Annotated in this window: 54 protein-coding genes and 1 tRNA gene (1 of these 55 running past the window's edge); 42 read left to right on the top strand and 13 right to left on the bottom strand. The window is 62.8% G+C overall.

Annotation, left to right across the window (positions count from 1 at the left end; translation table 11 throughout):
• From ACRDT3_RS06300 to ACRDT3_RS06285, 4 genes are all read left to right on the top strand, one after another.
• Window positions 1-823, top strand: partial view of a hemolysin family protein gene (locus ACRDT3_RS06300; protein WP_431492167.1) — the 3' portion only. Its footprint begins 251 nt before the window's first position; only the last 823 of its 1,074 coding nucleotides appear in the window; its start codon lies off the left edge, out of view; its stop codon occupies window positions 821-823.
• 130 nt (window positions 824-953) lie between these two features.
• Complete coding sequence (locus ACRDT3_RS06295) at window positions 954-1,787, top strand: metal ABC transporter ATP-binding protein (protein WP_431492166.1); 834 nt, start codon at window positions 954-956, stop codon at window positions 1,785-1,787.
• Between the two features lie 9 nt (window positions 1,788-1,796).
• A complete protein-coding gene (locus tag ACRDT3_RS06290; protein ID WP_431492165.1) occupies window positions 1,797-2,654 on the top strand; it encodes a metal ABC transporter permease in 858 nt (285 codons plus the stop codon).
• Between the two features lie 78 nt (window positions 2,655-2,732).
• Entirely contained in the window at window positions 2,733-3,362 is a 630-nt protein-coding gene (locus tag ACRDT3_RS06285) for a maleylpyruvate isomerase family mycothiol-dependent enzyme (RefSeq protein ID WP_431492164.1), read from the top strand.
• Between the two features lie 59 nt (window positions 3,363-3,421).
• On the opposite strand, the gene ACRDT3_RS06280 is transcribed toward ACRDT3_RS06285, so the two are convergent.
• Window positions 3,422-4,882: an HNH endonuclease gene (locus ACRDT3_RS06280; protein ID WP_431492163.1), complete on the bottom strand. Its 1,461-nt coding sequence runs from the start codon at window positions 4,880-4,882 to the stop codon at window positions 3,422-3,424.
• Between the two features lie 115 nt (window positions 4,883-4,997).
• On the bottom strand, window positions 4,998-5,423 hold the full coding sequence (locus ACRDT3_RS06275) for a Fur family transcriptional regulator (RefSeq protein WP_431492162.1): 426 nt from the start codon (window positions 5,421-5,423) through the stop codon (window positions 4,998-5,000).
• A gap of 152 nt (window positions 5,424-5,575) precedes the next feature.
• On the opposite strand from ACRDT3_RS06275, the gene ACRDT3_RS06270 reads away from it, so the two are divergent.
• The 4 genes from ACRDT3_RS06270 to ACRDT3_RS06255 are packed head-to-tail and all read left to right on the top strand — an operon-like array spanning window position 5,576 to window position 7,955.
• Window positions 5,576-6,280, top strand: a complete 705-nt coding sequence (locus tag ACRDT3_RS06270) for an MBL fold metallo-hydrolase (protein WP_431492161.1) — start codon at window positions 5,576-5,578, stop codon at window positions 6,278-6,280.
• On the top strand, window positions 6,277-7,113 hold the full coding sequence (locus tag ACRDT3_RS06265; protein ID WP_431492160.1) for a sulfurtransferase: 837 nt from the start codon (window positions 6,277-6,279) through the stop codon (window positions 7,111-7,113). The genes ACRDT3_RS06270 and ACRDT3_RS06265 overlap by 4 nt, the downstream gene beginning before the upstream one ends.
• Before the next feature lie 29 nt (window positions 7,114-7,142).
• Entirely contained in the window at window positions 7,143-7,571 is a 429-nt protein-coding gene (locus tag ACRDT3_RS06260) for an HIT family protein (protein WP_431492159.1), read from the top strand.
• A gap of 3 nt (window positions 7,572-7,574) precedes the next feature.
• Window positions 7,575-7,955, top strand: coding sequence for a hypothetical protein (locus ACRDT3_RS06255; RefSeq protein ID WP_431492158.1), 381 nt, complete (start codon window positions 7,575-7,577; stop codon window positions 7,953-7,955).
• On the opposite strand, the gene ACRDT3_RS06250 is transcribed toward ACRDT3_RS06255, so the two are convergent.
• Complete coding sequence (locus ACRDT3_RS06250) at window positions 7,952-8,386, bottom strand: Lrp/AsnC family transcriptional regulator (protein ID WP_431492157.1); 435 nt, start codon at window positions 8,384-8,386, stop codon at window positions 7,952-7,954. The genes ACRDT3_RS06255 and ACRDT3_RS06250 overlap by 4 nt on opposite strands.
• 81 nt (window positions 8,387-8,467) lie before the next feature.
• On the opposite strand from ACRDT3_RS06250, the gene ACRDT3_RS06245 reads away from it, so the two are divergent.
• Window positions 8,468-9,244, top strand: coding sequence for an AzlC family ABC transporter permease (locus ACRDT3_RS06245; RefSeq protein ID WP_431492156.1), 777 nt, complete (start codon window positions 8,468-8,470; stop codon window positions 9,242-9,244).
• Window positions 9,234-9,557 carry a branched-chain amino acid transporter permease gene (locus tag ACRDT3_RS06240; RefSeq protein WP_431492155.1) on the top strand — a complete coding sequence of 108 codons (324 nt, stop codon included), beginning with the start codon at window positions 9,234-9,236 and terminating at the stop codon, window positions 9,555-9,557. Before ACRDT3_RS06245 ends, ACRDT3_RS06240 begins: the two co-directional genes overlap by 11 nt.
• On the opposite strand, the gene hrpA is transcribed toward ACRDT3_RS06240, so the two are convergent.
• Window positions 9,552-13,505, bottom strand: coding sequence for an ATP-dependent RNA helicase HrpA (gene hrpA / locus ACRDT3_RS06235; RefSeq protein ID WP_431492154.1), 3,954 nt, complete (start codon window positions 13,503-13,505; stop codon window positions 9,552-9,554). The two genes, ACRDT3_RS06240 and hrpA, sit on opposite strands and share 6 nt — an antisense overlap.
• Window positions 13,506-13,903: 398 nt before the next feature.
• Here hrpA and ACRDT3_RS06230 point away from each other — a divergent pair, with 398 nt between their 5' ends.
• From ACRDT3_RS06230 to ACRDT3_RS06220, 3 genes are all read left to right on the top strand, one after another.
• Window positions 13,904-14,899, top strand: a complete 996-nt coding sequence (locus ACRDT3_RS06230; RefSeq protein ID WP_431492153.1) for an ABC transporter substrate-binding protein — start codon at window positions 13,904-13,906, stop codon at window positions 14,897-14,899.
• 99 nt (window positions 14,900-14,998) lie between these two features.
• A complete protein-coding gene (locus tag ACRDT3_RS06225) occupies window positions 14,999-15,916 on the top strand; it encodes an ABC transporter permease (protein ID WP_431492152.1) in 918 nt (305 codons plus the stop codon).
• Window positions 15,909-16,700 (top strand): ABC transporter ATP-binding protein, encoded by a 792-nt coding sequence (locus ACRDT3_RS06220; RefSeq protein ID WP_431492151.1) that lies wholly within the window; start codon window positions 15,909-15,911, stop codon window positions 16,698-16,700. Before ACRDT3_RS06225 ends, ACRDT3_RS06220 begins: the two co-directional genes overlap by 8 nt.
• Before the next feature lie 669 nt (window positions 16,701-17,369).
• Here ACRDT3_RS06220 and ACRDT3_RS06215 read toward each other — a convergent pair.
• The 5 genes from ACRDT3_RS06215 to ACRDT3_RS06195 form a co-directional block, all read right to left on the bottom strand.
• Window positions 17,370-17,969: an HAD family hydrolase gene (locus ACRDT3_RS06215; RefSeq protein WP_431492227.1), complete on the bottom strand. Its 600-nt coding sequence runs from the start codon at window positions 17,967-17,969 to the stop codon at window positions 17,370-17,372.
• A gap of 13 nt (window positions 17,970-17,982) precedes the next feature.
• Window positions 17,983-18,486 (bottom strand): hypothetical protein, encoded by a 504-nt coding sequence (locus ACRDT3_RS06210; protein WP_431492150.1) that lies wholly within the window; start codon window positions 18,484-18,486, stop codon window positions 17,983-17,985.
• A gap of 413 nt (window positions 18,487-18,899) precedes the next feature.
• On the bottom strand, window positions 18,900-20,096 hold the full coding sequence (locus ACRDT3_RS06205) for an MFS transporter (RefSeq protein WP_431492149.1): 1,197 nt from the start codon (window positions 20,094-20,096) through the stop codon (window positions 18,900-18,902).
• Between the two features lie 122 nt (window positions 20,097-20,218).
• Window positions 20,219-20,941, bottom strand: a complete 723-nt coding sequence (locus ACRDT3_RS06200) for a VIT1/CCC1 transporter family protein (protein ID WP_431492148.1) — start codon at window positions 20,939-20,941, stop codon at window positions 20,219-20,221.
• Between the two features lie 101 nt (window positions 20,942-21,042).
• Window positions 21,043-21,118: transfer RNA gene (locus ACRDT3_RS06195), tRNA-Arg, on the bottom strand.
• A gap of 165 nt (window positions 21,119-21,283) precedes the next feature.
• Between ACRDT3_RS06195 and argS the strand changes: the two genes are divergently transcribed.
• The 22 genes from argS to ACRDT3_RS06085 all read left to right on the top strand — a co-directional run bounded on the left by argS (window position 21,284) and on the right by ACRDT3_RS06085 (window position 44,385).
• Window positions 21,284-22,927: an arginine--tRNA ligase gene (gene argS, locus ACRDT3_RS06190; protein WP_431492147.1), complete on the top strand. Its 1,644-nt coding sequence runs from the start codon at window positions 21,284-21,286 to the stop codon at window positions 22,925-22,927.
• A gap of 6 nt (window positions 22,928-22,933) precedes the next feature.
• Window positions 22,934-24,355, top strand: coding sequence for a diaminopimelate decarboxylase (gene lysA, locus ACRDT3_RS06185; RefSeq protein ID WP_431492146.1), 1,422 nt, complete (start codon window positions 22,934-22,936; stop codon window positions 24,353-24,355).
• Window positions 24,356-25,642 carry a homoserine dehydrogenase gene (locus ACRDT3_RS06180; protein WP_431492145.1) on the top strand — a complete coding sequence of 429 codons (1,287 nt, stop codon included), beginning with the start codon at window positions 24,356-24,358 and terminating at the stop codon, window positions 25,640-25,642. It abuts the gene before it with no gap.
• Between the two features lies 1 nt (window position 25,643).
• On the top strand, window positions 25,644-26,744 hold the full coding sequence (gene thrC / locus ACRDT3_RS06175; protein WP_431492144.1) for a threonine synthase: 1,101 nt from the start codon (window positions 25,644-25,646) through the stop codon (window positions 26,742-26,744).
• Between the two features lie 130 nt (window positions 26,745-26,874).
• Window positions 26,875-27,807, top strand: coding sequence for a homoserine kinase (thrB, locus tag ACRDT3_RS06170; protein ID WP_431492143.1), 933 nt, complete (start codon window positions 26,875-26,877; stop codon window positions 27,805-27,807).
• A gap of 335 nt (window positions 27,808-28,142) precedes the next feature.
• Entirely contained in the window at window positions 28,143-30,368 is a 2,226-nt protein-coding gene (gene rho / locus ACRDT3_RS06165) for a transcription termination factor Rho (protein ID WP_431492142.1), read from the top strand.
• 188 nt (window positions 30,369-30,556) lie between these two features.
• A complete protein-coding gene (gene prfA, locus ACRDT3_RS06160; RefSeq protein ID WP_431492141.1) occupies window positions 30,557-31,630 on the top strand; it encodes a peptide chain release factor 1 in 1,074 nt (357 codons plus the stop codon).
• Window positions 31,631-31,637: 7 nt separating this feature from the next.
• Window positions 31,638-32,495, top strand: coding sequence for a peptide chain release factor N(5)-glutamine methyltransferase (gene prmC, locus ACRDT3_RS06155; protein ID WP_431492140.1), 858 nt, complete (start codon window positions 31,638-31,640; stop codon window positions 32,493-32,495).
• 34 nt (window positions 32,496-32,529) lie between these two features.
• Window positions 32,530-33,213: an L-threonylcarbamoyladenylate synthase gene (locus tag ACRDT3_RS06150; protein WP_431492139.1), complete on the top strand. Its 684-nt coding sequence runs from the start codon at window positions 32,530-32,532 to the stop codon at window positions 33,211-33,213.
• The gene (locus ACRDT3_RS06145; RefSeq protein ID WP_431492138.1) at window positions 33,210-34,331 is read left to right on the top strand and encodes an MraY family glycosyltransferase; all 1,122 of its coding nucleotides are present in this window, start codon (window positions 33,210-33,212) and stop codon (window positions 34,329-34,331) included. Before ACRDT3_RS06150 ends, ACRDT3_RS06145 begins: the two co-directional genes overlap by 4 nt.
• A 256-nt stretch (window positions 34,332-34,587) precedes the next feature.
• The gene (locus ACRDT3_RS06140) at window positions 34,588-34,935 is read left to right on the top strand and encodes a hypothetical protein (RefSeq protein WP_431492137.1); all 348 of its coding nucleotides are present in this window, start codon (window positions 34,588-34,590) and stop codon (window positions 34,933-34,935) included.
• 285 nt (window positions 34,936-35,220) lie between these two features.
• Window positions 35,221-36,012, top strand: a complete 792-nt coding sequence (gene atpB / locus ACRDT3_RS06135; RefSeq protein WP_102597914.1) for a F0F1 ATP synthase subunit A — start codon at window positions 35,221-35,223, stop codon at window positions 36,010-36,012.
• A 107-nt stretch (window positions 36,013-36,119) separates the two neighbouring features.
• Window positions 36,120-36,332 carry an ATP synthase subunit C gene (locus ACRDT3_RS06130; RefSeq protein ID WP_013348621.1) on the top strand — a complete coding sequence of 71 codons (213 nt, stop codon included), beginning with the start codon at window positions 36,120-36,122 and terminating at the stop codon, window positions 36,330-36,332.
• Between the two features lie 80 nt (window positions 36,333-36,412).
• Window positions 36,413-36,967: a F0F1 ATP synthase subunit B gene (locus ACRDT3_RS06125; protein WP_013348622.1), complete on the top strand. Its 555-nt coding sequence runs from the start codon at window positions 36,413-36,415 to the stop codon at window positions 36,965-36,967.
• Window positions 36,967-37,779 carry a F0F1 ATP synthase subunit delta gene (locus ACRDT3_RS06120; RefSeq protein WP_133834462.1) on the top strand — a complete coding sequence of 271 codons (813 nt, stop codon included), beginning with the start codon at window positions 36,967-36,969 and terminating at the stop codon, window positions 37,777-37,779. The genes ACRDT3_RS06125 and ACRDT3_RS06120 overlap by 1 nt, the downstream gene beginning before the upstream one ends.
• Before the next feature lie 125 nt (window positions 37,780-37,904).
• Window positions 37,905-39,542, top strand: coding sequence for a F0F1 ATP synthase subunit alpha (gene atpA, locus ACRDT3_RS06115; protein WP_133834461.1), 1,638 nt, complete (start codon window positions 37,905-37,907; stop codon window positions 39,540-39,542).
• A gap of 76 nt (window positions 39,543-39,618) precedes the next feature.
• Window positions 39,619-40,512, top strand: coding sequence for a F0F1 ATP synthase subunit gamma (locus ACRDT3_RS06110; RefSeq protein WP_133834460.1), 894 nt, complete (start codon window positions 39,619-39,621; stop codon window positions 40,510-40,512).
• A gap of 35 nt (window positions 40,513-40,547) precedes the next feature.
• Window positions 40,548-41,993, top strand: a complete 1,446-nt coding sequence (atpD, locus tag ACRDT3_RS06105; RefSeq protein ID WP_133834459.1) for a F0F1 ATP synthase subunit beta — start codon at window positions 40,548-40,550, stop codon at window positions 41,991-41,993.
• Window positions 41,994-41,995: 2 nt separating this feature from the next.
• Window positions 41,996-42,265: a F0F1 ATP synthase subunit epsilon gene (locus ACRDT3_RS06100; protein ID WP_038990466.1), complete on the top strand. Its 270-nt coding sequence runs from the start codon at window positions 41,996-41,998 to the stop codon at window positions 42,263-42,265.
• An 8-nt stretch (window positions 42,266-42,273) separates the two neighbouring features.
• Window positions 42,274-42,702: a DUF2550 domain-containing protein gene (locus ACRDT3_RS06095; protein ID WP_431492136.1), complete on the top strand. Its 429-nt coding sequence runs from the start codon at window positions 42,274-42,276 to the stop codon at window positions 42,700-42,702.
• Between the two features lie 118 nt (window positions 42,703-42,820).
• Window positions 42,821-43,330, top strand: a complete 510-nt coding sequence (locus ACRDT3_RS06090) for a hypothetical protein (protein ID WP_431492135.1) — start codon at window positions 42,821-42,823, stop codon at window positions 43,328-43,330.
• Window positions 43,331-43,404: 74 nt separating this feature from the next.
• Window positions 43,405-44,385, top strand: a complete 981-nt coding sequence (locus ACRDT3_RS06085) for an NAD-dependent epimerase/dehydratase family protein (RefSeq protein ID WP_431492134.1) — start codon at window positions 43,405-43,407, stop codon at window positions 44,383-44,385.
• Window positions 44,386-44,445: 60 nt separating this feature from the next.
• On the opposite strand, the gene nagA is transcribed toward ACRDT3_RS06085, so the two are convergent.
• From nagA to nucS, 3 genes are all read right to left on the bottom strand, one after another.
• Window positions 44,446-45,654 carry an N-acetylglucosamine-6-phosphate deacetylase gene (gene nagA / locus ACRDT3_RS06080; RefSeq protein ID WP_431492133.1) on the bottom strand — a complete coding sequence of 403 codons (1,209 nt, stop codon included), beginning with the start codon at window positions 45,652-45,654 and terminating at the stop codon, window positions 44,446-44,448.
• 143 nt (window positions 45,655-45,797) lie between these two features.
• Window positions 45,798-46,544, bottom strand: coding sequence for a DUF4126 domain-containing protein (locus ACRDT3_RS06075; RefSeq protein ID WP_431492132.1), 747 nt, complete (start codon window positions 46,542-46,544; stop codon window positions 45,798-45,800).
• Between the two features lie 214 nt (window positions 46,545-46,758).
• Window positions 46,759-47,454 (bottom strand): endonuclease NucS, encoded by a 696-nt coding sequence (nucS, locus tag ACRDT3_RS06070; protein WP_431492131.1) that lies wholly within the window; start codon window positions 47,452-47,454, stop codon window positions 46,759-46,761.
• Window positions 47,455-47,513: 59 nt separating this feature from the next.
• Between nucS and ACRDT3_RS06065 the strand changes: the two genes are divergently transcribed.
• A complete protein-coding gene (locus ACRDT3_RS06065) occupies window positions 47,514-47,885 on the top strand; it encodes a hypothetical protein (protein WP_431492130.1) in 372 nt (123 codons plus the stop codon).
• A gap of 23 nt (window positions 47,886-47,908) precedes the next feature.
• Here the strand turns inward: ACRDT3_RS06065 and ACRDT3_RS06060 are convergent, their stop codons facing one another.
• On the bottom strand, window positions 47,909-49,279 hold the full coding sequence (locus tag ACRDT3_RS06060) for an AI-2E family transporter (RefSeq protein ID WP_431492129.1): 1,371 nt from the start codon (window positions 49,277-49,279) through the stop codon (window positions 47,909-47,911).
• A gap of 161 nt (window positions 49,280-49,440) precedes the next feature.
• Between ACRDT3_RS06060 and ACRDT3_RS06055 the strand changes: the two genes are divergently transcribed.
• The 6 genes from ACRDT3_RS06055 to ACRDT3_RS06030 all read left to right on the top strand — a co-directional run bounded on the left by ACRDT3_RS06055 (window position 49,441) and on the right by ACRDT3_RS06030 (window position 56,904).
• Complete coding sequence (locus tag ACRDT3_RS06055; protein WP_431492128.1) at window positions 49,441-51,165, top strand: hypothetical protein; 1,725 nt, start codon at window positions 49,441-49,443, stop codon at window positions 51,163-51,165.
• A gap of 5 nt (window positions 51,166-51,170) precedes the next feature.
• Window positions 51,171-52,082 (top strand): co-chaperone YbbN, encoded by a 912-nt coding sequence (locus ACRDT3_RS06050; protein ID WP_431492127.1) that lies wholly within the window; start codon window positions 51,171-51,173, stop codon window positions 52,080-52,082.
• Between the two features lie 139 nt (window positions 52,083-52,221).
• Window positions 52,222-52,980, top strand: a complete 759-nt coding sequence (locus tag ACRDT3_RS06045; protein ID WP_431492126.1) for an ABC transporter ATP-binding protein — start codon at window positions 52,222-52,224, stop codon at window positions 52,978-52,980.
• On the top strand, window positions 52,962-54,527 hold the full coding sequence (locus tag ACRDT3_RS06040; protein WP_431492125.1) for a transporter: 1,566 nt from the start codon (window positions 52,962-52,964) through the stop codon (window positions 54,525-54,527). Before ACRDT3_RS06045 ends, ACRDT3_RS06040 begins: the two co-directional genes overlap by 19 nt.
• A gap of 303 nt (window positions 54,528-54,830) precedes the next feature.
• Entirely contained in the window at window positions 54,831-55,082 is a 252-nt protein-coding gene (locus tag ACRDT3_RS06035; protein ID WP_105658424.1) for a DUF3039 domain-containing protein, read from the top strand.
• A gap of 55 nt (window positions 55,083-55,137) precedes the next feature.
• Window positions 55,138-56,904 (top strand): DEAD/DEAH box helicase, encoded by a 1,767-nt coding sequence (locus tag ACRDT3_RS06030; protein WP_431492124.1) that lies wholly within the window; start codon window positions 55,138-55,140, stop codon window positions 56,902-56,904.
• Window positions 56,905-56,939: the final 35 nt, after the last annotated feature.

Here is a 56,939-nt window from a genome sequence, read left to right as displayed (position 1 = left end):
CCTGCTGGCCGAGCCGCTGACCTTGATCGGCATGGCCGAATCCGCCGCGGACACCGTAGCGTTCCTGATTGCCTTGATCCTGGTGACCTTCCTGCACGTGACCTTCGGCGAAATGGTGCCGAAGAACATCTCGGTTTCCGTTGCGGATAAGGCCGTGCTGCTGCTGGCCATGCCACTGGTCGGACTGTCAAAGGTGCTCAAGCCGATCACCGCTTCGCTCAACGGCATGGCGAACCTGGTGCTGCACGCCTTCGGTATTGAACCGAAGGATGAGGTGGCCAGCTCGTATACCGCCGCTGAAGTCCGCTCGATCATCGATACTTCCTCCGAGGAAGGCGCGCTGGATGAGGACGATGCCGCGCGCTTGACCAAGGCGCTGGAATTCTCCTCGGTTACCGCACGCAGCTGCATGGTTCCGCTGGATGACCTGTTCACCTTGGAATACGGGCAGACCACCGCACGCGCATTCGAGAAGAAGGTCGGCAAGACCGGATTCTCGCGCATGGTGATCACCAAGAACGAAGTTCCGGTGGGCTACTGGCATGTGAAGGACGTGATGCTCATTGATGATGCCCACTCCACGCAGCCACTGCTTGACTTGCCATTGCACCCGCTGGGCCGGTTGGAGCAGGACACCGAAATCGAGGCCGCTCTGGAAGCGATGCGGCAGGAAGGCAACCACCTTTCGGCGGTTGTCGACGAGTCCGGGGAAACTCTGGGCGTGGTCTTCTTGGAAGACGTTATCGAGGTGCTGGTCGGTGAAATCACCGATACCACGCGAAAGCGCGTCAACCCGCCTCGCAGCGAAAAGCGGGCAAAATAGCTATAGCTCACGCCTGAGCGCATATTGCGAATGACTCGCAACTGGTAGGATTGACTGCGGCACCCATTGCGGGTGCCGCAGTTTTTCGTTGCCGGCCCATCCTCAGCCAGCGCAATCTAGAAAGCAGTCAATGACAGAGACCCCCATCGTCAAGTTTGAAGACGCGCGCCTTGCCTATGGCTCGCGCGTGCTCTGGGATGAACTCAACCTGTCCATAGCGGCGGGGGAGTTCCTTGCAGTTCTAGGGCCCAACGGCTCGGGCAAGACCAGCTTCATCAACACGATGCTCGGCACCACCGCGCTCAATCGAGGCCGCGTCTCGATCGCAGGGGAGCCGGTGCGCAGGGGATCGGCCGCCGTAGGCTTGATCCCGCAGCAGCGCCCCTTTGGGGACAACGTTCCCCTGCGCGCCCGCGACCTGGTGGCGCTGGGGCTGGATGGAACCAGGCCCGGGATTCGCATGGCCCGCAAGGCTGTACGCAACAAGGTCGATGAGCTGCTGGAACTGGTAGGTGCTACCGCCTACGCCAACCGCGCGGTGTCCGACCTTTCCGGAGGCGAACAGCAGCGCCTGCGCGCCGCACAGGCTTTGGCCGGTGATCCCCGGGTCCTGCTATGCGATGAGCCGTTGCTCTCCCTGGACCTGAATCACCAGCAGGCAATCAGCGAAGTGATTCACCGCCAGGCCGCAGAGCGCGGCAGCGCGGTAGTCTTCGTGACGCACGAGATCAACCCGATCCTGCCGTATGTCGACCGTGTCTTGTATCTGGCCGAAGGCCGCTTCCATCTGGGCAGCGTGGATGAAGTCATGCAATCCTGTGTGCTCACCGAACTTTACGGTGCTCCGGTTGAGGTATTGCGGGTGAATGGCCGCATCGTGGTTGTCTCGGGCGATGGCAATCGGGCATTGCCAGCCGACGGGCACGACCACGTTGAAGAAATCGATCTAGAGACCGGAAAGTAGGAGCAGGACATGAACTTTTCGGATCTGATCGAGAAGGCATTCAACTTCCAGGACTACGGACTGCTGCTTCCGCTGGTTACCAATTCCTTGATTGCCGGTGCCGTCCTGGGCGTGGTTGGCGGGCTGATCGGCATCTTCATCATGATGCGCGACATGGCTTTCGCCGTGCACGGCATCGCGGAGCTGTCCTTTGCGGGTGCGGCCTTCGCACTGCTCATCGGCGCTGATGTGGTGACCGGTTCGGTCTTCGGTTCCATGATCGCGGCCTTGATCCTTGGCATCCTTGGAACCAGGGCCAGGGATCGGAATTCCATCACCGGCGTGCTGATGCCTTTCGGCCTTGGCCTGGGCATCTTGTTCCTCTCGCTGTATGAAGGGCGAAGCGCCAACAAGTTCGGCCTGCTGACCGGTCAGATCGTGGCCGTGGATGACGTGCAGCTGACCGGAATGCTGGTCCTTTCGGCAGTGGTCGTTATCGCGCTGCTGGTTATTTGGCGTCCGTTGACCTTCGCTTCTGTTGACCCGGTGGTTGCCAATGCCCGAGGCGTGCGCACCGCTGGCCTGTCCATTGTCTTCATGATGATTCTGGCGCTGGCCGTTGCCGTGACGATTCAAGTGGTCGGTGCCTTGCTGGTGCTGGCGCTGCTGATCACCCCAGCCGCTGCTGCCATGCGCGTGACCTCCAATCCGGTCATCACCGTCGTGCTCTCCATTGTGTTCGCAGAACTGGCTGTAGTGGGCGGAATCCTTCTGGCATTGGCTGGTTCTCTGCCGATCAGTCCGTATGTCACCACGATTTCATTCGTGATCTATGTGGTCTGCCGTGGAATTGAAGCTGTGCGTTCCCCGCGCCGCCACCAAGTCTAGGAGCTGCTTCCCGCAGGCGCGCCTCCACTGTTTTAGAGCCCGATTGACTAGCAGGCAGCCGAACCTCCAAGCTGGGGTATGAGCAAAATTCCAGCCAGTGAAATCTGGCCATTGGTCCATGCCGAACGCCTTGCCCTGATCGATGATCTGGGAACTTTGAATGCGGAACAGTGGGAATTTCCCTCCCTCTGCGGTGGGTGGAGCGTCCATGACGTGGCTGCGCATTTGGCAGATAACGCGCGTGCGACGTTCTTCCGCCTGCTTGTCGCGATGGCCAAGGCTGGATTCAGCTTGGACCGCCAGAACGACAATGGCGTGGCTGCTGTGAAAGCGGCGACTCCTGCAGGGACATTGCAGAAGCTTGTCGAGGTAGCAGCTTTGCGTGATACCCCACCCGTGCCGATAGCGAGCCGATTGGTCGAGGAAATCGCTCACGGGGAAGATATCCGTCGCGCCGTGGGCCTGAAACGGGTCTATCCTGCAGAATCCCTGGAGCCAGCAATCCGATATCAGGCTGCCACCCCGCAAGGTGTTGGCGGTTCCAAGGAATTGGCGAGCAAGGTCCAGCTGTGCAGCCAAGACGAGAGTTTCCGTTTGGGCATCGGTCCGCAGATCGTGGGAACCCGACTTGAATTGCTGATGCTGGTTTCCGGCCGCGGCAAACATGCTGAAGGCCTGTCAGGTCCGGGATTAGCCTTCGTGCGCTAAATGGCAGAAGTGAGAACGATGCCGCGCGGCATCAGCGCCATAAAAACTCGTGTCGCGGACTAGGCTTCCATGAATCCTGGCTCATCGGGCTGGTTGAGCCGTTCCTTGAATTGAGCGAGCCACTTCGAGTCGCACATCAATTGCGGGAACGGCTTATGCAAGTACCCGGTTGCCGGCGGAGCGGTAGAACGGTATGACATTGCCGAGCCCGGGCAGATCATCATCGAATGCCGATTCCGGAAAGCGGTGTACTCGTACCAGCCGGTGGCTTGCTTTGCCTTATTGCAGATCGCGCAACGGCCCGATGAGTTGGACACGCTCGTCTTGCCGCCGCGGGCATACTGGGTCACATGGTCCGTTTCTTCGACCAGCCCGTCGCAGAACGGGGTCCGGCAGTGCCGGTCGCGGATCCTGATGAACTTCTTGAGCTTTTCCGGGAAGATCCGGGCTTTTGAATCCATCGTGATCAGTTCCTGATCCCCGGGGGCGGTATAAAGACGAGTGATCTCGGTCATTACTTCGATCCGCTCAATATTCTCCGGGGTGAGCTCGGCTTCCATTTCTTCGAAGGTCAGCTCGTTGGGAATCTGGTGGCCGCCAATCAGTTCCCGGGCTGTCTGCGCGGGGATGAAGCCATAGCCTTCCAAATAGGCCGGTTCCCGATCGCCCATGAACAACGATTTATCGGTCATGATCAGCCCGAGCTGGACGTTGATCGCCTGTTCGCTGTCTTCACCGAAGAACATGTAGCGGGCCAGCAAGTCGGCCTGGATCTGGGTGCGGGTGCGTGCATCACCTTTGCGCTTGATCCTGAACGACTGGTCTCGCAACATCATCTGCAATCCGGTGCCGCCCACAATGGGCAGGCGCGCTTGGAGGAAAACGCAACCTGCTTCCCGGTCCTTGCGGAATCGAACATAGCGTTGGGCGTTGGCTTCCTTGAGCTTCTTGTCTTCGCGGTCCGAGATGTACTTGATGGTGAAGTTGGTGACGGTTTCCTTGATGCGCTTAGGTCCCATGGATTCAAACATGCCTGGGTTCTGCCCGTAGATCGCATCAAACTCAGTGCGGCGCAACGGCCGGACGTCCTGCAATGGAGTCAGCATTGCCTGGATCTGCGCCTCGGTGAACTCACCGCGAGAATACGCGGCGGAAATGCTGGGGGTGTCTTCGAAGAGGATGCGGCAGTTGATCAGGTAGTTCCTGGAACCGTGTTGGGTCCGTTTGCGGGCAATGGCGATGCGGCTGGCCGCTCCGCGGACCTGGTCATCGATGTTGGTGCCCCGCTCTTCATTCTCGCGCAGGACTTCTTTCTCCAGCTGATGAGCCAGGCCAGCTTGCGCGTAGCGCAGGGACGAGATGGTCCCTTCGATGGATTCGATGGCTTGGGCGCATTCGGCTTTGCTGCCGTGGTCCTGGACCCATGACAGATCGTTCTGCAGCTGGATCAGGTGGGATTCGAGATCCGGCTGATTTGCTGGGAGTGCTACGCCGCTTCCGTGCGCCATTGCTTCGGACATATCATCAGTATACGCCTTTTATTCGAATATGTCTTCGAATATTTTCCGTGGGGATAACCAATTCCAGGGTCGAGAATTTCCCCCCCCCGGGATCCCGGGTCCGGCAATGTACGGCCTAGGCAGCAGGGGTGGAATCAGCCTTGGCTTTGGCACGGCAGTCGGCGCAGAGGCCGTAGATTTCCACGGTGTGCTCGGGATCGGAGAAGTCGTGTTCCGCCGCGACACGGGCGGCCCAGCGCTCGACGGAAGGGGCAAGCACCTCGACGGTCTTGGAGCAAACGCGGCAGACCAGATGATGGTGGTGGACCTCGGTGACGCACTGGCGGAAGCGGGCTTCGCCATCTCCGCTGCGCAGCACATCGACCAGGCCATCGTCGGCCATGGACTGCAGCAGGCGGTACACGGTGGCCAGCGAAACCTTCTTCTCGGAATCCTGCAGCCAGCGATGCAGCTGCTGGGCGGTGGCGAAATCATCGACTTCGCTCAGGGCCTCGGTGACGGCCAGGCGCTGCTTGGTGACCCGGGTTTCTGGCTGGGACATCGACGTGCACCATTCCTTGGGGTTGTTGCGGTCCGGCGACCAGCCAGCGAACTGGGCCAATCACCTGCGGTTTCCCCCAATTTTAGCCAACTTTGCGTTGCAATGCGTGTCTGGCTCTGGCATGGGCGGGGCGCTGAGCCTACGCTAAGGATATGCGCATCATACTTAGGGGCCATTCCTGCTTGGAATTGGGCACGATAGACGGCAAGGTATTGCTGGATCCGGGCGGATTCTCGCAGCTTGAAGACGCGTTCGACGGCATCAATGCCGTGCTGATCACCCATGAGCATGCTGACCATGCCGACCAGCCGGCCATTGCCGCCGCGTTGGAAGCGAACTCCATCCTGGAGCTCTACGCACCGGCCGCGCTGGCGCAGGCGATGCGCGATCAGCTGCCGCCCGCCGCCCAATCCCAGGTGGTTACGGTGCGAGCCGGGGCCGATTTCATTGTCGGCGGCATTCGCATACGGACTTTCGGCGGCACCCACGCCACCATCCACCATTCGATTCGGCTGGTTGCCAACGTGGGCTACCTCTTGGGGGACCGCGCGGTAGGCCAGCTGGAGGTCTTCCACCCGGGCGACAGCTACCAGGTGCCCGTTGGGGCGCAACCCGATGTGCTGCTGCTGCCGGTGATGGCCCCGTGGGGCAAGATGGCCGAAGCCGCCGACTTCGCGGTAGCCGTGGATGCCCGGTGCTGGATGCCGATCCACGACGGGCTGCTCAATGCGAACGGGCTGGGGCTTTTCGACCGCCAGCTCGGCGCGATCGCCCAGCGGGCAGGATGCAGCTACCTGCGCTTGGAACCCGGAATCGAACATCATCTCGACGAGCTGCTGGGAGGCACCAACGAATGAACCCCTTGATAAGCGCCGCGCAGCTTCGCGAAATCCTGGACACCGGGGGCAAGCCGGTACTGCTCGATGTGCGGTGGGTCCTGGGGCGCGATGACGGGGCGCAGAGCTACGCCGCCGGGCATATCCCGGGCGCGGTGTTCGTCGACCTGGAAAAAGAGCTTTCCGGTGCGCCGGGCGAACATACCGGCCGCCACCCGCTGCCCCTGCCGGTGGACTTCGAGGATGCCGCCCGCGGCTGGGGGATCAATGCCCAGAGCCACGTGGTGGTGTACGACAACGCCGGCGCCCTCGCCGCGGCCCGCGCCTGGTGGCTCTTGCGCCATGCCGGATTCGACCGCGTGCAGGTGCTCGACGGGGGACTGGGAGCCTGGACCGAATCCGGCGGGCAGCTGGCACTGGGCTACGAGCAAGCCGCCAGGGGCAGCGTTTCGCTGTCGTGGGGCCGGATGCCGGTGGTGGAGTACGAGGAGCTGAGCACCTTGCCCGGCACGCTGATCGATTCGCGGGCCACCGCACGCTACCTGGGCATCGAGGAACCCATCGACCCGGTGGCCGGGCATATTCCCGGTGCGCTGAACCGTCCCACCACCGACAACCTCGACGCGCAGATGCGTTTCTGGGCCCCGGAGGTGCTGCATGGCAGCTTCGTGAGGTTGGGCGCTGACCGGCCGGGATCGGCCGCCTACTGCGGTTCCGGGATCACCGCGGCGCACCAGGTGCTGGCCGCGGCAATTGCCGGGATCCCGCTGGGGCTGTTCCCCGGCAGCTGGTCCGAATACTGCTCGTACCCGGATGCGCCGGTCGCCACGAGCGACGAGAAGCACCGCCACTAGAATTCCGCCATCAACCAGGAAAGGCAGCAATGAGTACGCTGTTCACCAAGATCATCAACGGGCAGATCCCGGGCCGCTTCGTGTGGAAGGACGAGAGCTGCGTGGCGTTCCTGTCCATCGGGCCGCTGTCCGACGGGCACACCCTAGTGGTTCCGCGCGAGGAAATCGACGAGTTCACCGATGCCTCCGACGAGCTGGTTGCGCACCTGACCTTGGTGGCCACCAAGATCGGACGCACCCAGAAGCGCGTCTTCTCCGCGCAGCGCGCGGGGCTGATGATCGCCGGATTCGAGGTGCCCCACCTGCATGTGCATGTCTGGCCGACCAACTCGCTGGCAGACTTCGACCTGTCCAATGCGGCCGATAACCCGGATCCGCAGGCGATGGAGAACAACGCGCAGGCACTGCGTGCGGGCCTGCGCGAAGATGGCCACGGCGAATTCGTGCCGGAGGCCTAGCGGGTGGAATTCATCCGCTACCAGGGCACCGAGCCCAATCACCGCGGCGTGCACCTCGGGATTTTCGCGCTGGCCAATTCACTGGGCCACGGCGGGAAGCTGAGCGCCGCCGAACACGCCATCTGGCGTGCGGGCAATGACTGGTACGACGCTGCCTATCCGAACCCGAGCCGCACCCATCCGGGAATCTACGATCATGCGATCAACCCCGGGGCTGTGGCGTGGTTCAAGGGCAGCGCCCGGCATCTGCTGGCGCGCGTCGAGCCCTATTTGCGGTTGCTCGACGCGCACCGGGTCGGCTGGGAGAAGCTGGAAAGCAGTGCTCCGGGCACCATCATCTACGAGGACCAGGTGCAGGTCATCGCCACGCCCGAGGCGCCTTAGCCCTTCACCCGGCGCATGGTCATATGGGAGGTGACCCGGCGGACCGCCGGAAGCGCGGTCAGCTTGGGAATCAGGTCCCGGTCGTAGGCCTCGGCATCGGCCACCTGGATGCGCAGGAAGTAGTCGGGCTGGCCGTAGAGGCGCCGTATTTCGGTGACGCCCGCAACGGTGTCCACCGCCTTCTCGAATTCGTCGAGGCTGTGCTCGTTGTTCATTTCGACGTCGATGGCCACGGTGACCTCGAAGCCCCTGCCGTAGGCCTTGGGATTGACGATCGCCTTGTAGCCATTGATGATTCCCTCGGCCTCCAGGCGCTGGACGCGGCGCAGGCAGGGAGCGGGGGTCAGGCCCACCCTGCGCGAGAGCTCGAGGTTGCTGATGCGGCCGTCATTTTCCAGTTCGGCAATAATTGCGCGGTCAAGATCATCCATGCATCTATTATTGCCGATCGGACCCCTTGCTTGGCTAGAATTGGCAACCATATTTGGCCTGTAATTTCCTAATATTGCTTCATGATCGAAAAATTGGCAATTAAAGGCCCGCAGCCTTTCGCCGAAGAGGACCGATGGCAGCAGATCAGGCTGGGCGCGAAAAATGTGCTTCCCGCCAGTCTTGCGGTAATGCCATTGGGCCTGGCCCTGGGCGTGCTGCTGGTGCGCTCGGGATTGCCCTGGTGGTCAGCTCCCTTGCTTGCCGGGCTGGTGTTCGCCGGTTCCCTGGAATTCCTCTTGATCGGGCTGCTTGCCGCCATGGCGCCGCTGTCCCATATCGCCCTGACCACGCTGGTAGTCAACTTCCGCCACGTATTCTATGCGATCTCTTTCCCGCTGCATCGGGTCCAGGGCAAGGGAGCGAAGCTCTACAGCATGCATGCGCTGACCGATGAGGCCTACGCGCTGACCTTGCAGGCCGAGCGGGAGGACTATTCCTCGACGCGGATCCTGGCCATCCAGGGCCTGTTCCATGCAAGCTGGACCACCAGCGTGCTGGGCGGATCGCTGCTGGGGGCGATGATCCCCGAATCCATCAGGGGCCTGGAATTCGCGGTGACCGCATTGTTTGCCGTGCTGGCGATCGAAGCGTTCAAGGCGTACCGCAGTGTGCCGCTGTCCATGCTGGCGCTGATCAGCGCCGTGGCGGCCAGCTGGATCGCACCGCAGAGCATGATGGTGGTGGCCATGCTGGTCTTCCTGGTCGGACTGGCGGTGGCCTACCTGCTGCGCTGGCGCACCGGCGCCGCTCAGCAGGCCGGCGGGCAACAGGCGGGAGAAGCAGCCGATGCCCGATAGCCTCTACCTCTTCTCGGCCATCGCGCTGAGCACCGCAGTGACCTTCGGGCTGCGCGCCTTGCCCTTCGCCTTCATCGCCAAATTGCGCAGCAACGCGTTCATCAATTACCTGGCCCTGCGCATGCCCTTGGGAATCATGGTGGTGCTGGTTGCTTCCACCGTGCCTGCCGGCATCGCGGATCTGGCCGTGGCGTGGCCGGTGGCCACCGCCCTGGCGGCCACCGTGGTGCTGCACCTGCTCAAGTCCAACGCGGTGCTCAGCGTGCTGGGCGGGACCGCCGTCTATGTCGGGATCCTCAGCTGGCCGCTATAGCTCGGCCAGCGAATCCTTGATGGCCTTGCGGATGCGCTTCTCGCTGACCGTATAGGCGGTGCCCAGTTCCTGGGCAAACAGCGAAATGCGCATTTCCTCCAGCATCCACTTGACCTGGGCCAAGCTCGCCGGCACGCGGGCGCCGGGCGGAACGCGGTCCAGGGCGGTATCGTATTCGCCCTCCAGCTTCTGGATCACGACCAGGGCCTGCGAATCGCGGGTGACCGCACCGCCGCGCAGCTTCTCCAGGCGCAGCTCGATGCCCTGCACATAGCGCGGCAGGCGCATCAGGTGCGGCGCGCCGGTAGCGGCGATGAACCCCGGGTAGATCAGCTGTTCCAGCTGCGAACGGATATCGGTCACGGCCGCGAACATCGCCAGGGACTTGGTGTTCTTCAGGTCCTTGCTGATGCGGGTGGAGGAGCCGAAGACCTTCGCCACGATCGCGGTAATGGTGAAGATCGTATCGATCTGATCGGCGCGCACGGTCTCGAAGAGGGCCTCGAAGCCGGCACGGTCCATCGGCAGCTGCTCGGGCACCAGCTGGTCCGCCGCCGCCATGGTGCAGTCGGCGATCAGCTTCTCGATGGAGCCGTGCGGGTTCTGCGTGAACACCAGTTTCTCGGAGTTGTTCAGGTGCGAGATCACGAACTTCGCCGCTGGCGGCAAGCGCAGCATCAGCAGCCGGATCACCCCGGAGCGGTGCGCCGCGTCGCGCTCGGACTGGGTGCGGAAGACCGTCAGGTCCACCTTTTCCCCGGTATCCACCAGGCCCGGATAGGCGGTGATTTGCTGGCCCATCACCGTGGTGGTGACCTTGGCCGGCAGCGTATCGCCCAGGGTGTCGCCCGAGGATTCCAGCTGCGGCCAATGATCCAGCGATTTCTGGTCCCACGCGCCGGTGGCCGCGGATGCCGCCGCCTTGGCGCCCTTCTTCCTCTGCTTCGACGCGGGTGCCGGCGATCCAGGCATCCCCGGCTTGCCGGCGGCCGCACCGGGGGAGTTGACCCCGCTGGCCAGAGCCGCGCGGTTGGCGGACGCGAACTTGTACTGCAAGGCAGCCAGGTCATCGCCGCCGCCCAGGACCTTGCCCGAAGCATCGGTGACGGTGAAGCCGAAGCGCAGGTGCGCGGGCAGCGTGGAGAAATCGAACACCGAAGGCTCGATGACCATGCCGCGCAGCCGGCGCAGCACCAGCGCCAGGGATTCGGCCAGGTCATCGGTGGCAGGATCGAAGTCCGCCTCCAGCATGGCCAGCGCCTTGGAGGCCACATCCGGGGCGGGCACGAAGTTCTTGCGGATCGCCTTGGGCATCGAACGGATCAATGCGGTGAGCAGCTCGTGGCGCAACCCCGGAATCAGCCACGCGAAGCGCGCGGGATCCAGCTGGTTCAAGAACACCACCGGCACCTTCAGCGAAACGCCATCGCCTTCACCCGGGGCCGCCGCGGGGTTGTACTCGTAGGACAGCGGCAGGTGGATGCTGCCCAGCTGCCAGGTGGTGGGGAACGCGGTTTCATCGACTGCATCGGACTCGGCCAGCAGCGCATCGGGGTCGAAGTCCAGCAGCGTCGGATCGGTGGCGCGGGCCTTCTTCCACCAGCGGTCGAAGTGGCGCTCCGAGTAGACCTCGGCGCCCACCCGGGCATCGTAGAAGGCGAAAAGGTCCTCATCGGAAATGCGCAGGTCATGGCGGCGCATGCGGGTTTCGAGCTCTTCGACTTCTTCCAGCAGGGCCCGGTTCTTCCCGAAGAACTCATGGCGGGTATGCCAATCGCCCTCCACCAGCGCGTGGCGGATGAACAGCTCGCGAGCCAGATCCTTGTCCACCCGCCAGTAGTGGAACTGGCGGCGCGGAATAACCGGCAGGCCGAAGAGCGTGACCTTCTCGTATCCCATGACCGAACCGGTGCGCTTGGACCAGTGCGGTTCGGAGGCGGTGCGCTTGAGCAGGTGCGGAGCCAGCTCCTCCACCCACTCAGGGGAGATTGCCGCGTTGGTGCGTGCCCAGAGCCGCGAGGTTTCCACCAGCTCGGCGGACATCACCCAGGTAGGGGACTTCTTGAACAATCCGGAGCCGGGGAAGATCGCGAAGCGGGTGCCGCGCGCGCCCAGGTAGTCGCGCTTGCGTTCGTTGTAGAGGCCGATATGGCCCAGCAGGCCCGAAAGCAGCGACTTGTGAACCTGGTCCTCATTGGCCGCCGGGTCGATCGGGGCGGCCGCCATGGTGATGCCCAGGGGCTTGGCCAGCTGGCGCAGCTGGGTGAACAGGTCCTGCCACTCGCGCACGCGCAGGTAGTTGATGAACTCGTTCTTGCACAGCCGCCGGAAAGCCGAGGAGGACAGCTCCCGCTGTTGCTCCTGCAGGTAGGCCCACAGGTTCAGCAGGGCGATGAAGTCCGATTTGCCGTCGGCGAAGCGCTTGTGCAGTTCCACCGCGCGGTCCCGCTGCCCGGTCTCCTGGCTTGGGCGCTCGCGGGGGTCCTGGATGCTCAGGCCGGCGGCCAGCACCATCACTTCCTTGGCCACGCCGCGCTGCGCGGATTCGACGATCATCCGGCCCAAGCGGACATCCAGCGGCAGCTGGGCCAGCTTGCGGCCGGTCTCGGTCAGCTTCGCGGCCTTGTCCTGCTCCAGCGCACCGAGTTCGCGCAGCAGGTTCACGCCATCGGTGATCGCCTTGGCTTCGGGGGGCTGGACGAACGGGAAGTTCGCGACCTCGGCCGCCGAAGCCACTACGCCCATGGAGATCATCTGCAAGATGACGCTGGCCAGATTGGTGCGCAGGATTTCCGGGTCGGTGAACTCGGGACGCCCTTCGTAGTCGGGCTCGGAGTACAGGCGGATGGCGATGCCCTCGGAAACGCGGCCGCATCGTCCCGAACGCTGGTTGGCGCTGGCCTGCGAGACGCGCTCGATGGGCAGGCGCTGCACCTTGGTGCGGTGCGAGTAGCGCGAAATGCGGGCGGTGCCGGTATCGACCACGTACTTGATGCCCGGCACGGTCAGCGAGGTCTCGGCAACGTTGGTGGCCAAGATGATGCGCGGGGCGCCACCGGGGTGGAAGACCCGGTGCTGCTCGGCCAGCGACAGGCGGGCGAACAGGGGAAGCACCTCATAGCGCGGCAGGCGCTTATTGGCGGTGACCATGGCGCGCAATGCCTCGGCCGCGTCACGGATCTCGCGCTCGCCGGAGAAGAAGATCAGGATATCGCCCGGTGCTTCGCCGCTCAGCTCCTTGACCGCATCGGTGACCGCATCCAGCGGATCGCGCTCTTCCTCCAGCGAATTCTCCCGGGCCTCATCCGCGTCGACCTCAAGCTCGGCCTGCAGCGGGCGGTAGCGCAGCTCGACGGGGAAGGTGCGCCCGGAGACTTCCAGGATCGGGGCAGGGGCGACTTCGCCGCCCGGCAGCGGCTTGCCGAAATGCTCGGCAAAGCGCTGCGGGTCAATGGTGGCCGAGGTGATGATGATCTTCAGCTCGGGGCGCTTGGGCATGATCTGCTTGAGATAGCCCAGCAGGAAGTCGATGTTCAGGCTGCGCTCATGGGCCTCGTCGATGATGATCGCCGAGTACTTCTTGAGCAGCCTGTCGCGCTTGATCTCGGCCAGCAGGATGCCATCGGTCATCACCTTCAGCTTGGTCTTGCGCGAGACCTCGCCGGTGAAGCGCACGTGGAAGCCGACTTCATCGCCGATTTCGGTGCCCATTTCCTCGGCGATGCGCTCGGCCACGGTGCGCGCGGCCAGGCGCCGGGGCTGGGTGTGCCCGATCATGCCCTTCTCGGCCAGGCCGAGTTCGATGAGCATCTTGGGAAGCTGGGTGGTTTTGCCCGAACCGGTTTCGCCGGCGATTACCACGACCTGGTTTTCGCGCACCGCGGCGAGGATGTCCTCGCGGCGGGCTGAGACGGGAAGGGCTTCGGGATACGTAATGCTAAGCGCCATGATGTTCCCATTCTATTCGCGCCATGCATTTTCGTGGTGGCCGCCGGGCCGAAGTCCGGTTCGGCACCGAAAATGCGCTTCCGGCCGCATCGGTCCAGGAGTCAAATTTTCAGATTGTCCAAGCAAATGTCGACAAGTTCAGGCCGGTAAATACAAAACTTCCAGATTCCGCTGCCGTCTGGATCATTTGTGTCCACAGGAACCGGTATCAAGATGCAAACGTCTAGGAATCGACCTTGATTGTAGGCAAGGTGAGGTCGTTCACATGTAAGATCGGGGGTAATCATCGACGTGATGCCTGGACGGTTCCCGCATGCTGCGCACCAGTTGCGCTTCATAACCGGGCATCCGCGCTATCGGTGGGAATCACTCGCAAGGGAACTTTGAAAGGAACTTCAATGAAGAGCTTCACCGCCATGAAATTCGCTGCCATCGCAGCAGCTGGCGCACTGGCCTTGACTGCCTGCGGCGGCAGTGGCGAGCAGGGCACCGCTGGGGGCGGCGACGATGCCGTCAAGATCGGCATCTCCCAGTTCGTCTCGCACCCTTCGCTGGACGCAGTGGTCACCGGCTTCAAGGCAGGCATGGAAGAAGCCGGCTACACGGGCGAGAAGATCAGCTACGACGAGAACAACGCCGAAACCGATCAGGCCACCAACACCTCGATTGCCGGCAAGCTCGCCGCTGATTCGGATATCGACCTGGTGCTGGCGATTGCTACCCCGTCGGCCCAGGCCGCCGCGCAGGCGATCACCAACGTCCCGGTGCTCTTCTCCGCTGTGACCGACCCGGTTGATGCCAAGCTGGTCGCCTCCAATGAAGCTCCGGGCGCGAACGTCACCGGCACCTCGGACATGAACCCGGTAGACGAGCAGCTGCAGCTGCTCAAGGACCTGGTGCCAGATGCCAAGAAGGTCGGCATCGTCTACTCCTCGGGTGAAGCCAACTCCGCAGTCCAGGTGAAGATGGCCAAGGAAGCTGCCAAGGGCCTGGGCCTGACCATTGAAGAAGCGGCTGTCTCGGCTTCCAGCGAAGTCCAGCAGGCCGCCAGCTCGCTGGATGTCGACGCGTACTACGTTCCGACCGACAACGCTGTCGTCTCCGCCCTGGAAGGCCTGCTGCAGGTTGCCCAGAAGAACAACGTGCCGGTGATTTCGGCTGACGGCGAGTCCGTCAAGCGCGGCGCTACCGCAACCTACGGAATCAACTACGAGAAGCTGGGCGAGCAGACCGCTGCCATGGCAGTGAAGCTGCTCAAGGGCGAGGCCGAGCCGGCAACCATGCCGGTGGAGACCATCTCCGAGGTCGATCTCTACCTGAATGAAAAGGCCGCCAAGAAGGTCGGCATCGAATTCACCGAAGAGATGAAGTCCGAAGCCGTCGAGGTCTACTAGACCCCGGCAACAACCTACCGACGAAAGGCGAGGCGCATAACCTGATGCCTCGCCTTTCGTCGTGATTACTCGCAAAACTTACAACTCAAGGATCCACACATGATCACAGCGGTTGAACTCGGCCTGATTTACGCCATCATGGCGCTCGGGGTGTACCTGACCTTCCGTATCCTGGACTTTCCCGACCTGACCGTCGACGGCAGCTTCACCACCGGTGCCGCCGTCGCCTCGGTAGGCATCGTGAACGGGATGAATCCCTGGCTGGCCACCGTGCTGGCCTTCTTCGCCGGCATGGTTGCCGGTGTCATTACCGGCCTGTTGCATACCAAGGGCAAGATCGATGGCCTGCTCGCCGGCATCCTGACCATGATCGCGCTGTACTCGATCAACCTGCGCATCATGGGCAAGGCCAATACCCCCTTGCTGGGGGAGGACACCCTGATCAGCCCGATGCGCGTCTCGGGCCTCCTCGGCTCATGGGCTTCGGTGTCAATCCTCTTTGCCGTCTGCCTGGCCTTCGTGGCAGCGATCGTCTGGTTCCTGCACACCGAGCTGGGCATGGCCATGCGCGCCACCGGCGACAACCAGGAAATGATCCGTTCCTTCGGCGTGAGCACCGACAACCAGAAGATCCTGGGCCTGGCGCTGTCCAACGGACTGGTGGCGCTCTCCGGTGCGGTCATCGCCCAGTACCAGGGCTTCGCCGATATCGGCATGGGCATCGGCCTGATCCTGATCGGCTTGGCCTCGGTCATCGTCGGCCAGGCGATCTTCACCCAGCGCTACATCTGGCTGGCCGCCATCGCGGTGGTCTTCGGCGCCGTGATCTACCGCCTGGTCATCCAGATGGCCTTGTCGGCGGGCCTGGAGGTCAACGACATGAAGCTGATCTCCGCGGTCCTCGTTGTCGTCGCCCTGCTGCTGCCGAAGTGGAAGGGCTTCCAGAGGATCATCAAGAACTTCAAGCGCACCCCAGCAGCAGTTGAAACCAAGGAAGAGGTTCGCACCAATGCTTGAAATCAAGAACCTGTCGCGGACGTTCTTCCCGGGAACCGTCAACGAGCGCAAGGCGCTGCGCAACATCAACCTGAACCTGTCGGACGGTGAATTCGTCACCGTCATCGGCTCCAACGGCGCCGGCAAGTCCACCGTGCTGAACATGGTTGCAGGCAAGCTGCAGCCCGATGCCGGTTCGGTGACCATCGCGGGCAAGAACGTCACCAAAATGGCCGACTACACCCGCGCCAAGTACATCGGCCGGGTATTCCAGGATCCGATGGCCGGCACCGCGCCGACCATGTCCATCGAGGAGAACATGGCGCTGGCTTACGCCCGCGGCCGTTTCCGCGGTCTGGGCATGGGCGTGGGCTCCAAGCGGCGCGAGCTGTTCGTCGAGGAGCTCAAGAGCCTGGAGCTCGGTTTGGAAGGCCGCTTGAAGACCAAGGTGGGCCTGCTCTCCGGAGGCCAGCGCCAGGCGCTGAGCCTGCTGATGGCCACCTTCTCCAAGCCGAAGATCCTGCTGCTCGATGAGCACACCGCGGCTTTGGATCCGCAGCGTGCGGCGCTGGTGTCGCGCTTGACCAAGGAGATCGTCGAACGCCACAAGCTGACCACCTTGATGGTGACGCACAACATGGAACAGGCATTGCAGCTGGGCACCCGGCTGATCATGATGCACGACGGGCAGATCATCCTGGACCTGGACCAGGAAGAGAAGTCCAAGATGACCGTCAAGGACCTGCTGGAGGAGTTCAGCAAGATCAAGGGCGCACAGCTCGATGACAAGACCATGCTCCAGTAGCAGCTGATCAGCATCCGCGCAGGCCCCGCACCCGATGGGTGCGGGGCCTGCAGTGGTTAAAGGAACCCCCGACCAGCACCGGAGTGCTGCAGCCGTCGCCATGGTGACCGCGTCGCGGCCAGTACCAACCCAAGAGGCCAGGCCAGGACCCCGCTGGCAAACTACGCCTCTTCGGGCGGCAATTTGCTGCATGGTTCCTTGCGGACGGGATTCAAAGCGCTTGAACCGCCGGTGCAAGTTGATTTCAACCTCGATGGCTTTTCCAAGAACGGGCAGTGCATCGTCTGCAGATCCTACGTGGTCGATTGGCCAGTCGGTGTGCTTGGAGTCCTGCCGGCGATTCGTGAATGCCTGTTCCTGCCCGATGCATGATCCTGGAATCGCGACCGAGCGGCGAGTCTTATTCTCCGGCACAGCATCTGCCAGCCGATCGCCGCCTGCAAAGCCCGGAACGGTCTACATGATGCTGCTGGGCCAAAGCTTCAAGCGGAAGCCCGGCCATGAGCATCCGAGCCTCGGGGCAATCACCGGATGCCAGTTCGCTGGCCTGGCAGGGGTCCTTGCAGTTGCTGGAAAGCCAGTAGGTGCCGCCAACTCAGCTATCGACCGCCGCGGATCCGGCTGGATTCACCTGGATCGGCTGGCAAGAGCTACGAATCGTCAATTGGGCTAATCCCACAGATGCACCAATTCATTCAGTGAATGTATGCGGTAGTCGGCAAGAACGGATTCCGCTCTCCGGGCGTGAATATGTCCCCAGGGCCCGCGAACAACTAACGCAGTTTTCATTCCGGCCCGCCGTGCCGGCAAGACATCGTTATCGAGGCGATCTCCAACATAAAGGATAGAAGGTGCGGCGAACCCGGACTCCGCTATGATGCGAGCAAAGAATTTTCCAGATGGCTTGGCCACGCCCCTTTGCGCAGAGGAAGCGATGAAATCTGCCGAAACCCCAGCGGCGGACAATTGCTCAGCAGCACCTGAGGGCTGGTTACCTGCAATGCCCAGTGCCAGTCCAGAATGCTGTAGGGACCGAAGGCAAGCAATTGCGTCGGGGTAGAGATCAGCGAAAAGAATCTGTTTTCGATATTCAGGAGGAGGCACGGCGAGTTCCTCCCAAATCAGTCGATGGTCCTTGGAACGCTCAATCAGCGAGCCGAGCAGCGCATGGAAAGCAAAGGCCGGTATCCCGGCAGCTCGAGCTTGTTCGAGCCATTCACGAGACTTATCGACGAGTGTTTCACCGCCGCCGAATACGACCGTTCGTATTTCTGGAACTTTATCAGCGCCCAGTATCCGGTGCCTGCAAGTCTATGACGCATGATTGGCCTGTCAGGGTGCCATCGATGGTGAACGCCAAAACCAGTTGCCGGGCTTGACGTGGTGGCGCGGGGTGATAGATCCAGGTGGCGTCCCATTCGGTGCCAGTGCCGCCGACTCGTCCACCAACACAGGCATAGGTGGTGCCAACATCATCCGTGATGTTCGCCTTGATTGGTTCAAGAACTGCGTTGCTGGGCATTTGAGGTGCCGGACCGGCTTGTTCCGCGCCCTGCTCTTGCGCAATTTCGGCCCATGACTCCAGAGCATCGTGGAACAGCGAATCCAGCCGCCGGGTTTCATCATTGATGACTCCACGTAGGTCGAATCCCAAACCGGTTCCGCCCGCCGTGGCATAACGGGATGGCGGCAGTTTCGTGGTCAGGCTGAGCCCGGCAAAACGAAAATCAATCCCGCGGTGAGTAGCGATAACCAGATCCATCGGCGCGGAAATAATGCGTGGCATGGCCCCAGCCTACACTTCCCGCCACGCGCCGTGGAGATCTGCGCGCTCCTGTTGGGGAAGGCAAACACGACGAGACCTGCGAGCCGCTGGCGTATGCCACGTTCAAGAAGATCCGGCCTCGACTGTCCGAGGCGGATTTTGCGCAGTACGCCGTCATCAGCTCGATGCCGGGCAGATCTGGAGAGGCAGCGGATTGAATAATTTCTACGCGGCAGCAGGCTGTTGTGCTTGAACCGGGACATTGTGCGAGGTATTCACGCCGGATCGCGCCTTGGCGGCATCGGTTTGCCTCAGCAAGCAAGCGAACCCAAGGGTGTTCCCGGTGTTTTTTCCGGCGTTGCGGCCGCATGCGCTGCAGCAGGTTGGAGCGCAAGATCTTTGGTGCAGGCCAATCCGTGCCATGCAGCCACCGGTCACCGGGAATAGCCGGTGGCCCGTTCGAGCTTGGACAGCGCCTGCAAAGCGCAGAAGGCGAAAACAACTGCACCAGCGGCAACAGGAAGCGCCAGGCTGATCGTTCCGAGCAAGCCTCCGGCTGCCGCGCCCAGGGCCAGGCCGAGCAGCCCCAGCACCTTGCCCGCAGCGCTGACCCGTCCCATGAGGTTCTCCGGAACCAGCTGCTGGCGCAGGGACAGCGAGCAGATGTTCCAGATCACCGCATGCATGATGTACAGCGCCAGCATGATCCCGGCGAGAATTGCAGAGGCAGCGAAGGACAGGACACCGAGGCTCAGCGCACCGAGTGCGAGGCTGGACACGATGAGTTTCTTGAATCCCAGCACCCTGCGCAGCTTCGGCGCGATGGCGCTCCCGAGAAGCCCGCCCACCGCAGAGAATGCCAACAGCATTCCATAGCCTGCCGAATCCAGGCCGAGCCGTTCCCGGGCGAAAAGCACAAGGATGGAAAACGGAAGCATGTACCCGACGCTGGCCAAGCCGCCAATCAGCGCCAAAGCGCCAACCACCCGATGCTTCGCTAACCAGCTGATGCCTTCACGGGCTTCTGTCCAGAGATAGCTGCGCTCGCCGGCTGCGATGCTTCGCGCGCGGCCTCGCGGCAAGGCCAATGCGATCAGCCCTGCCGCAGTCCATAAGCCGCCGATGGAATACAGCGGCACGGCGGCAGCCGCGGCGAAAAGGACACCGCCCAGCGGGGGACCGGCGAATTCATCGGCGAGAAGCTGGGTGGCGGCAATCTTGCTGTTCGCTCGATCGAGGTTCCCGGGCAACTCCAGCTGGGGGAGAATCGCCACTGCCGCAGAATCGCAGATGCCCTCCAAGACCGAGATCAAGGCCATGGCCAGATACAGCAACAACAGGTTCGCTCCGTCGAACTGGAAACAGGAGGCCAGGGCCAGCAAGGCAAGACCGCGCAGGATATTGGCCGCGCTGAGCAAGCCGCGGCGCTCGAACCGGTCCACCCACACCCCGATGGGCAGTGCGAACAGCATGCGCACCACAGCGTAGCCCAGCGGCAGCCCGGCAATGAGCCGGGCATCGCTGGTCAATGAGGCGGCCAGCAACGGCAGCGCAATAAAAGCAAGCCCGTCGGCAAGGTTGGACAGCGCATTGGCTGCCCACAGCACACCGAATCCGCGTTGCCAGGTCACGGCCCCAGCCTATAAGGGCGAACGCCCGGAAACCGGCATTGGTCCGTTTGGGCACCAGCTTGGCCAGGGGTTCGGCCCCGCGGCCAGCAAGCCTTTCGCGGTCCAAGTCCGGCAAGCCAGGGCTAGATGATTCCGCTGGATCCCAGCAGCGTGCCGATCGAGAAGGTCGCGGCCAAGGCCAAGGCCCCGCCGATGACTAGCCTTGCTGCCGCCACGCGTTTGGCGCTTCCCCCGATATATGCGCTGAGCATGCCGGTGAAGGCGAGCGAAATCAGTACCGCGGCAAAGGTGATGGGAATGCGCACTTCGGCCGGTGGGAGCAATATGGCCAGCATCGGCAGGATCGCACCCGCAATGAAGGCCGCCGCAGAGGCATAGGCGGCGTGCCAGGGATTGGCCACTTCATTGGCATCGATATTCAGCTCCGCGGAAAGATGGGCCGCGAGGGCATCATGCTCGGTGAGTTCCCTGGCCACTTGGAGCGCGGTTTCGCGGCTGATTCCCTGGGACTGGTAGATCCCGGCCAGCTCGGCAAGTTCCGCTGCCGGATCGTCCGCAAGTTCCTGGCGTTCCTTCTCAATCAGCGCCTGCTGCGAATCGCGCTGGCTGCTGACCGAAACATACTCGCCCAGCGCCATGGAAACGGCACCGCCGATAACCGCCGCCATGCCCGCGACCAGGATGGGGGCCGACTGGTTGGTTACTCCGGCGACACCGACCACCGTGGCCGCGACGGAAACTATTCCGTCATTTGCCCCGAGCACCCCGGCGCGCAGCCAGTTCAGGCGTTCGGCGAAGTTGGCGTCATGCGGCTCGTTGGGATGGGCGCCTGTGGTATCGGTCATGAACCCTAGATAACCATCGAAGCAGCCGCAGGCGCTAGCGCCCGTGGAACTCGGGGCAAAAAAATAGCAGGTCCCGGTGAGACCAGGACCTGCAATTTGGGTGGTGCCCCTGAAAGGAATCGAACCTTCGGCCTTCTGCTCCGGAGGCAGACGCTCTATCCACTGAGCTACAGAGGCGTGTTGCTGGGCAACAAAAAAATACTATCAGGTCGTGACTTGATCTGCGCAATTCCAACACCCTGGCTCGCATGTGTTGCAAAAGTCACCGGGTTGGGCCAGTCTCACAGGCGATGCAAGTCATGAATGCTGAAGAAGCACGGCAATTACCGGTATTCTTGAACGGTGACTCCTGAAGAACTCTCCGCAGCAATATCCGCATGCCTCACCGAAGCCGTAACCGCCGGTGAAATCTCCGTCGAGGTGCCAGAGACCGTACGCGTGGACCGCCCGAAGAGCCGTGAACACGGCGACTGGGCTACCAACATCGCGCTGCAGCTGGGCAAGAAGGCCGGCATGGCCCCGCGCGACTTCGCCCAGATCCTGGCCACCCGACTTGCTTCAGTCCCAGGAGTCGGCGCCGTGGACATCGCAGGTCCCGGCTTCCTGAACATCACCCTTGACGCTGCTGCCGCCGGCTCGCTGGCCCGCACCATCGTGGAAAAGGGCTCCGCCTACGGCAACAACGATGCCCTGGCCGGCCACGTGGTCAACATGGAATTCGTATCCGCGAACCCAACCGGCCCGCTGCACATCGGCCACACCCGTTGGGCCGCACTGGGCGATGCCATCTCCCGCGTGCTGCGCGCTTCGGGAGCCAAGGTCACCAGCGAGTACTACATCAACGACGCCGGCAACCAGATGAACGTCTTCGCCAGCTCGGTGTACAACCGCATCCACGGCCTGCCAGTGCCAGAAGGCGGCTACCCCGGCGAATACATCAAGGAGCTGGGCGATACCGTCCTGGCCGGAAACCCGGAGCTGGGCACGCTGGATGAAGCGCAAGCCATCCCCGCCCTGCGCGACGCCGCCTACAAGGCGCAGCTGGAAGACATCAAGAGCACCCTGGCCGACTTCGGAGTGAGCTTCGACGTGTTCTTCTCCGAAACCACCTTGCATGAGGGCGGCGCCGTAGCCGACGCCGTGGCACGCCTGCGCGAGCAGGGCCACATCTTCGACCTGGATGGCGCGGTCTGGCTGCGCACCACCGATTTCGGCGATGACAAGGACCGCGTGCTGATCCGCGCCAACGGCGAGCCAACCTACTTCGCCGCGGACGCCGCCTACTACCTGTCCAAGAAGGACCGCGGCTTCGAAGAGAAGATCTACCTGCTGGGTGCCGACCACCACGGCTACGTCAACCGCCTGAAGGCGATTGCCGCCTGCGCGGGAGATGACAAGGAAAAGAACATCGAGGTGCTGATCGGCCAGCTGATTTCCGTCAACGGAGCCAAGCTGTCCAAGCGCGCCGGCAACATCATCGAGCTGCGCGATTTGATCAACTGGATCGGCGCCGACGCATTGCGCTACTCGCTGGCCCGTTTCCCGGCCGATTCGCCCATCGCGCTGGACCCCGAGCAGCTGAAGAAGAACACCAATGACAACCCGGTGTTCTACGTCCAGTACGCCCACGCCCGTTCGTGCGCCGCGGCCCGCAACGCCGCCGCCAAGGGCGCTACCCGTGATGGCTTCGATGCCGCCCTGCTGACCGACCCGACCGAAAACGAGCTGCTGGCCGTGCTCGGCCAGTTCCCGTCGGTGGTTGCAGGTGCCGCAGAATTCCGCGAACCGCACCGCATTGCCCGTTACCTGGAGCAGGTCGCCGGCGCCTACCACTCGTGGTATGCCGCAACCCGCATCACCCCGGTGGGCGAAGGCGAAGCGGTCGCACCGGTGCACGGCACCCGCCTGTGGCTGAACGACGCCGCCACCACCGTTTTGGCAAATGGATTGGAACTGCTGGGCGTTTCCGCCCCAGAGAGGATGTAAGACCTTATGGCCGTATCGCCGCTAGCCCCGCAATGGCTGCAATTCCCGGAAAACATCAACGCACTTCGGCAGATCGAGTGGGCTTCGGGGGTTTCCCGCGTGGCTGGCGGCGAACTGTCCATCCAGGGCATTCCGGTCTCCCAGCTGGCCGCCGAGTTCGGCACCCCGCTGTTCGTGCTCGACGAGAATGACTTCCGCGCCCGCGCCCGGGGATTCAAGACCGCGTTTGACGACGCGTTCAAGGACCTGTGCGGGTCAGTAGACGTCTACTACGCCGGCAAGGCATTCTTGTGCACCGAGGTGGCCCGCTGGGTCACCGCCGAGGGCCTGCGCCTGGACACCTGCTCGGGCGGCGAGCTGGCCGTGGCCAACGCCGCCAAGGTGCCGGCGGCCAACCTCTCGCTGCACGGGAACAACAAATCGGCTGCCGAGATCACCCGCGCCATCGACATGGGAGTGGGACGCCTGGTTATCGACTCGCTGGACGAGCTGGACCGGGTGATTTCGATCGCCGATGCCATGGGCAAGAGCGCGCAGGTCATGCTGCGCATTACCCCCGGAGTGCACGCCTCCACCCACGAGGCCATCGCCACCGCGCACGAGGACCAGAAGTTCGGCCTGTCCATCCTGGACGATGCCTCCGGCACTTCTCCTGCGCTGCGTGCGGTCGCCCAGGCGATCGAGGCGCAGAACATCAACCTGCTGGGCCTGCATGCCCACATCGGTTCGCAGATCTTCGAGGCCGAGGGCTTCGCCATGGTCGCCCGCACCATGCTTGGCCTGCTGGCCAAGATCCGCGGGATCCACGGTGTATCCCTGCCCGAGCTGGATCTGGGCGGCGGCTACGGCATTGCCTACACCTTGCAGGACCACCCCTCCACCCCGGCCAAGCTGGCCGGCCAGATGGCTGAAGTGGTCTCGGTGACCTGCGCCGAACTTGAGCTGGAATGCCCGCGCATTTCCATCGAGCCGGGACGCGCAATCGCCGGCCCGACCACCTTCACCCTCTACGAGGCCGGCGTGCGCAAGGACGTCCAGGTAGAAGGCGAATCAGGGGCGCTGCACCCGCGCCGCTACATTTCGGTGGACGGCGGGATGAGCGACAACCCGCGCCCGGTGCTCTACGACGCGCAATATACTGCCGTGCTGGCTAGCCGTATGACGCAAAGCGACGCAATTATTTCTCGTGTAGTTGGGAAACATTGCGAGTCAGGTGACATAGTCGTGAAGGACGTTTACCTGCCCGAGGACGTGGCGGCCGGCGATTTGCTCGCCGTTCCGGCCACCGGCGCCTACTGCTGGGCGCTGTCGAGCAACTACAACTACCTCACCCGCCCCGCGGTGGTAGCTGTACGCGATGGCCAAGCCCGTCTGATCGTGCGCAGGGAAACGGAAACAGACTTGTTGGCCCGTGACATGGGAGTTTAATTGAGCGGCGAAAAGAACCTGAAGGTAGCCCTGCTGGGTTGCGGCACGGTCGGGGCCCAGGTGGCCCGGATCCTGCTGGAAGATGCAAATGAACTGGCTGCCCGCTCGGGCGCCGGCCTGCAGCTGATTGGCATTGCCGTGCGCAACCCGGATGCCAAACGCGATGTAGCGCTGCCCCAGGAGCTTTTCACCACCGACGCCCACGGGCTGATCGCCCAGGCCGATGTGGTCATCGAACTGCTCGGCGGCATGGAGCCGGCCGGCGAGTACATCGCCGCCGCCCTGTCCAAGGGTGCCAGCGTCATTACCGGCAACAAGGCCCTGATCGCGCTCAAGGGCGCCCAGCTCAATGCCCTGGCTGCGCAAAACGGCGCCCAGCTGCGGTACGAGGCCGCGGTGGCCGGGGCCATCCCGATCCTGCGCCCGATCGCTGACTCGCTGGCCGGGGACCACATCACCAAGGTGATGGGCATCGTCAACGGCACCACCAACTTCATCCTCGACGCAATGGACACCACCGGTGCCGCATTCGACGACGTGCTGGCCGAAGCCCAGGCGCTGGGCTATGCGGAAGCCGATCCAACAGCCGACGTGGGCGGGCACGATGCCGCCGCGAAGGCCGCGATCCTGGCCTCGCTGGCCTTCCACACCACCGTGTCCTCGGAACAGGTCTGGACCCAGGGCATCACCGAAGTCACCGCCGCCGATGTCGCGGCCGCGGCCGCCGCCGGCTACGTGATCAAGCTGCTGGCCATCGCCGAGCAGGCCGAAGCCGGGATTTCGGTGCGCGTCTACCCAGCGCTGGTGCGCCGCAGCCACCCGCTGGCCACCGTGCATGGCGCGTTCAACGCCGTGTTCGTCGAAGCGCAGAACGCCGGCGACCTGATGTTCTACGGGGCTGGAGCCGGTGGCAACCCGACCGCGTCGGCGGTCATGGGCGACGTCGTTGCCGTGGCCCGCCAAATCGCTGCAGGAGCCCCGCTGCCCAACGGCTCGGTCAACCAGGCCCCACGGATGCTGGACTTCGAAGCCATCGACACCCGCTACTGGATTGGCCTGTCGGTCAAGGACCAGTCCGGCGTGCTGGCCGCCATCGCCACCGTCTTCGGCGAGCACGGGGTCTCCATCGAGTCGATGAGCCAGCAGGTGGACGCCGAAGCCGGCGCGCAGCTGCGCATCCTGACCCACCAGGGCACCGAAGCGGCCCTGGCCAGCACCGTCGAGGCGCTCACCGCGCTGGACGCGGTGCACTCTGTTCTATCCGTTATGCGAGTTGAAGGAAACTAACGTGGCTCACCAGTGGCGCGGAGTGATCCGCGAATATGCCGATCGCCTGCCAGTAGACGAAAACACGAAGGTCATCACCCTCGGCGAGGGCGGCACCCCGCTGGTCTACGCCCCGGCGCTGTCGGCAGAAACCGGCAACGAGGTGTACCTGAAGGTCGAGGGCATGAACCCGACCGGTTCCTTCAAGGACCGCGGCATGACCATGGCGATGACCGCAGCGGTCGCTGCCGGCGCCAAGGCCGTGGTGTGCGCCTCCACCGGCAACACCTCCGCTTCGGCCGCCGCCTACGCTACCCAGGCCGGGCTCAAGTGCGCGGTGCTGGTTCCCGATGGCAAGATCTCCATGGGCAAGATGTCCCAGGCAATCGCCCACGGCGCGGACATCATCCAGATCGACGGCAACTTCGACAACTGCCTGGAAGTCGCGCGCAAGCTGAGCGAGAACTACCCGGTGTTCCTGGTGAACTCGGTGAATCCGGCCCGCATCCAGGGCCAGAAGACCGGTGCCTTCGAGGTGGTCGACTTCCTGGGCGACGCCCCGGATTACCACCTGCTGCCGGTAGGCAACGCGGGCAACATCACCGCGTACTGGAAGGGCTACAAGGAGTATTGCTCGGCGTGGACCAACCAGGCCGGCAAGGTGCTGGAGCCGGTGTCGACCAAGACCCCGGTCATGTGGGGCTTCCAGGCTGCCGGGGCCGCCCCGATCGTGGCCGGCCACCCGATCACCGAACCGGATACCATCGCCACCGCGATCCGCATCGGCAACCCGGCATCCTGGGAACAGGCCGAAGCCGCCCGCGACGAGTCCGGCGGGCAGATCGACTCGGTCACCGATGAGCAGATCCTCGCCGCCCACCGTTGGCTCTCCTCGCGCGAGGGCGTCTTCGTGGAGCCTGCTTCGGCAGCCGGTGTCGCCGGCCTGCTCAAGCACCATGCCGCGGGCAACGCGCCAACTGGCAAGAAGATCGTGATCACCGTGACCGGCCATGGCCTCAAGGACCCGGATTGGGCCCTGAAGCAGGCCGACGGCTCGGAAGTTGCGCCGAAGAAGGTGGCCTTCGACGTGGTCGAGGTCGCTGGCGCACTGGGCCTGGCCTAGCAGCATTTCGCCGGCCAGCCGCCGGCAGCCCAACGGCCCGCCGCGCCTTTGATTCTCCCGGACTGGGGGAGCCAATCGTGGCGGGCCGTTGCGCACCCACTACCTTTCGCACCGAATCCTTGAAGGAACCATGACGCAGCAGATCGCCCTGGGCCAGAAGTTGATCGTTTCCCCGCCGGCCACCTCCGCCAACCTCGGTCCTGGCTTCGACTCGCTGGGCCTGGCCCTGGAATACCGCGACCGCCTCGAAGTGCGCACCGCGCAGTCCAGCAGTGTCGAGATATTCGGCGATGGGGCACAGGAACTGCCACGCGATGAGTCGCACCTGATCATCAAGGAAATGCACCGCTACTGGAAGGACGCCGGTTTTGAACCGGTAGGAATCCAGCTGGTGGCGCATAACAATATCCCGCACGCGCGGGGCATGGGATCCTCGGCCGCCGCGATTGTCGCAGCCTACGCCGCTGCCGATGCTCTGCTTCCCGCCGAAGCCCGCGGCGGGATCGAGCGGATCTTCCAGGCAGCTGCGGCGTGGGAAGGGCACCCGGACAATGTGGCTCCGGCGGTCTTTGGCGGGCTGAGCATTTCCGCCACCAATGCGGACGGCAGCTTCAGCTCGGTGCAGGTGCCGTTGCACCAGGACCTGCGCGCGGTGCTGGCGATCCCGTCCAACGGCTTGTCCACCGAGGTCGCTCGCGGCGCGCTGCCCGCACAAGTCGACCACTCGGTAGCCGCGGCGAACAGCGCCAGCGCCGCGCTGCTGATCCATGCGCTGAGCAACGACCCGAGCCAGCTGCTTGGCGGCACCAAGGACTACCTGCACCAGGACTACCGCGCCGCGGCGATGCCCGAAAGCGCGGCGCTGATTGCCAAGCTGCGCGACGCAGGACTGGCCGCCGTGGTCTCCGGTGCCGGACCGACCGTGATGACCCTGGTCGCCGGCGATGATCAGGTAGCTGCCGTGCAAGCGGTGATCGACGAATTTTCTGCGGGTTCTTCAGTGTCTTGGCAGGCGCAAGTTCCCAAGCTGGCCTCCAACGGTGTTACAGTAGAAGTGCTGTAACACCATGGCAGGCCGGATAGCTGGGCAGTAGCCCGGTCCGAATCCTTTGTGGCCAGTGTTGATGCGGATAAATTCGGTTCTTGAACCCGATTTCATTCGTCCAGCCGTCCCGGATCCTCCTGCAGTTCGCAGCACCTTTGATATCCCGCATTCAGGTGCGTCTTCGTGCCTAGGAGATATCAGTCTCTTTAATCCACTGCAGTTTCGTCCCGATTTCTGGGCTATCTTGCGGGGAGAAAGTGAAGTAGCCACGAAATCTTCGGCTACGGAACATCATTTACGGCATAGTGGGCCTGCCTTGAAGCGGCCCATCCTACGAGTCAGAAGGAACTTTCGTGACCGAAACCACGAGCCTCAACGAAGGCGTGGACACCAAGACTTCCGAAAACAAGAGCGCCGGCCTGGCCTCTTTGAAAATGACCCAGCTCCAGCAGTTGGCTTCGCAGCTGGGCATCACCGGCGGTTCGCGGATGCGCAAGGCTGATCTGGTCAAGGCCATCGGCGACCACCAGCGCGGTGGCTCAGTTGCCGCCAAGGACGCCAAGGCCGCACAGGAAGCAAAGTCTGCCAAGGCCGAAGCACCTGCAGCGAAGGCTGAAGCTCCAGCCGAGCAGGCCAAGGAAACCAAGACCCGTGCACGTCGTGCACCAAAGGCCGCAGCCCAGGCGCAGGCCGAGACCGAGACCGCACCAGAGGCCAGCGCAGCTGCTGAAGCTCCGGCTGAAAAGCCAGCTCGCGCACGCCGCACTTCGCGCCGCGTGACCGACTCCGGCAAGATTGCTGCTCCTGCCGAAGCCAAGGAAGCCGCTACCGAGGCTCCAGCCGAGAACCAGGCACCAGCTGAGGAGCCCAAGGCCCCGCGCCAGCGCCGCAACTCGCGCAACAACAAGCCAGTTGACCAGCCAGCAGAGCAGGCAGCTGAGCCAGCCGAGGCGCCAGCCGAGAACGCCGAAAACAGCGGCGAAGCGCGCGAGGAACGCCGCGAACGCGGTAACCGCCGCGAGCGTGGCAACCGCCGCGAGCGCAACACCGATCGCAGCGAGCGCACCGAAGCTGCCGAGTCGGAGAACGCTGAAGAGCGCACCGACCGCCGCGAAGAGCGCCGCGAACGCAACAACCGCCGCAACGAGCGCAACAACGATCGTAACGACCGCAATGACCGCAACGACCGCAACGATCGCAACGAGCGCAACAACGACTCGAACGACTCGGAGAACACCGAGGACCGTGCTGAGCGTGGCGATCGCAATGACCGCCGCGAACGCCGCGAGCGCAACAACGACCGCAACGATCGCAATGACCGCAGCAACCGCCGCGAGCGCAACAACGACCGCAACGAGCGCAACAACGACCGCAACGACCGCAATAACCGCAACCGCCGCAACCGCCGTGATGACGACGAGCCGCAGCTGAGCGAGGACGACGTCGTGCTGCCGATCGCCGGCATCCTGGACGTGCTGGAGAACTACGCCTTCGTGCGCACCTCCGGCTACCTGCCGGGCCCGAACGACGTCTACGTCACCCTGGGCCAGGTCAAGAAGTACAACCTGCGCAAGGGCGATGCCATTGTTGGCGCCATCCGCCAGCCACGCGAGGGCGAGACCCCGAACCCGCGCCAGAAGTTCAACGCCCTGGTGCAGCTGACTTCGGTCAACGGCAAGAAGCCAGAGGACAACCGCGAACGCGTCGAGTTCAACAAGCTCGTCCCGCTCTACCCAACCGAGCGCCTGCGCCTGGAAACCGACCCGAAGCTGGTCGGCCCACGCGTCATCGACCTGGTTGCGCCGATCGGCAAGGGCCAGCGCGGCCTGATCGTCTCGCCTCCAAAGGCCGGCAAGACCCTGATCCTGCAGGCAATCGCCAACGCGATCACCGTCAACAACCCGGAAGTGCACCTGATGATGGTGCTGGTTGATGAGCGTCCCGAAGAAGTCACCGACATGCAGCGCACCGTGAAGGGCGAGGTTATCGCCTCGACCTTCGACCGCCCGGCAGATGACCACACCACCGTGGCCGAGCTGGCCATCGAGCGCGCCAAGCGCCTGGTGGAAATGGGCATGGATGTCGTGGTCCTGCTGGACTCGATGACCCGCCTGGGCCGTGCCTACAACCTGGCCGCTCCTGCCTCGGGCCGTATCCTCTCCGGCGGCGTCGACTCGGCAGCGCTGTACCCGCCGAAGCGTTTCTTCGGTGCAGCCCGCAACATCGAGAACGGCGGCTCGCTGACCATCCTGGCTACCGCCCTGGTGGAGACCGGTTCCAAGATGGACGAGGTCATCTTCGAGGAATTCAAGGGCACCGGCAACATGGAGCTGCGCCTCTCGCGCCAGCTGGCCGAGAAGCGCATCTTCCCGGCAGTGGACGTCAACGCTTCCTCGACCCGCCGCGAAGAGCAGCTGATGAGTGCCGAAGAGGTGCGCATCATGTGGCGCCTGCGCCGCATGCTCTCGGGCATCGATCCGCAGCAGGCACTGGAAGTGCTCACCGGAAAGATCCGCGAAACCGGATCGAACGCGGAATTCTTGATGCTGGTCAACAAGACCACTCCAAACAAGGATTAGCACCACCCACCGCCATGGCGTCCAGCCAGCTTGCCACCCCGGCAGCTGGCTGGACGCCATCGGCGCGTAGTGACACCTCGCACGCCGGCCTCGGCCGGCGCAGCGTTTAGAATTGAATTCCAGCAGAGCCAGAGCCGCAATAAGCGCCGGCACTGCGCGGAAAACGCCAACAAGGAAGCACACCCACCATGTTCGAGTCCGTCAAGTCGCTACTAGAAGAGCATGCCGCCATCCAGGCCCAGCTCTCGGATCCAGCGGTGTACGCCGACCAGGCGCTGGCCCGCAAGCTCGGCCGCCGCTCGGCACAGCTGAACGGCATCGTCGAGGCCTACAACAAGTGGCACGCCGCCACCGATGACCTGGAAGCAGCCAAGGAAATGGCTGACGAGGATCCGGACTTCGCAGAAGAGGTGGAAACCCTCACCGCCGCCCTGCCAGAGCTCGAAGAGAAGCTGCGCCGCTTGCTGATCCCGCGCGACGAGAACGACGGCCGCGACGTGATCCTCGAAGTCAAGGGCGGCGAGGGCGGCGACGAAGCAGCGCTGTTCGCAGCCGACCTGCTGCGCATGTACACCCGATTCGCCGAGAACAAGGGCTGGAAGGTGGAGATGATCTCCTTCAACGAGTCCGATCTGGGCGGCTACAAGGACGCCCAGGTTGCCATCAAGGGCAAATCGAACGACCCGGCCGAAGGCGTATACGCCCAGCTGAAGTTCGAAGGCGGCGTGCACCGCGTGCAGCGCGTGCCGGTAACCGAATCCCAGGGCCGCATCCACACCTCGGCTGCCGGCGTGCTGGTCCTGCCGGAAGTGGACGAGCCCGAAGAAGTCGACATCCACCAGAACGACCTGAAGATCGACGTCTACCGCTCCTCGGGCCCCGGCGGCCAGTCGGTGAACACCACCGACTCCGCGGTGCGCATTACCCACCTGCCCACCGGCATCGTGGTGGCCATGCAGAACGAGAAGTCGCAGATCCAGAACCGCGAAGCCGCGATGCGCGTGCTGCGCTCGCGCCTGCTGGCCCACCAGCAGGAGATCATCGACAAGGAGAACTCGGCCCAGCGTGCAAGCCAGATCCGCACCATGGACCGCTCCGAGCGCATCCGCACCTACAACTACCCGGAAAACCGCATTGCCGACCACCGCACCGGATACAAGGCCTACAACCTTGACGCCGTGATGGACGGGGACCTGCAGCCGGTGGTTGAATCCTGCATCCAGATGGACGAGGAAGAGCGCTTGGCAGCGCTGGGCGAGTAACCACGCCTTGGAAGAACTAACTGCCGTACGCCGCCAGGCGATTGCGGCGCTGGCCGACGCCGGGGTGCCAAGCCCCGGCGTCGACGTCGATCTGCTGCTCTGCCACGTGCTGGGCATTGACCGCTCGCAGCTGAAGCTGCGCGAACTGCGTGGCGAGGGCTTCGATCCGGGGCACCGCGAGCAATTCACCGCGCTGGTCGCTGCCCGGCGCACCCGCATCCCGCTGCAGCACCTGACCGGGGTGGCGTACTTCCGCTACCTGGAGCTCAAGGTGGGGCCGGGGGTATTCACCCCGCGGCCGGAAACCGAAACCGTGGTGCAGCAGGGCCTTGATTTCCTGGCTGCCCAGGGCATCGGCAGCCCGCGGTGCATTGATTTGTGCTCGGGCTCCGGGGCCATCGCCGCGGCCCTGGCCAGCGAAGTGCCAGCAGCCAGCGTATGGGCCGTAGAGCTCTCGGATGACGCCATTGGCTACACCCGGGCCAATTGCGAGCCGCACCGGGTCATCGTGTTGCACCAGGACGCCACGCAGGCCCCCGGGGAACTGGAGGGCACCATGGATCTGGTGATTTCCAATCCGCCGTATATTCCGCCCAACGCGGTTCCGCGCGAGGTCGAGGTGCGTGAGCACGACCCGCAAATGGCGTTGTACGGGCTGGGGGAGGACGGACTGGAAATTCCGCGAGCCATTACCGCCCAAGCGATGAAGCTCTTGCGTCCCGGCGGCTACTACGTGATGGAACACGCCGAAGTGCAGCGCGACACCGCGGCTGCCATGCTGCGCGGGGCCGGATTTATGCAGGTTGCAGGCCATGAAGATCTGACCGGGCGCGCCCGCGCCACATCCGGCTACGCGCCGCAATAACCAAACGACACCCAGTGCATGAAAGAATGATCCCGTGAGCACAACATTTTCGGTAAGCAACGAGCAGGAACACGCTGAAGGCATCGCCGCAGCCAAGGCCGCGCTGGCGGACAAGCGCTGCATCGTCTTGCCTACAGATACCGTCTACGGGATCGGCGCTGATGCATTCAGCGCCCAGGGCGTAGCCATGCTGCTGGCCGCCAAGGGCCGCAACCGCACCATGCCCCCTCCGGTGCTGATCGCCCAGAGTTCCACCATGGACGGATTGGCACGGGACATCCCCGAGGACGCCCGCAAGCTGGCCGAAGCGTTCTGGCCAGGCGGGTTGACCCTGATCCTGCACGCCCAGCCTTCGCTGACCTGGGATCTGGGGGAGACCCGCGGCACCGTGGCGCTGCGCGTGCCCAACGATGACACCGCCCTGGAACTCCTGGGCCAGACCGGCCCGCTGGCCGTTTCCTCGGCCAACCGCACCGGCAACCCGGCGGCGCTGGACGTCGAGCAGGCCATCGCGCAGCTCGGGGATTCGGTGGATGTGTACCTTGATGGCGGCCCCCGCGGCGAGGCCGGGGAAGAAGTGCTGCCATCGACCATCATCGATTGCACCGGCCAGAACCTGCTGGTGGTTCGCTCGGGCGCGATTTCCATTGAGGAACTGCGCGTGGTCGTCCCTGGCGTTCTCGATTTGGGACAGGACGCACCGGAAACCGACGCATGAGAACATACGTACTGCTCATAGCGTTCAGCTTTACGGTTTCGTTCCTGCTCACCCCGATCATCCGCACCCTTGGCCACCGTTTCACCGGCAACCAGCTGGTGCGCGAACGCGACCAGCACGAAAAACCGATCGTGAAGTTCGGCGGCCTGGCGATTATCGCCGCCTTCGCCGCAGGATTATGGCTGGCCAGCAACTTCCACTTCTTCCGCGGGGTCTTCGGCAATGACGACGCCATCCGCGGAATCGCCTACGCCCTGGGCGTCATCGTGCTCATGGGCCTGGCCGATGACATGTTCGACCTGAAGTGGTGGCTGAAGCTCGCCGGCCAGATCCTGATCGGCTGGCTCGTCGCCACCCATGGAATCGTCATCCAGTCCCTGCCGGTGGGTTCGTGGCAGATCGATGAACAATGGCTGCAGATTGTAGTGACCGTTTTCCTGATCGTGCTGACCATGAACGCGATCAACTTCTCCGATGGATTGGATGGCCTGGCCGCTGGCCTGGCCGCCATTGGCGCGGCGACCTTCTTCGTGTACTCCTATGTGCTGGCCACGCACGTGAGCGCGGATGACTACGCGAACATCGGGGCACTGCTCTGCGCCTTGCTGCTCGGCGCCTGCCTGGGCTTCTTGCCGCACAACTTCAACCCGGCGAATATCTTCATGGGGGAGACCGGAGTCCTTGCCATCGGCATGATCCTCTCGGTGGCCGCGGTGGCGGTGACCGGTGATGTGCAGGGCTTGGAGGCTCGGCGCTTCCGCAACATCCCGGCCTACATGCCGATGCTGCTGCCGATGGTGATTGTCTTCCTACCAGTTCTAGACCTTGTGCTCTCGGTCTTCCGCCGGTTGGCCAACAAACGCTCACCCTTTTCCCCGGACGCCAAGCACATCCACCACCGGATGCTGGCCCAGGGGCACTCGGTGCGCCAATCGGTGATTCTGCTCTACCTTTGGGCGGCCGTGATTGCAGTCTCAGTGGTTTCCATCGCCTTCATCCCGGTCATTCTGGTGGTCCCGATGGCCTTGCTGTTGTTCCTAGTGGCAGCGGTTGCAACGTGGCGTCCGTTGGTGATCAAGCGGGTTGAGGCCTTACGCAAGCGCATGGGCAAAGCCTAGCCCGATCAAATAGCCAAGTAACGCACAAGCAATCTGTTTCTATCTCGTGTAGAATTCAATTTGGATCTTCTTTCATCTGCTCTTTCGGGAATGGGTGGAAGTTTCAAGTTTCATCAGCATCGATGGGTGCACGATGGTCCCTCGGTGTTGACGAAGAAAGGTTGCGGACGTGAATTCTGGTTCTGCCCGCGTCAGTGCTTCGTCAGCCCCGAAATCCATCTGGTTGCCGATTCTTGGCTTGTCACTGGTGTATTCGGTGATCGCTACCGCCGTATTTTTCCTGATTTCATGGTTGGTTGCCGATCTTCGCTACGCGCTTTCTGGCGCGCTAGCTGCCGGGATTGTGATTGGCTTTTTCGCGATTGGCATTCTCATCGCCGAAGCTGCAGGGCGAATTCGCCACTCGTGGGCCATGCCCGCGTTCTTGGGTGTCTTTGTCATCAAGGTTTTTGGTATCGCCTTCGTGTTGTTGAACCTGGGGTTGCCCGATTGGGTTAACCGCCAGGGATTCGTTCTTGCAGCAGCTATCTCCCTTGTTGCCTGGCAGGTTGGCGAGGTGCGTGCCTTCATGAAGGCTCGTCTCGCTATCTACAACGAGGAATAGAGTATTCCGCGCGACTTTGTGTCGGTGGGGTGCTGTGAGTTTGATAAGCTTACTTCGGGTCATTTTTGGCCGTCCGCTTAACTGCGGGCGGAATACGCAAGATGCATCCGCGGGGTAACCCGCAGATGGACCTCCATCAAGGTTGATGCTTTCGGCATGGGCCATGATGGGATCCCCGTTTGATCTTTTCTTCACACGGTGAGAGGCAGTTACCGCCAGTCACCGCCTTTTGCCCGTGACCGTTACTGCAGAGAGGACAGCGCGTTGTTCGCGTTTGCGCTCCCAATGGCCTCAGAAGAAGGCGGCTTCGTACCGCCATCCGTGTCCGATACCCACCTCCCGGATATTTTCCCGTGGTTCGCTGAGTACGGAACCGGTTTCGGCAAGCAGATGCTCATGATCGTTTTTTCGATCGTGCTTATCACTTGGTTCTTCACTAAGACCATCAAGAACCCGAAGTTGGTTCCAGGCAAGATGCAGTACATCGCTGAGTCCGGTTACGCGTTTGTACGTAACGGAATTGGCCGCGACATCATCGGCGAGAAGAACTTCCGTCCTTGGATTCCTCTGCTGTTCGCGACCTTCTTCTTCGTACTGCTGAACAACCTTTTCGGCGCGATTCCGTTGTTGCAGCTTCCATCGTTCTCACACGCTGGTTCTGCATACGCGATGGCTATCATCATCTACGGCACCTGGATTGCTGTAGGCCTGAAGAACCACGGTATCCGCTACTTCAAGTTGGCCGTCGTCCCGTCCGGTGTTCCGGGCTGGATCATGCCACTGATGATTCCGTTGGAAATCATTTCTAACTTCATCGTTCGCCCGCTGACGCACTCGCTGCGTTTGATGGCAACGATGCTGGCCGGTCACATGATCGTGATGCTGGCAGCTGCCGGCGCTCGTCACCTGATCGTTGTCCAGGACTCCCTGGCCATGAACGGCCTTGGCATCCTGGTCATCGTTGGCTCGGTCGCTATGTACTTCCTGGAACTGCTGATCATGGTCCTGCAGGCGTTTGTCTTCGCGCTGCTGACTGCGATCTACCTCCAGGGTGCAATTGAAGCCGACGCCCACTAGGCCAACTCTTCTTTTCTTCCAACCCACAAAGATCTTCCTTGAGCCACTCAAGGAATACCTCACAACCTACCGGCAAACGCGCGGTATCTTGAAAGGAACATAATCACATGTTGCACGGCTCCCTGAATATGATCGGCTACGGCCTGGCTGCTATCGGTTCGGCTATCGGCGTTGGCTTGATCTTCGCTGCCTACATCAACGGTGTTGCACGTCAGCCTGAGGCTCAGCGCATCCTGCAGCCAATCGCCATGCTTGGCTTCGCACTTGCTGAAGCACTGGCCATCCTGGGCCTGGTCTTCGCTTTCGTCATCGGCGCCTAGTCTTTTCGCAACTGTAGTGGCCTCGCCACTATCGCGAGGCGTACACACAAGCGGAAACTAGTAGATAAGGAATAGTGAGAATGAACAGCACTGATTTCATCCTCGCTGCGAGCGAATCGGTCAACCCGCTGTTGCCGAACCCGTGGGAAATTCTCGTCACGGGTGTTGGTTTCGCGGTCCTTCTGTTCATCGTCATCAAGGTAATTGCTCCGAAGTTCGAGCAGTCCTATGAAGATCGCGTCACCGCGATCGAAGGTGGCCTGGAGAAGGCTGAAGCAGCGCAGAAGGAAGCAGAGGAGACCTTGGCACAGTACAAGGCCCAGCTTCTGGAAGCCCGCACCGAAGCAAACCGCATCCGTGAGGAAGCTCGTAGCGAAGGTGCTCAGATCCTCGCGGATCTGAAGACCAAGGCAACCGATGAGGCAGCTCGTATCACCGAGCAGTCGCACCGCCAGATCGAAGCTGAGCGCGTATCCGCTCTGGCTTCGCTCCGCACCGACGTGGGCGCATTGGCTACCGAGCTTGCAAGCAAGGTTGTTGACGAAGCTCTGCAGGACGATGCCCGTGCCCAGCGCGTGGTTGACAAGTTCCTGACCGATTTGGAAGCTCAGCAGAACGCAGGTGCATCGAACTAATGGCAAGTGTATCGAGCGAGTCACTGGCAAAGGCTTTGGCGTTCCTGGAACCCAAGCTGGCACTGGCATCTATTGAGCTGCCTAAGGAACTGTTCGCGGTCCTGGAAGTACTGGATGCAAATGCCGGTCTCCGCCGCGCAATGACTGACCCAGCCCGTGGAAATGCCGACAAGGCAGGCCTTTTGGCTCAGCTGCTGCACGGAAAGGTCTCGGCTGACGCCGAGGACGTCGTCGCACAGCTGGCTTCTACCCGCTGGAGCTCGGAACGCGACATTAGCGATGCGCTCGAATCGCTGGCTGTCACTGCGGTCACCGCAGTGGCAGAGCAGCAGGACGGCGCTTCGGGGCTGAACAAGCTGGAGCAGGATCTGTTCTCCTTCATCGAGGCAGTGCGTGGCAATCACGAACTGCAGCGTGCGTTGGATGATGCACAGGCCCCAGTCGAGGCTAAGCGCACTCTCGCGCTGAAGCTCGTGCCTAACGCGTCGCAGACCTCGCAGGTTTTGATCTCCCAGGCAGTTTCGAACCCCCGCGGTTTGAAGCCAGCAGCTTTGGTTGGACGTTTCGTAGAGCTCGTGGCCAAGCGCCAGCAGCGCTGGATTGCCTCGGTAACCAGCTCTGTAGAACTTTCCGAAGCCCAGCTTTCGCGCCTGGAGACCAGCCTGAACAAGCTATACGGTCGTCAGCTCAAGCTCAACGCCACTACCGACCCATCGCTGGTCGGTGGACTGGTAGTCAAGGTTGGCGACGAAGTTGTCGACGCTTCCGTGGCATCACGCGTGGCCGAGTTGCGCCGCGCCTTGGCCAGCTAGGACTCATTGGGCTAGGGAGTGATCCTTCGCCTGGTGTTCCTGGCTGCCAGGACCACAACAGACTTCATTCACATTCGATTCGGTCCAATGGACCGGATCACAATTTAGGAGAGCAGGGACTGCAGATGGCCGATTTGACCATCAATGCCAACGACGTCCGCGATGCCCTAAACGAGTTCGCATCTTCCTACGAACCGGGTAAGGCAGAGCGCACCGAGGTGGGACGCGTCGTCGCCGCGAGCGACGGCATCGCCAGAGTGGAAGGCCTTCCTTCCGTCATGGCCAACGAGTTGCTGAAGTTCGAAGATGGCACCCTGGGCCTGGCCCAGAACCTCGATACCCGCGAAATTGGTGTCGTTGTGCTTGGTGACTTCACCGGCATCGAAGCTGGCCAGAAGGTAGAGCGCACCGGCGAGATCCTTTCGGTTCCAGTCGGCGACGGCTACCTGGGCCGCGTGGTCGACCCGTTGGGCGAGCCACTGGACAACCTGGGCCCAATCGCTGCCGAGGGCCGTCGCGCCCTGGAGCTGCAGGCACCAGGCGTGACCCAGCGCAAGAGCGTGCACGAGCCAATGCAGACCGGTCTGAAGGCTATTGACGCCATGATCCCGATCGGCCGTGGCCAGCGTCAGCTGATCATTGGCGACCGCCAGACCGGTAAGACCGCTATCGCGGTTGACACCATCCTGAACCAGCGTGCTAACTGGGAATCCGGCGATCAGACCAAGCAGGTTCGCTGCGTCTACGTGGCAATTGGCCAGAAGGCATCGACCATCGCTGCCGTTCGCCAGACCCTCGAAGAGCAGGGCGCACTGGAGTACACCACCATCGTGGCGTCCCCGGCATCCGACCCGGCCGGCTTCAAGTACTTGGCTCCATACGCAGGCTCGGCCATCGGCCAGCACTGGATGTACGGCGGCAAGCACGTTCTGATCGTCTTCGATGATCTGTCGAAGCAGGCTGAAGCCTACCGTGCCGTGTCCCTGCTGCTGCGCCGTCCGCCAGGACGCGAAGCCTACCCAGGTGACGTCTTCTACCTGCACTCCCGCCTGCTTGAGCGTTGCGCCAAGCTGTCGGACGAGTTGGGTGCGGGTTCGATGACTGGTCTGCCAATCATCGAAACCAAGGCAAACGACGTGGGCGCGTTCATCCCGACCAACGTCATCTCGATCACCGACGGCCAGATCTTCTTGCAGTCGGACCTCTTCAACGCCAACCAGCGTCCAGCTGTCGACGTGGGTATCTCGGTATCCCGCGTTGGTGGTTCGGCACAGGTCAAGGCCATGAAGAAGGTCTCCGGTACCTTGAAGCTGGAACTGGCCCAGTACCGCGACATGCAGGCATTCGCAATGTTCGCTTCGGACCTGGATGCTGCTTCCAAGCAGCAGCTGACCCGTGGTGCGCGCCTGATGGAACTGCTCAAGCAGGGCCAGTACACCCCGTACCCGGTTGAGGACCAGGTCGTTTCGATCTGGGCCGGCACCAACGGCTACCTGGACGATGTCCCGGTTGAGGATGTACGCCGCTTCGAGGGCGAGTTCATCGACTACCTGCGCCACCGCACCGATGTACTGACCGTGATTGGCCAGACCGGCAAGCTGGAGAACGAGACTCTGGAAGCCATGAAGACCGCTGTTGCGGACTTCAAGGCCGGCTTCTTCGGCGAAGGCGACGACAAGCTTGTCGCAGCCGGACACGAAGAGCACGACGCTCTCGATTCCGAGTCCGTTGACCAGGAAAAGATCGTCAAGCAGAAGCGCTGACAATTTCCTTGCCAAGGGGGAGCGGCGCCGGTAACGGCGCCGCCCTCCCAAGGTAGGGGATAAGGAAAGGACACACATGGGAGCCCAGATTCGGGTCTACCGCCAGAAGATCGGATCGACCAAGTCGATGCGCAAGATCTTCAAGGCGATGGAACTGATCGCTGCATCCCGCATTGGCAAGGCACGTACGCGTGTCTCGGCTTCGCTGCCGTATGCCAATGCGATTACCCGTGCAGTAACCGCCGTCGCGTCCCAGGCCGATGTCGAGCATCCACTGACCACCGAGCCGGCGCAGGTACGCCGCGCCGCCGTCTTGGTGATGACTTCGGACCGAGGACTTGCCGGGTCCTACTCCGCCAGCGTTCTGAAGCAGGCAGAGCACCTCGTGGAACTCCTGCGTGAAGAAGGCAAGGAAGTCAAGACCTACTTGGTCGGCCGCAAGGCCCAGGCTTACTTTGATTTCCGTTCACGCGAGTACGCACGAGTGTGGACCGGGGAAACGGATTCCCCGCGTTTCGAAACCGCACGCGAGCTGCGCGACGTCCTCCTTGAGGACTTCGACACCGATTTCGAGCAGGGTGGCGTGGACGAGATCCACGTCGTCTACACCCAGTTCAAGTCGATGGTCACGCAGGAACCGACGGTCATCCGTCTGTTGCCGTTGGAGGTTGTCGAGGATGAATCCGAGACCCCAACCGACGAGCTGTTGCCACTGTACGAGTTTGAGCCATCGCCGGAAGAAGTGCTTGACGCGCTGCTTCCGCGCTACATCGATTCTCGACTGTTCAACTGCCAGTTGCAGTCCGCAGCTTCCGAGCTCGCTGCACGCCAGCGCGCCATGAAGGCCGCAGGCGACAACGCTGGTGAACTGATCAAGAAGTACACCCGATTGCTCAACAATGCCCGTCAGGCTGAAATCACCCAGGAGCTTTCGGAAATTATCGCCGGCGCCGACGCGCTGAACAGCTAATTACCGATACTCCGACCAGACAAGAAGTGAGAAAGATGACTGCCCAACTCAACGAGCAGGTTACCGCAGGGGCCATCGGTCGCATCGCGCGCGTGACTGGCCCGGTCGTGGACGTCGAGTTCCCAGCCGACGCACTGCCTGCTATCTACAACGCACTGACCGCTGAGCTGACCCTCAACGGCGAAACCAAGAAGATCACCTTCGAGACCAGCCAGCACCTCGGTGAGGGCCTGGTCCGCGCAGTATCGCTGCAGGCCACCGACGGCCTGGTCCGCGGTGCTTCGGTGACCGATACCGGCGCTGCAATCTCCGTCCCAGTAGGCGACGGCGTAAAGGGCCACATCTTCAACGTGCTGGGCGACGCCCTGGACGTTGACAACTCGGAGATCCAGGTCACCGAGCGTTGGCCAATCCACCGCCAGCCTCCGAAGTTCTCGGAGCTTGAGGGCTCGACCGAAATGCTGGAAACCGGCATCAAGTCGATCGACCTTCTGACCCCTTACATCAAGGGCGGCAAGATCGGCCTGTTCGGCGGCGCCGGCGTTGGCAAGACCGTGCTGATCCAGGAAATGATCACCCGTGTTGCACGTAACTTCGGTGGTACCTCGGTATTCGCCGGTGTTGGCGAGCGCACCCGTGAAGGCAACGACCTCTGGGTCGAAATGGACGAGGCAAACGTCCTGAAGGACACCGCACTGGTGTTCGGCCAGATGGATGAGCCACCTGGAACTCGTCTGCGCGTGGCACTGTCGGCTCTGACCATGGCGGAATACTTCCGCGATGTCCAGAACCAGGACGTGCTGCTCTTCATCGACAACATCTTCCGCTTCACCCAGGCCGGTTCCGAGGTGTCGACCCTGCTGGGCCGCATGCCTTCCGCCGTGGGCTACCAGCCGAACTTGGCCGATGAAATGGGTCTGCTGCAGGAACGCATCACCTCGACCAAGGGCCGCTCGATCACCTCGATGCAGGCTGTCTACGTCCCGGCCGATGACTACACCGACCCGGCTCCAGCAGCAACCTTCGCCCACTTGGATGCAACCACCGAGCTTTCGCGTGAAATCGCGTCGCGTGGCCTGTACCCGGCGATCGACCCGCTGACCTCGACCTCGCGAATCCTGGATCCGCAGTACATTGGCCAGGATCACTACGATGTAGCCATCCGCGTGAAGGCCATTCTGCAGAAGAACAAGGAACTGCAGGACATCATCGCGATCCTGGGTATCGACGAACTGGGCGAAGAGGACAAGATCGTCGTTGCCCGTGCACGCCGTATCCAGCAGTTCCTCTCGCAGAACACCTACACCGCAAAGCAGTTCACCGGTGTCGAGGGCTCGACCGTATCGATCAAGGACACCATCGAAGGCTTCAAGGCCATTTGCGATGGCGAATTGGACCACATTGCAGAGCAGGCGTTCTTCAACATCGGCGGTCTTGACGACGTCGAGCGCCAGTGGGCCGAAATCCAGAAGGCCAGCTAATTATGGCTGAGCTTCAGGTCGAAATCGTCGCGGCTGACCACTTCGTGTGGTCCGGCGCTGCGAAGCTGGTCAAGGCTCGTTCGGTGGACGGCGAGATCGGTGTTCTGCCCGGTCACGTTCCGATGCTGTCCGTGCTTGCCGCTGGGGACCTGGAAATCGAACCGGTTTCCGAGTCCCGCTTCTCGGTCCAGATCGATGGAGGCTTCTTCTCTGTTGATTCGGATCGCGTAGTGATCGTTGCCGACAACGCTGTGCTTGGTACCGCAGCGTAGGCGATGAATTGTTTGAGATAACCGCACCAGTTCTGATCGCGTTGCTGATCTTGATCGGCATCGCCATGTTCTTCGGAGCCATGGCCGTGCGCCGCATTCAGTTGCGGCGCACGCTGGGCACCTTCGATGCATCCATCTTCACGCCTTCGGGCAAATGGATGATGGTCATCGGCCGCTACGGCGGAGCGCATGTGGACCTGTTGCGGTTTTTCTCTGTCTCCCCGGTCCCGAGTTTCGTGATCGAGCGCCGTGGCCTGGATATCACCGGGACACGCCAGCCCACCGATGAGGAAACCTCGCGGATCCCGCCAGGATTCATCATCGTGATGCTGGTGCGCAGCGGAGATGAGCTGCTGCTGGCCATGGACTACCGTGACTACACCGGCTTCTCGGCCTGGCTCGAAGCCGGGCCGATTGCCGGAAGCTGGCAGATCTAGAACTTGATAAAGCAAAACCGCCGTTGCAGATGCAGCGGCGGTTTTCGCGTCCCCGGGCAGGGGCAAAGTTGGTAGGCTGGGGAGACCAGCAGGACATTGGCTCAGGGAGCGCGTACCCATGGATCCGAGCTCAGCACGGCGTCCTGCGAGGACGTACCAGAGCGGCAAGGCCGTGAAGGCGCTGCGGATCGCCAGCGTGCTCGGCGCCCTGCTCATCTGCGCATGGATGCTCTGGGAGTACCGGGGGATAGCGGACACCGCAGCCACCAATCCGGATGCGGGCGGCACAACCGGCCGCTACGGCCATGGGCCGCAGATGCTGTGGGGCAGCACGGCGATGCTCGCAACGATCCTGCTCATCGCCTGGGGCTCGAAACACCCGGCCCGGCTCAACTACCCCTTCCAGATCACCGAGCAGAACGCGCAGCCGGTCTACCGCGAGGGCGAACGGACGCTGGCATGGGTGGCAGGCGCGCTCATGGTCCTGGACCTGGGATTGGCCCGCGGCAGCATCGGTGCTGCCAGCGCGGGGCTGGAGGCTGCCGGCCTGCTGCTGCTGGCCGCTGCCGGGGCCATAGGGATCATGCGGATCATCCGGGCGGGCAGGCCGGGGACGCAGCAGGGCTGAAACCCGCCTTGGAAGGAACTGCGCTGAGTGCGAAATGCCTGTGCCCGCAGAGCTCGGCGTAGTTGACTGTACGCATGAAACGAACCTTGATCCTTGGCGGTACCGCGTGGCTCGGCCACGAGCTGGCGCGGCAGCTGGTCCGCAGCGGCCAGGAAGTGACCTGCTTGGCCCGCGGCAGCGTGGGCGCGGTCCCTGAAGGGGCGCAGCTGGTGCGCTCCGACCGGAGCCAGCCCGGGGCCTATGACGCGGTACGGGGTATCGGCCTCGATGAAGTCATCGAGCTGTCCTATGACCAGCGTTTCGTGCAGGAAGCGCTGGCGGCCCTGTCCGCCCACGCAGGCCACTGGACCCTGGTTTCCTCCATCTCGGTTTATACCAGCGCGCAGCAACCGGGTGCCGACGAAGACGCGCCGGTGCATGAACCGTCCGATCCCGGCGATTACGGGAAGGCAAAAGTCGCTGCCGAACGGGCCAGCGCGGCGATGGTTGCAGACCGGCTGCTCATTGCCCGTCCGGGGCTGCTTGCCGGACCTGGCGATCCCAGCGACCGCTTTTCCTATTGGGTTTCGCGCATGGCCTTGGCCGGTGCCGGCCAGGTCCTCATCCCGCCTACCGCGGGCCGCCATGTGCAGGCGATCGACGTGCGCGATGCCGCTGCGTGGATCATCGAGGCTGCCGCGCGTTCGCTGACCGGAACTTTCAACGTGGCCGGAACACCCCATGGCTTCGCCCAGTTCCTCAGCGCGGCCGCGCGGATTGCAGGTTTCAGCGGCGAGCTGGTCACCGCCCAGGACGCGTGGCTGCGCGAACACCACGTCAATTACTGGGCCGGGGCGCGTTCGCTGCCGCTGTGGATTGCGCCAGAAGACCACGGCTTCGCCCAGCGCAGCAACCAGCGGTACGCCCTGGCCAACGGCCCGGAGCGGGGCGTGGAAGAATTGCTCGGCGACGTGCTGGCCGATGAACGGGTCCGCGGATTGGACCGGCCCCGGCGTGCTGGCCTGGAGCGGGCCGAGGAGCTTGAGCTGCTCAGCCAGCTCGCCGACGGGCGGTGAACGGCACCAAAAGCCATCTCGCGCGCGAAATGGCTTTTGGTGCCCGGAGTCCTGCGTGGACTAGAGGTATTGCCCATTGCGGATCGTCTGGACCAGCTGCAGATCGGCATCCAGGATCAGCGCATCGGCAGCGAAGCCGTAGTGCAGGGAACCGACCTCGTCGGCCAGGCCGATCAGCGAGGCCGGGATGGAAGTGGCCGAGTTGACCGCCTGGACCAGCGAGACCCCTGCCTGCACGGCGCGCTGAACGATCTCCAACAGCGTGCAGGTGCCACCTGCCAGGGAATTGTCGCTAGCCAGCCGTGCCTGGCCCAGGGCCACATTCACATCCTGCGGGCCGAGGGTGTACTGCCCATCGGCCAAACCGGTGGCCGCCATTGAATCGCTGACCAGCAGGATGTTGCCGCCGCCGACCAGGCGGTAGACCAGGCGCACGGTATCGGGGGACAGGTGCACCCCGTCAGCGATCAGCTCCACGAACGCATTGCGGTTCGCCGCCTCTTCCAGGCAGGCGGCCACCGGACCGGGCTCGCGGTGGTGCAGCGAAGGCATGCCGTTGAACAGGTGGGTGACCGTAGGGCGTTCGGTGAAGCCATCCACCCCGGCACTGCGCAGCTGTTCGCGGGCAAAGCGCAGGGAATCGGAGGTGCATTGGGCGCTGGCATCGGTGTGCCCCAGCGAGGGGACCACGCCGTGGGAGACCAGCTGCTCAACCAGTTCCTCGCTGCCAGCCAGTTCCGGAGCGTAGGTCATGGTGCGCAGCTGGCCGCGGCTGGCGGCCACCAGCTCGCTGACGAATTCCGGATCAGGATCCTGCAGGAAGCGCGGATCCTGGGCGCCGCAGCGGGTTTCGGAGAGGAACGGGCCCTCGGCATGGATGCCGGCAACCTGGCCGGCCTCCGCCAGCTCGGCGAGCAGCTCGGCGGCCTCGATCATGGACGATGGCTCGGCGGTGACCAGCGACGCGAGCAGGGTAGTGGTGCCCGAACGGTGCAGGTACTCTACCGCTTCGGTGACGCTGGCATGCTCCGGTGCCGAGAAGTCCGCACCGAGGGCGCCATGGCAATGCAGGTCGATCAGGCCCGGGATGATGATGGAGCCCGGGGCCACCTCGCGCACCGGGTAGTCGGCCGCATCGGACAGGGCATTGAAGTCATCGCGGTTGCCGGCAAAACGGATGCGGTCACCGTCGACGGCAAGCACGCCATCGGTGACCTTGAGACCATCGGAAATCAGGGTGGCGAAAAGGGCGTAGCGCGTCGTAGTCATGTTCCCAGCTTAGAAGAGAGAAGGCGTTCAGTCACCGACTGGGCAAATTATTCTCACAGCGCAGTTGCCGCTTGGCGATGCTGGACGCGCCCGGCCCAAGCTCGGCGGCATCCTTGCGCCTTGGCCAGGCCGGGAAAATGCCGTTAGCTGCGCTTCCGGGGAGGATCCTGGTGCCCGGGCCCGGTGCCAGAGGCAATGCGCTGGAGCGATTGCAGCACGGTGGCCTTCTGGCCGGTGGGCAGCTGCGCTTCGCGCGCGGCTCGCGCGGCAGCCTGGTCTTGCTTGACGCTGCTGAACTTGCGCTTCATCGAACGGTAGGCCTTGCGGAATATCCGGTAGAGGAAGAACCCGATGGCAATGGCAACCAGGCCAAGCACGGCGGCCAGCATCGGAACCAGTACGGCTGCGGCGACGAGAACAAGCGCGCCAAGATCCTCGATCAGGCTGCGCACCCACTGGGTGATAGGTTCGGGCACGGCATTGGTTGCCGCGGTCACCGAAGATTTTCCCAGGCTCACCGACAGTGCAGAGCCCGCACCGAGCAGTCCGGTCAGCACGGCAACCTCGGCTCCGGAATTGGCGCCAAGCCCCATGCCTACGAGAGCCCCGAAAACAGGTCGCAACCACACCGAGACCGATTCCATGGACAAGTTCAGGAACGGGATCTTATCCAGGCCGGCCTCGCCAATGGCCAGCACGGCGCAGATCGCCAGAACCCACGGATTCGCAATGCTCGCCGGGATCTGCCTAGCCGCCGAGGCGATCATTTCAGGTGCGCTGTCGGGGATCGCGAGTCCCACGATACCCAGGGCCAAGACCGTGAAATAGGGCCGCAGGCCCGCAGCGGAACCGCTGCCAATGGCCATGAGCGAAGCTGTCAGCGGATCCAATTGTCCTCCCGGGCAAGGCCGGCTCGTGCTGTGCGGCACGAAGCTTATTAGGTAGAGGAGATCAGACTAGCAGTCGGGATGCCGCTTTCTGGATGGCGAAGCGAAGGATGCCAGGGCGGTCGGAAGATCCGGCTTGACGGCCTGGGCTATTTCGCGTGCGGGCGAGCCACAGGGGATGCCTCAAGGGCTAAGCAGCTGGGGAGGATCAGCAGCCCTAGAACAGGCGTCCTGCCGAGTCGTCGACACCGCGCATTGCGTCATAATCCAAGGTGAGGCAGCGGATTCCGCGGTCCTCGGCCAAGGTGCGGGCCTGCGGCTTGATCTGCTGGGCGGCGAAGATGCCGGTTACCGGCTTGAGCAGCGGATCGCGGTTGAGCAGCTCCAGGTAGCGGGTCAGCTGTTCCACTCCGTCGATATCGCCGCGGCGCTTGAGCTCTACGGCTACCGTGGCGCCCTTGGCATCGCGGGCCAGGATATCCACCGGGCCGATGGCGGTCATGTACTCGCGGCGGATCAGCTGGTGGCCGGCGCCGAGCAGCTCGATCTGCTCGGCCAGCAGGCGCTGCAGGTCGGCCTCGACGCCGTCCTTGATCAACCCCGGATCGGTGCCCAGGATGTGGGCCGAGTCGTGCTCGAAGCTGTGGAAGTGGATGGTCAGCTTGTCATCGGTCTTCGCGCTGGCCACGGTCCACGTAGCGGTGGCACCCAATGCCGCGGCGTCCTCATCGGGATCTGCCTCACGCAGGGTCAACGGCGGATTCATCCAGTTCAGCGGCTTGTAGCTGCCGCCGTCCGAGTGGATGAGAACCGAGCCATCGGCCTTGACCATGATCAAGCGGGTCGCCAACGGAAGGTGGGCTCGAAGACGGCCCTCGTAATCAACTGAACACTTTGCTACCACTAAACGCACCCCACACACTTTACTAGCTGGTTGCGACTTGTGCCGGGAGATACGGCATGATTAAAGACATGCCACGTTCCAACCGCCCGCGCCGCTCCAAGAATTCCCGACCTGCCAAAGGCCGGAACTCCGGCTCCGGCTACGGTTCCGGGGATGAAGAGCAGGAATACGGATCGGGCCAAGAAGAGTGGATGCAACGTGCTCGCTTCGGCGTGGTGCTCCGCCAGGATGCCCCCGATGGCCAATGGCATGTACGCAAGATCGCGCCGTTGAACGCCAATAAGCTCTACACCTGCCCGGGGTGCCACCGTTCCATCGGCGTTGGAGTTGCCCACGTTGTCGCATGGCGCGCGGACCACTGGTCGGGCGATGACGCCGCGGCCAATGCGCGCCGCCACTGGCATCCGCACTGCTGGGAAACCCGTTCCTACCGCTACTAGTCCAGCCGCCTGACGGGCAGGTGCTAGCGGCGGTCCTGCCGCGCGATGAAGACCTCGCGCAGCAGGATCATGGCGCTGGCTGCCACCGGAATGGCCATCAGCGCACCGGTTACCCCGGCCAGGGTACCACCGGCAATCACCGAGATCACCGCGACCGCGCCGGGAACTGCCACCGCACGGCGCATGATGCGCGGCGAGACGAAGTAGGCTTCGATTTGCAGGTAGCCGAAGTAGCAGACCGCGTAGATCAGCGCGGTCTGCCAGCCCAAGGACAACGTCACCAAGGTGACCAGCACGCCGGCGATAACCCCGCCGACCAATGGGATGAACGCCAGCAACGCCACCAGCAAGGTGAGCAGCGCGGTGAATGGAACACCCAGGATGCTCATCAGGACCAGCGCCACCAGGCAGTTCAGTATGGCCACGGTGGCTTGTCCCATCACGTAGTTGCCCACGGAGCGGGTAATGCGCACGGTCAGTTCGGCCACGCGGTCGCGCTTGGAGCGCGGGGCCATGCGCAGCGAGAAGCCCATCATGCCGGGCAGGGAAGCCAGGAAGTAGATGGCCAGCACCAGTACGATCAGCACGCCGAACATGGACTGGGCGACGGTTTGCGATACGCCCAAAACGCCGCCGAACACATTGGTCACCGCGCCTGAATCGCCAAAGAAACGGTCGACCTCGGTAGTGATGCGCTGGGAGACCGCGTACTGCCGGTCGAGTTCCCGGACCCAATCGCTATTGAGGAAATCATCTACGATTTCGGGCGCCCGCGTGATGAAGGCGGTGATCTGGTTGACCAGGGTAGGGATGATCAAGGCCATGAAGCCGCCGAAGATCGCCAGCAAGCTGACCATGGTCGCGGTCACGGCCAGCGGGCGGGTCAACCCCTTGCGCATCATGAAGCGCACGATCGGGTCAAGGCCCAGGGCGATGAACAGCGCGATGGCAATCCAGGTCATCAGCGAACCGACGTTGGTCAGCAGGTAATAGCCGCCCAGGGCGATGCCCACGCCGATGGTGCCCAGGAAGCCCATGGAAATAGGGTGCAGCGCCGGAATCGGTTCGGGGGAGCCATCCAGCGGATGCTCCGGTTCCTCGCCGAGGGCCGCACTGCGCTGCGGGGTGTTGAGCATCTTGCCCACGCGACCAGCGATCTTCTTGGTCCAGCCGTCGCGGGCCGCATTATTGCCCGCTGGACCAGCACCGGGATAGCGGGGGACCTGCGTGCTGGAGGCAGCAGGTGCCACCGGTTGGGAATTGCCCTCATGAGGCTGGGAATGCGCTGTGGATTCCGGGCCGGAGGTTGCTGGTCCGGAGGAGCGTTCCGACGCGTCGGAACGCTCCTCCGATGCGTGCTTATCGCGATGCGGGTGCGGCTGATCAGGCTCCATGGGTCAGAGCATATCGCGCATTGGCCTCTGTTAAGTGGTTCAAGACACCGTGCTGTTGCGTTGTTGAGCCAGTTCACAGGCGCGGATCGGAACCATGATCGGCTCCAACTCGTTAGACTTGTCAAAGAACAGCTGTGAGACGTAGGCGAATAGGTGAACTTGTGCGAAAAGTAATCTCCGTGATCGCGATGCTGCTGGGGGCCGCGGCCCTGGTAGTCGGCATCGGACAGAAGACCTTTTGGGCCCCGCCCGAAACGGTGACCGCGACCATGCCGCAACTAGCTGATGAGGCATCGCTGACCCTGATTGAATCCTCGGTCAACGACCCCAAGCTGGACCCGGTGGAACTGGTGATCAAGTCAAAGGGTGAATTCACTGCATCCTTGGGCCGTGACTATGACGTTGAGGCGTGGATTGGCGATGCAGCGCATGTATCGGTCACCGGCATCGACACCGAAAACCACAAGATGATCGCCGAATACGCCAAGGGCAAGGCCGATGTGCCTAATCCCGCCGGTGATGACATCTTCTTCGACTCGCAGACCGCGGATCAGACCATGACCTACCGCTGGACCGCTCCGGATTCCGGCGACTGGTCCTTGCTGCTGGCCGCAGGCGGAAAGGATGCCGCTCCGGTGGATATCTCGGTAACCTACGCGAACGATGACGCGATGCCATTTGCCCTGCCGCTGATCATTGCCGGCTCGCTGCTGTTGGTCTTCGGACTGGCCCTGCTGGTCATGCGCCCGGGCAAGCCGAAGACCGGGTCGAACACCCAGCATTCGGTAGCGGCCGTGGCCGTGGTCGCCCTGGCGATCTCCGGTGTTTCGCTGCCAATGGCGCCAAGCGACGAGTCCAGCGCCAAGCCTTCGGAATCTGCACAGAAGTCGGACGATGCCAAGCAGTCGGATGAAGCCAAGAAGGACGAGGGCAAGTCCGAAGAAGCCAAGGGCTCGGAGTCTGCCTCTTCCTCGGTTGAAGAAGTATCCAGCTTCCCGGTTATCACCGAAGAGCAGCTCAAGCGCGTTCTGGCTGATGCCCAGAAGCAGGTCGCCAAGGCCGATGACAAGAACGACGCCAAGGCCCTGGAACCACGCAGCGCCGGTGCCTTCAAGTACCTGCGCAATAAGCGCTACGACATGCTCAAGGAGAAATTCAAGGTAGACAAGCCGATGGCGCTCACTACCCAGGTCATTCGCTCGGCCGCTGTGCCGAATGCGAACGAAGCCAAGTTCCCCCGCGTGATCTCCGTGGTGACCGCGAAGAACAATGATGCAGACACCCTGCCGCAGGCGCTGACCCTGGTGCAGGCCAACGCCCGCGATAACTTCAAGGTTGTCTTCGCTGGCCAGATGCTGCCGAACTCCACCTTCCCGGGCATCGCCGTTGGCGACCCGTCGACCAAGCAGCTGGCTGCCAACGCCGAGGGCCTGCAGATGACCCCGGAGAAGGCGCTGGAAGCATTGGGCAACGTGCTGACCGATGCCAAGGCCAAGGACAAGGACAAGTTTGCCGATTCGGACTTCATCAAGGCAGTGCACGCAGCCCAGAAGGATGAATCCAAGGAAGCCAACGAGGCGGACGTCAAGTACAAGCGCACGGTCACCGAGGGCGATACCAAGGTGGTTTCCACCCCGGATGGCGGAGCGATCGTTACCGGCAAGCTGAACAACAAGGCGCTCTTCGTCCGCACCGAAGACGCTGATCCGCTCAAGAGCACCGACAAGCTGACCGAACAGCTGCTGGGTTCCAGCTCCTCGAACGGCGACGTGGAAAGCACCTACGCCGAACCGGTGATGTTCTACCTGCCAGCCGATGGTTCCAAGGACAAGATCCAGCTGATCTCTGCCAGCCAGATCCTGCTCGATGTGAAGGAAGTTGACTAATCCCCATGACTGATCAGAACATTCCCTCAACCCGCGGTGCGGTAGATCTCTCCGCCCTGGCCAGCCATGGCCCGGAGGCTACCGACAGCATGCCGGCTGGTCCGGCAAGCTGGACCACCAATCTGGATGAGGCCGCGTTCCAGCAGTTCGTTGGAATGTCCCAGCAGGTACCTGCCATCGTTTCCCTCGGCTCGCCTCGCGTGCAGGTCTCTGCGGACCTGGATGCGACGCTGCGCAAGCTGGTGGATGCCAAGGGCGGCAAATTCGTCCTCGGCCTGGTGGATGCAGAAACCTACCCGCAGATCGCCCAGGCCTTCCAGGCGCAGCAGATCCCAATGGTGGTTGCGCTGATCAAGGGCCAGCCTGTGCCGCTGTTCCAGGGTCCTGCCGACGAAGAGCAAATTGTTCAGGTTTTCGCACAGCTTGAACAGCTCGCAGTGCAGCAGGGCATGAGCGGTACCGCCCCGGCATTCTCCGGGCAGGCCGGCCAGCCTGAACCAGAGCTGCCGCCGCTGCACCAGAAGGCCGTGGACGCCATCGATGCCGGGGACTACGCCGCCGCCGAGGCCGCCTACCTGGAAGCGCTGAACGAGAAGCCGAACGACAAGGACGCGCAGATCGGCGTGTACCAGGTCCGACTGCTTTCGCGCACGCACAACCTGGATCTGAACAAGTCCCGCGAGCAAGCCGCGCAGAACCCTGAAGATATCGCAGCGCAGCTGGAGGTAGCAGACCTGGACGTGGTAGGCGGACATGTCGAGGATGCCTTCGCCCGGCTGGTTTCGCTGATCTCCCGCCTGGCTGATGAAGATCGTGAGCGGGTACGCCGTCGCCTGATTGAGCTCTATGCGGTGATCGGCAACAATGATCCACGCGTAGCTGCCTCGCGGCAGAAGCTGGCACGCGTACTCTTCTAGGGTGACATCTCGGGACTGAACCAAGTAGTCTAAGCGCCGCGACCCAAGGTTTTTCCCTTGGTCGCGGCGTTTGCCTTATCCCAGGGTTTAACTCCAAAGGATGATGCGATCTGACTAGGGGCATTGCTAGCCTTAAGCTATGAATCAGATCGCACTGGACATCCGGGGTCTCGCCAAGCAATTCGGCGCCAAGATTGCCGTGAACAACGTCAGCCTGCAAGTTCCTGCGGGTTCCTTCTATGGTCTTGTCGGACCCAATGGTGCCGGCAAGACCACCATGCTTTCCATGGCAACGGGATTGCTGCGCCCGGATTCAGGCCAAGCACTGGTCAGCGGCGTGGATATCTGGGCTGATCCGCAAGCGGCCAAGGCCACCCTGGGAGTCCTGGCTGATGGCGTGCGCCAGTTTGATCGGCTGACCGGCCGCCAGCTGGTGACCTACTCGGGATTGCTGCGCGGCATGGATCGTGCAGAAGTTGCCCAGCGTACCGAAGACCTGCTGCGTGTGATGGATCTGCTGGATGACGGCGACAAGCTGGTGGTGGATTACTCGGCCGGCATGACCAAGAAGATTTCCCTGGCTACCGCGATGATCCACTCGCCAAAGCTCTTGGTCCTGGATGAACCGTTTGAAGCGGTGGACCCGGTATCGGCGGCAAATATCCGCGACATCCTGAATAACTACGTCGAATTCGGCGGCACCGTCATCGTTTCCTCGCATGTGATGGACCTCGTCCAGCGCATGTGCACGCATGTGGCGGTCATTTCCGATGGCATGCTCAAGGCGCAGGGCACCGTGGATGAAGTCCGCGGCGGCATGAGCCTGGAAGATCGCTTTGTCGATCTGGTGGGCGGCCGCGCTAATAATGAGGGGCTGTCATGGTTGCGCACGTCCTGAGCCTGAAACTGCGCTTGCTGGCCAATGGCTTCAAGCGCTCCGTTGGCCAGCTGATCGGCGTCATTATCGGTGGCCTGTACGCACTGGGCATGATCACCATGCTGACCTTGGCCATGTGGTTTACCGCCGGCGATATTCCTTTCCAGAGTGAAATCTTCACCTTGATCGGGTCGGCCGTGGTGCTTGGCTGGGCCATTATCCCGCCGCTGCTGACCGGTGTTGATCTCACCCTGGAACCTTCACGCTTTGTCCACTTCGGGATTCCGGAAAAGACCTTGGGGCCAGCGCTGGTGCTGGCTGGCTTCATCTCGATTCCCGCGGTGCTGACCATTGCGGGCCTGCTCGGCGCCTCGCTGATGTGGCGATTCGATGCAGGTGCGCTCATGCTTGCCCTGCTGGCAGCGGTGGCGACCGCCGTGATGGCGATTCTGCTTTGCCAGTATCTGGTGATCATGGCGACCGCGCTGCGGGCCAAGCGCCGCTTCCGTGAATTGACCTTCGTCCTGCTGTTCGTGGTGCTTATCGGCGTGGGACCGATCATGACCTCGGTATTCGCTGCCGCGGAGAGCATGAGCGACTGGATCTATCCAATTGCCGCGGTCTTGGGCTACACCCCGTTGGGTGCCTTCGCCGCGATTCCCGGCGCCTTTGCCTCGGCGCTTTACGGGCAGATGGCCATTCATCTGGTGCTGGGCGTATTCTACCTTGGCGGACTCTACCTCCTGCTGGCTCGGGCTACCGCGAAAGCGACCGTGACCCCGCCGCCAGAGCAGCGCGCGGCCACGGCCAAGGGGCTGGGCTTCTTCAAGCTGTTGCCGGCCACGCCAACTGGCGCCGTGGCTGCCCGCGCGCTGACCTACTGGTTCAAGGATCCGCGCTACGCCATTGGCGTGCTCATTGTGCCGATGTTGCCGTTGCTCTTCTGGTTCACCGGCAACCAGTCCGGCAGCTACGTGATGATGTATCTGCTGGGCCCGTTGATCGGTATCTTGATGGGCTTCTCCATCTCTGCCGACATTTCCTACGACAACACGGCCTTTGCGCTGCACGCACTGACCGGCATTCCCGGCCGTGCTGATCGCGCAGGACGGGTGCTGTCCTGTTTCCTGATTGCCATCATTCCAGTCCTGGCGGCAGCCATTTTGCCGGGCCTCATCTCCGGTGCGCTGTGGCGCATCCCGGGCGACCTGGGCCTGTCACTGGCTGCGCTGCTCATTGCGTTGGGCGTCGCGTCGGTGTCCTCGGCCCGCTACACCTATTCGGTGCCGCTGCCGGGTGATAACCCGATGAAGACTCCTCCTGGCAACGGCATGCGCATGGCGCTGACCCAGCTGGGAATCATGCTCGCCATGGGCCTCTTGCTGATCCCGGTACTTATTCCGTACATCATCGGCTGGGTGAAGCAATCGCAGTCCTTCGGCTTCATCACCTTGGGCGCGGGCCTGGTCCTGGGCATCGGACTGATGCTCGGCGGCATTGCCCTCGGTGGCAAATGGTACGAGAAGCGCATTCCGGAGCTGATGCAGTCGGTCATGCTCAATAAGTAGGCGCAGCAGCTGCATATCCCGGCCCTTGGCCGTCTAGCGGGAAGCCATTTTCCGCTAGGCGGCCATTTGCCTGTCTTGAGTGCAAAGAGGTTCACAGGATATTGATCAGGTCGCGCCCAATTGGCGCAATATCCAGCTCCAACTCCATCGCAACACAACGCAGGCGTGCTGGAAATTAGGCGGTGACTTGATGATATGAAGAAAATGATGCAGCGGCCTCGCGAAGCGCAGCAAAGTCAATGTGGACAAGCTCCCATGCTTGCCACGCGGACAGGAGTGGCAATCCGTATTAGACTTGGAGGCATGGTGGAACAGTCTGAAGAAACCCGCGGTGGCACTGCCACGATTGAACGTACCGAGACAACTCAGAGTGTCGAGGCCGGAGATCATGAGCGTTTTGCTCACTACGTGCAGAAGGAAAAGATCATGGAGTCGGCAATGACCGGCGACCCAGTGATCGCTCTGTGCGGCAAGGTCTGGACGCCAGGCCGAGATCCGCAGAAATTCCCGGTATGCCCCGAGTGCAAGGAAGTCTACGACTCCATGATGGGGTAGTGCTGCGAATGAACTAGCACTACTTCACACAATGCACGCGGCCGGGAAAAGGTAAATGACCGAGACACTCTTTGATTTTGGCGACAAGCTTCCACTAGAAGACAAGCTACCGGTAGCGTACCCGGAACGTGCGGCCTGGGGAACCGGGCCGAAGCTGCGTGCCTGGCAGGCCGAGGCCTTGGCCCGGTACTTCGACACGGAGCCCAAAGACTTCATGGCAGTGGCGACCCCTGGCGCAGGTAAGACCACCTTCGCGCTGCGCCTGGCCAAAGTGCTGATCGACTCGGGCAAGATCAACCGCATGATCGTTGTCGCGCCTACCGACCACCTGAAAAAGCAGTGGGCGGATGCGGCAGCGCGTGTGGGCATCGCCCTTGACCCGAACTACAAGAACTCCGACGGCCGGCACGGCTCGCACTACATGGGCGTGGTGGTGACCTATGCCCAGGTCTCGCTGAAGCCAGCGGTCCACCGCGCCAAAACCGAGGATGCCCGCACCCTGGTGATCATGGATGAGGTGCACCACGCGGGCGATGCCCTGTCCTGGGGCGATGGCATTCGTGAAGCATTCGAACCAGCCACCCGGCGGCTGGCCCTGACCGGTACCCCGTTCCGTTCCGATGCCGCCCCGATCCCTTTCGTGCAGTATGTGGACGAGGGCGACGGCATTCGCCGTTCCAAAGCGGACTACACCTACGGCTACGGCAGCGCCCTGGCTGACCACGTGGTCCGTCCGGTGCTGTTCATGGCCTATTCGGGCAATATGCGCTGGCGTACCTCCGGCGGCGAGGAGATGGAAGCAAACCTCGGTGAAGGCTTCACCAAGGATGTCACCGCCCATGCCTGGCGCACCGCGCTGGACCCGCACGGCGACTGGATCCCATCGGTGCTGCAGGCCGCTGACCGGCGGCTCTCGGAGGTCCGCCGCACCGTGAAGGACGCCGGCGGCTTGATCATCGCCACCGACCACGAGGACGCGCGCGGCTACGCGGCCCAGCTCGAAGCAATCTGCGGCGAGAAGGTCACCACCATTCTTTCCGATGACCCCAAGGCATCGCAGAAGATCGACGATTTCTCCGAATCCGACGCGCGCTGGATGGTTGCGGTGCGCATGGTCTCCGAGGGCGTGGACGTTCCGCGTCTGTGCGTGGGCGTTTATGCGACCTCCACCTCCACTCCGTTGTTCTTCGCCCAGGCGGTCGGCCGCTTCGTGCGTAGCCGCAAGCGCGGCGAAGTGGCCTCGGTCTTCCTGCCCTCGGTGCCGATCCTGATGGCCTTGGCCAACGAGATGGAAGTCGAACGCGACCACGCCTTGGATCGTGAAGGCTCCAAGGACGAAGACGGGCTGGATGACTCGCTGCTGGAAGCAGCGAACAAGGAAGACAAGGCCAGCGACGAGCTGACGCGCAATAAATTCGAAGCGCTGAACTCGCAGGCCTCCTTTGACCGCGTCCTCTTTGACGGTGGCGAATTCGGTACCGGCGCCGACATCGGCAGTGAAGAAGAACTCGGCTTCCTGGGCATCCCGGGCCTGCTGGATACCGAACAGGTTTCCGAACTGCTGCGCAAGCAGCAGAACAAGCAGATTTCCAAGGGCGGCACCAAGCCCGAGCCGGTCTCCGACCACCGCCGCATGATGGAGCTGCGCACCAAGCTGTCGAAGAATGTCTCGGCATGGGCTGCCCGCACCGGCACCCCGCACGGGCAGATCCACAACAAGCTGCGCAGCGTCTGCGGTGGACCTGCGGTGCCGCAGGCTACAACTGATCAGCTGCAGGCGCGTATCGACAAGCTGCAGGACTGGTTCGTCGGACGAAAATAGGTTCCACGAAAGTACGGCTTTGCCCCTGTCCGAAG

Source organism: Glutamicibacter sp., assembly GCF_050701915.1.
GTDB lineage: Bacteria > Actinomycetota > Actinomycetes > Actinomycetales > Micrococcaceae > Glutamicibacter.
The sequence above is the reverse complement of the archived record's forward strand: the minus strand, read 5'-3'. Positions and strand labels throughout refer to the sequence as shown.

What these genes read in the sequence shown, in the direction of transcription:
- ACRDT3_RS06295 (WP_431492166.1), top strand. Translation starts at nt 954, where the DNA reads ATGACAGAGACCCCCATCGTCAAGTTTGAAGACGCGCGCCTTGCCTAT.
- ACRDT3_RS06290 (WP_431492165.1), top strand. Translation starts at nt 1,797, where the DNA reads ATGAACTTTTCGGATCTGATCGAGAAGGCATTCAACTTCCAGGACTAC.
- ACRDT3_RS06285 (WP_431492164.1), top strand. Translation starts at nt 2,733, where the DNA reads ATGAGCAAAATTCCAGCCAGTGAAATCTGGCCATTGGTCCATGCCGAA.
- ACRDT3_RS06280 (WP_431492163.1), bottom strand. Translation starts at nt 4,882, where the DNA reads ATGTCCGAAGCAATGGCGCACGGAAGCGGCGTAGCACTCCCAGCAAAT.
- ACRDT3_RS06275 (WP_431492162.1), bottom strand. Translation starts at nt 5,423, where the DNA reads ATGTCCCAGCCAGAAACCCGGGTCACCAAGCAGCGCCTGGCCGTCACC.
- ACRDT3_RS06270 (WP_431492161.1), top strand. Translation starts at nt 5,576, where the DNA reads ATGCGCATCATACTTAGGGGCCATTCCTGCTTGGAATTGGGCACGATA.
- ACRDT3_RS06265 (WP_431492160.1), top strand. Translation starts at nt 6,277, where the DNA reads ATGAACCCCTTGATAAGCGCCGCGCAGCTTCGCGAAATCCTGGACACC.
- ACRDT3_RS06260 (WP_431492159.1), top strand. Translation starts at nt 7,143, where the DNA reads ATGAGTACGCTGTTCACCAAGATCATCAACGGGCAGATCCCGGGCCGC.
- ACRDT3_RS06250 (WP_431492157.1), bottom strand. Translation starts at nt 8,386, where the DNA reads ATGGATGATCTTGACCGCGCAATTATTGCCGAACTGGAAAATGACGGC.
- ACRDT3_RS06245 (WP_431492156.1), top strand. Translation starts at nt 8,468, where the DNA reads ATGATCGAAAAATTGGCAATTAAAGGCCCGCAGCCTTTCGCCGAAGAG.
- ACRDT3_RS06240 (WP_431492155.1), top strand. Translation starts at nt 9,234, where the DNA reads ATGCCCGATAGCCTCTACCTCTTCTCGGCCATCGCGCTGAGCACCGCA.
- hrpA (WP_431492154.1), bottom strand. Translation starts at nt 13,505, where the DNA reads ATGGCGCTTAGCATTACGTATCCCGAAGCCCTTCCCGTCTCAGCCCGC.
- ACRDT3_RS06230 (WP_431492153.1), top strand. Translation starts at nt 13,904, where the DNA reads ATGAAGAGCTTCACCGCCATGAAATTCGCTGCCATCGCAGCAGCTGGC.
- ACRDT3_RS06225 (WP_431492152.1), top strand. Translation starts at nt 14,999, where the DNA reads ATGATCACAGCGGTTGAACTCGGCCTGATTTACGCCATCATGGCGCTC.
- ACRDT3_RS06220 (WP_431492151.1), top strand. Translation starts at nt 15,909, where the DNA reads ATGCTTGAAATCAAGAACCTGTCGCGGACGTTCTTCCCGGGAACCGTC.
- ACRDT3_RS06210 (WP_431492150.1), bottom strand. Translation starts at nt 18,486, where the DNA reads ATGCCACGCATTATTTCCGCGCCGATGGATCTGGTTATCGCTACTCAC.
- ACRDT3_RS06200 (WP_431492148.1), bottom strand. Translation starts at nt 20,941, where the DNA reads ATGACCGATACCACAGGCGCCCATCCCAACGAGCCGCATGACGCCAAC.
- lysA (WP_431492146.1), top strand. Translation starts at nt 22,934, where the DNA reads ATGGCCGTATCGCCGCTAGCCCCGCAATGGCTGCAATTCCCGGAAAAC.
- thrB (WP_431492143.1), top strand. Translation starts at nt 26,875, where the DNA reads ATGACGCAGCAGATCGCCCTGGGCCAGAAGTTGATCGTTTCCCCGCCG.
- prfA (WP_431492141.1), top strand. Translation starts at nt 30,557, where the DNA reads ATGTTCGAGTCCGTCAAGTCGCTACTAGAAGAGCATGCCGCCATCCAG.
- ACRDT3_RS06145 (WP_431492138.1), top strand. Translation starts at nt 33,210, where the DNA reads ATGAGAACATACGTACTGCTCATAGCGTTCAGCTTTACGGTTTCGTTC.
- atpB (WP_102597914.1), top strand. Translation starts at nt 35,221, where the DNA reads ATGGCCTCAGAAGAAGGCGGCTTCGTACCGCCATCCGTGTCCGATACC.
- ACRDT3_RS06130 (WP_013348621.1), top strand. Translation starts at nt 36,120, where the DNA reads ATGTTGCACGGCTCCCTGAATATGATCGGCTACGGCCTGGCTGCTATC.
- ACRDT3_RS06125 (WP_013348622.1), top strand. Translation starts at nt 36,413, where the DNA reads ATGAACAGCACTGATTTCATCCTCGCTGCGAGCGAATCGGTCAACCCG.
- ACRDT3_RS06120 (WP_133834462.1), top strand. Translation starts at nt 36,967, where the DNA reads ATGGCAAGTGTATCGAGCGAGTCACTGGCAAAGGCTTTGGCGTTCCTG.
- atpA (WP_133834461.1), top strand. Translation starts at nt 37,905, where the DNA reads ATGGCCGATTTGACCATCAATGCCAACGACGTCCGCGATGCCCTAAAC.
- ACRDT3_RS06110 (WP_133834460.1), top strand. Translation starts at nt 39,619, where the DNA reads ATGGGAGCCCAGATTCGGGTCTACCGCCAGAAGATCGGATCGACCAAG.
- atpD (WP_133834459.1), top strand. Translation starts at nt 40,548, where the DNA reads ATGACTGCCCAACTCAACGAGCAGGTTACCGCAGGGGCCATCGGTCGC.
- ACRDT3_RS06100 (WP_038990466.1), top strand. Translation starts at nt 41,996, where the DNA reads ATGGCTGAGCTTCAGGTCGAAATCGTCGCGGCTGACCACTTCGTGTGG.
- ACRDT3_RS06090 (WP_431492135.1), top strand. Translation starts at nt 42,821, where the DNA reads ATGGATCCGAGCTCAGCACGGCGTCCTGCGAGGACGTACCAGAGCGGC.
- ACRDT3_RS06085 (WP_431492134.1), top strand. Translation starts at nt 43,405, where the DNA reads ATGAAACGAACCTTGATCCTTGGCGGTACCGCGTGGCTCGGCCACGAG.
- nagA (WP_431492133.1), bottom strand. Translation starts at nt 45,654, where the DNA reads ATGACTACGACGCGCTACGCCCTTTTCGCCACCCTGATTTCCGATGGT.
- ACRDT3_RS06065 (WP_431492130.1), top strand. Translation starts at nt 47,514, where the DNA reads ATGCCACGTTCCAACCGCCCGCGCCGCTCCAAGAATTCCCGACCTGCC.
- ACRDT3_RS06060 (WP_431492129.1), bottom strand. Translation starts at nt 49,279, where the DNA reads ATGGAGCCTGATCAGCCGCACCCGCATCGCGATAAGCACGCATCGGAG.
- ACRDT3_RS06050 (WP_431492127.1), top strand. Translation starts at nt 51,171, where the DNA reads ATGACTGATCAGAACATTCCCTCAACCCGCGGTGCGGTAGATCTCTCC.
- ACRDT3_RS06045 (WP_431492126.1), top strand. Translation starts at nt 52,222, where the DNA reads ATGAATCAGATCGCACTGGACATCCGGGGTCTCGCCAAGCAATTCGGC.
- ACRDT3_RS06040 (WP_431492125.1), top strand. Translation starts at nt 52,962, where the DNA reads ATGGTTGCGCACGTCCTGAGCCTGAAACTGCGCTTGCTGGCCAATGGC.
- ACRDT3_RS06035 (WP_105658424.1), top strand. Translation starts at nt 54,831, where the DNA reads ATGGTGGAACAGTCTGAAGAAACCCGCGGTGGCACTGCCACGATTGAA.
- ACRDT3_RS06030 (WP_431492124.1), top strand. Translation starts at nt 55,138, where the DNA reads ATGACCGAGACACTCTTTGATTTTGGCGACAAGCTTCCACTAGAAGAC.